Consider the following 57245-nt stretch of genomic DNA (forward strand, 5'->3'; position numbering starts at 1 on the left):
CGCCATCTGGTTGAACGAGGCGGCGAGCAGGGCCAGGTCGTCCTCGCCGTCGACTTTCATCCGCTGGTCGAGCAGGCCGGCCGAGAGGCGCTGGGCGGTACGGGCGGCGACCCGCACCGGGGTGACCACCAGCCGGGTCACCAGGCCGGCCACCACGCCGAGCAGCAGGACCAGGGCGAACCCGGTGGCCAGCACCGTCGTCCGGATCTGGTTGGCCGCACTGTCCTCGGTGGTCAGCGGCATCATGTAATACAGCTCGACGTGGCCGAAGCTGGTGCGCACCGGTGCCCCGTACGCCAGATATTTCGTGGTCCGGCCGTTGAGGGTGGCCGTGACGACCTGGCTGGCCTCTTTGCTGTCGTCGGAGACGGTCCGGGCCAGCTCGGGAGTGATCAGCTCCTCGGTGCCCACGTTCGGCAGGGTGGCCGCGCGCAGCTCGGGATACTGCCCGGCGCGCATCGAGACCACCGAGCCACCTGACTCGGCCGGGTCACCGTCGGCGAGCTGGCTGACGATCAGCTCGAACGTGTTCGGCAGCTTGGGATCGTTCGGCTGCGGGTTGACCGTGAGCTGCTGCTCCGCGTAATCGATCTTGTTGCGCATGGAGACCTTGGCCTCCTCCTGCGCGCGGGTCAGCAGGATCGTGGCGCTGCGGGCGGCGATGAACCAGCCGAACGCGCCGACCAGCACGCTGGAGGCGATCAGGGTCAGGGTGACCACGCGCAGCTGGAGCGAGCGCCGCCACGCCCGGCGGGCCGGTGCGGAGTGGACCTCGAGCCGGCGCGCGGCCACACGCCAGTACCGCCGCACCACGCGAAGGGTGCGGCGGATGGGCATCGGAAGCCAGGCGGGTGCGCGCATTACGCGGGCAAGGGTAGCGCCCTCAGCCGGTACCGGCCTTGTAGCCGACCCCCCGTACGGTCAAGATGATTTCCGGCCGCTCCGGATCGGGCTCGATCTTGGCGCGCAGCCGCTGCACGTGGACGTTGACCAGGCGGGTGTCGGCCGCGTGCCGGTATCCCCAGACCTGCTCGAGCAGCACCTCGCGGGTGAACACCTGGCGTGGCTTGCGGGCCAGGGCCACCAGCAGGTCGAACTCGAGCGGCGTGAGCTTGACCTCCTCGCCGTCGCGGGACACCGTGTGGGCCGGGACGTCGATGGTGATCTGGTTGCCGGGCGGCCCGATGGTCAGCATCTCGGGCGCCGCGTCCTCGCCCCGGCGCAGCCGCGCCCGCATGCGGGCCACCAGCTCCTTGGGCTTGAACGGCTTCACCACGTAGTCGTCGGCGCCCGACTCGAGGCCGAGCACCACGTCGACGGTGTCGCTCTTGGCCGTGAGCATGACGATCGGGATGCCCGACTCGCCGCGGATCGCGCGGGCCACGTCGATGCCGCTCATGCCCGGAAGCATGAGGTCGAGCAGGACGATGTCCGGACGGTTTTCCCGGAAGGCGGCCAGGGCGCGTTCACCGTCGGCGACGAACGAGGGCAGGAATCCCTCGCTGCGCAGGACGATGCCGAGCATCTCGGCCAACGCTGGGTCGTCATCGACGACGAGTACCCGGGCTCTCATGCGGTCCAATATTGCACTGTCCTCCCGAACCCCGCGTACCCCGGGGCCGATCTTGCCGGAATGCACAGGTCAGCTTAGGCCAACCGGCAAGACGGGGCGACCCCCGCGGGGGCCGCCCATACTTCACTCAGGAGCGGGGCCGGTCGAACTCCCCAGCCCTGACACCGGCAATGAAACCGGACCAATCGGTGTCGCCGAAGGCGAGCATCGGGCCCGCCGCGTCCTTCGAGTCGCGGACCAGCACGGTCGATGGAACGGTGGCAACCTCGACGCAGTGCCCGGCGGCTCCGCTTCGAGTGCTCTTACGCCAGGTGAGGTCGGCGTTCTGCATCGTGGGGGTCCCCTTCCAGGAATGATTCGCCTCCATTTCAGCTCACGAAGCGACCACCCGGCGCAGGGCTTCCTCCCTCTCAGCGATAGCCGTTCGGCTCATCTCTGCCGACAGCGCGCGTTCCCGCAGGTCAGAGAGCCCGTCCCGATAGACGTCGACGTCGGGCGGCTTCACCCGGAAGAGACCACCGGTCAGCCCTTCGATGTGCACGATCGGCGAGCGGGAGCCCGGCGCGAACTCCAGAACCATGAACGACTCGGTCATGCCGGCGTGCGCCCCGGCCGAGAACGGAAGCACGAGAAGCTCCACACCGGGCCGCTCGCTCGCCTCGACCAGCCGCGCCAGCTGCCGCCGGAGAACCTCGGGCCCGCCGACCTCGCGATGCAGCACGGCCTCGTCGAGCACGATCCGCAACAGCGGCGGCGGTTCCCGGGTCAGCACGGCCTGCCGGGCCATCCGCAGCGCCAGCCGCCGCTGGATCGTCTCGGTGTCGCCCACATCGGCGCCGACCTCGATCACGGCCCGCGCGTACTCATCGGTCTGCAACAGGCCCGGCACGATCTGCGACTCCCACTCGCTGATCGCCACGGCCTCGGCCTCCAGGGCCACATATTCGTCGTAGGGGTCGGGAACGGACGATCGGTACGGCGTCCACCAGGCCCGCGCGCGCCCCCGGCGGGCCAGTTCGCGCAGCCGGTCACGGTCCTCGACCCGTACACCGTAAAGCGTCAGCAACCGATCGAGATCGTCCTCGCTGATCCCCGTGTGCGCCGTCTCGATCCGCGACAGTTTCGACTCGGACCAGCCGAGCGCGGTCGCCACCGAGGCCGCCCTGCGCTCGCTCCGCAGTCGGCGCAGCTCGGTGCCCAGCTCACGCCGCGCCGTCGAAGTCGCCCTCGCCACGCAGTCACCATAACGGCACATCGGTCGCTGTCTGCAACTTGCATCCCACGCTATGTACTTGCATGCAGGTCAGAGGCCGTGAAGTAATAAGGGGACGAACGACGGGACCGGCAGTGGCGGCAAACGCGGCCGGACCCGAAGAGATCGAGCCCCGTCCGGCGGGCGGACGGGGCTCGACTTCGTCAATCAACCGATGCGGTACGGAATCGCCCAGGTCCCCGACCGCAGACACCGACCACCGCCCCCACGCGCCGCGAGGCCCGTCGTGGCCGGCCTCCGCGGCGCGACTCAAGCTCCTTGCCACGTCGAGCCGCCGCCGGCGCCACAAACGAGGGCTCCCGCCAGACCGGATCGGCAGCGCCGGCAGTCGCGGGGATCCGCGCCGGTCCGGACATAGCGAACGGGACGGCAGGCCTAGACCCGCCGCCCCGTTCATCCCCCCGGTTTGGTACCGCGCGCGTCCGTGGGACCCCCCGATCACCAATGACGCTGCGTGTTTATAGATTCACACTCCGCACATGCCCGTGTCAAGCAAATCCGGAAATTTCCTATTTTGGATGCTGCTGGGAGTGACACACGGTGCCGCACGGGAGCAGGTCCGAAGCTTTGTCGAGCCACGGTCCGGCTGCGCCCGGACGGTGTCGAGCTACCGCCGGGCGGCGGCGAGCTACAAGGAAGACCTGCGTGCCGGCCGAGGGGAACGAGACGGTCAGGCGGGGACGGCGGCCACGAAGACCTGGCCGGTGCCGGCGACCTTGATGTTCCCGGCGTCGGACGGGGCGAACGCCGCCGTTCCCGGAGTCAGCTCGACCGGGGTGCCGTCGACGCTCTCGCCGACGAAGACGTCGCCCGCCGTGGCCAGGATGATGCGCGGGCCGCCGACCGGAACCTCGGTCGGCGGGCGCGTGCCGTCCAGCGTGACGCGGTAGAGGACGAAGTCCGCGACCGGGACCGGCCACGTGTCCACGCCGGGCGCCACCGTATGTGCCCGCAGGATCGGGTCGTCCAGGACCTCGAAGCGCAGCACGTTCAGCAGTTCGGCCACGTCGACCCGCTTCGGGGTCAGGCCGCCGCGCAGAACGTTGTCGCTGGCCGCCATCAGCTCGACACCGGCGCCGCGCAGGTACGCGTGCAGGTTGCCGGCCGGCATCCAGATGGCTTCGCCGGGCTCGAGGCGTACGTGGTTGAGCAGAAGCGCGACCAGCACGCCCGGGTCTCCCGGGTAGTGGCCGGCCAGCGACGTGGCCAGGGCGAACGACGCCGCCTGGGTGTGGTCGGGCCCGGCCGCGCCGGCCGCCGCCACGACCGCCTCGATCAGCGCCGGGCGGTCGCCGGCGGGCCAGCTCAGCAGGGTCTCGACGGCGGAGCGCAGGTCTCCCCCGCGCAGCGCGGTCACCACCGGGTTCAGCGCCGGCACGGCGAACGCCTCGATGGCGTCGGCCGCCTTCGCCGGGTCGCGGAAGCCGCACAGGGCCTCGAACGGCGTGACGGCGACCAGCATCTCCGGCTTGTGGTTGGCGTCGGTGTAGTTCTTCGGGAGGGTGGGGTCGGCTTCCTGCTTGGCGTACGCCTGTTTCGCGTACTCCACATCGGGGTGAGCCTGCAGGGAGAGCGGGCTTTCCGCGGCCAGCACCTTCAGCAGGAACGGCAGCCGGGGCCCGAACGCCGCCTCGACCGGCTCGCCGAGCTGGGCCTTCGGGTCGGCGGCGATGAGCGCGTCCAGGGTGACCGGGCCGTCCGGGCCGGTGACCGTGGACGGGTCGCCGGGGTGGGCGCCGAGCCAGAGCTCGGCCTCGGGCCCCTCGGTGGGCGCGGGCCGGCCCTGAAGCTCGGCGATGACGGTGCGGGATCCCCAGGCGTACGGCCGGACGACCCCGGTCAACGGAAAGACGCTCATAGGGGGCAAATTACAGCATGATCATGCTGGGGTAGACGCCGTGGCGGGGCGGTAGATGTCCGGCTCGATGTAGATGACCCGGGCGATCGGCACCGCCTCGCGGATGCGCGTCTCGGTCTCGTCGATGTGGCGGGCCACCTCGTCGGCGCGCTCCGAGCTCGGCACGGCGATCTTCACCGCGACCAGCAGCTCCTCGGGGCCGAGGTGCAGCGTCTTCATGTGGATGATCCGCTCGACGCCCTCGCCGGCCAGCACCGCCTGCTCGATCTTGCGGACCGCCTCGGGGTTGGCGCCCTCGCCCAGCAGCAGGCTCTTCGTCTCGATGGCCAGCACCACCGCGATGACCACCAGCAGGGCGCCGATCAGCAGCGTGCCGATCCCGTCCCACGTACCGTCGCCGGTGATCAGGGTGAGCACCACGCCGAACAGCGCGAAGACCAGGCCGAGCAGGGCGCCGGAGTCCTCGAGCAGCACCACCGGCAGCTCGGGGGCCTTGGCCCGGCGCACGAAGTTGACCCAGGACGTCTTGCCCCGGGTGTGGTTCGACTCCTTGATCGCCGTGTAGAACGAGTACGACTCCAGGCCGATCGCCACCACCAGGACCGTGATCGGCACCCACTGCCAGGACTCGATCGGCTCCGGGTGCGAGATCTTGTGGTAGCCCTCGTACAGCGCGAACAGGCCGCCGACGCTGAAGAGCACGATCGACACGATGAACGCGTAGATGTAGCGCTCCCGGCCGAAGCCGAACGGGTGCTCCGGGGTGGCCTGCCGCTTCGACCGCTTGCCGCCGATCAGCAGCAGCAGCTGGTTGCCCGAGTCGGCAACCGAGTGGATCGACTCCGCGAGCATCGACGAGGAGCTGGTGAGCAGCCACGCCACGAACTTCGTGACCGCGATGCCCAGGTTGGCGGTCAACGCCGCCAGAATTGCTTTGGTGCCACCCTCTGCACTCACTGAATAGCCTCGGGCATCGGGTTCGACAACTCCTTCATCTCGCTGATCGCCGGCACGGCCATCGGGTCGAGACCGTGCGCCAGAGCAAGATACAGCGACGCGAAGTCGGGCACCGAGGTGAGCGAGGCGAGCCGCTCCAGGGTCGAGCCGCCCTCGGCGGTCAGCACGTCGCAGCGCACGCCGCGGCGCTCGGCCAGGGTCTGCACCGCGTCGGCCCGGCGCTCCTCGACCGCCACCGGCTCGTCCGCGTCGTCCTCGGGGTTGAGGCCGCCGTCGCGGAAGACGACCAGGCGCAGGCGGGTCGCGTCCGCCGTGTCCTCGGCCTCGTCCGGGTCGGCGAAGATGTCGCGCGACGACTCGGCCAGGCCGCCGAACACGCCGTCGAGCAGGCCCACCCGGCCCCGGCCGGCCTCGCCCAGGGCGCCGGCCATCACCGGGTAGCGGGCGTTGGCGGCCAGGGTGTCGGCGAACCGGCGGGCGGCCACGGTGGCCAGCGGCGACGAGCCCCAGACGATCGGGATCGAGCCGGCCAGGCCGAGCGCGAGCTCCTTGGCCGGGTTGACGAACGAGTCGGCGCCGGGGCGGCAGCGTTCGGCGTCGGCGTCGAGCCGGGTCGCGGTCTCGGCCAGGTCGGCCTCGGTCACCTTGACCAGGCCGATGGCCCGGGCGGCGAGCAGCACCGGCACGGTCAGGCCCCACAGGCTGGCCCGGGCCGGTGCGCGGCGCGGCACCGGGATGAACGGCGCGCGGGCGCGCGCGGCCACCGCCTCGAGCTCGGAGTCGGGGTTGCCGATGGCGACCAGGCGGGCGCCCCGGCGGGCGGCCGCGTCGGCCGCGGCCAGCGCCTCGGGGCTGCGGCCGGAGGCGGAGACGGCGATGACCACGTCGGCCGCGCCGACCCAGCCGGGCACGCCGGCGCTGCGGTGGCCGATGATCGGCACCGGGCAGCGGGGGCCGGCCACCGTGGCCAGAATGTTGCCGGTGAGCCCGGCCGTGCCGATGCCGGCGACGACGACCGCGCGGGGGCGGCCCTCGTCGATCAGCACGGTCAGGTCGGTCTCGGCGGCCAGCGCGGCCGACTCGCGCACCTGCGCGCCGGCCGACGCCGTGGCCCGCAGCATGCCGCCCGGGTCGTTGGCGAGCATCGCCTTTTCGTCGTCGAGCAGTCTCTCGTCGGCGTGCCGGTGCCCGTGGACCCCGGCCGCGCCCTCCAGCGGGCCCGCCATCAGGAGGCACCGCCCTGCGGCTCGCGAGCCTCGTCGAGCAGGAGGACCGGGATGTCGTCCCGGACCTCGAAGACGCGCCCGCACTCGGTGCATGTGAGGGTCTGCGCACCAGCGTCGTACGTCAACGGCGCGTGATGCGTGTCCGGGCAGGCCAGGATGTCCAGCAACTGCGGATCGAGGGCCACCGAACGGCTCCTTTTGTCGCGGAGGGCTGTCGAACCTCCAGATCCTATCCGCGAACGACGGCGAGCACTTCGTCGCGCAGGGATGCCATGCGGTCGGGCTTGGCGGCCTCGACGTTCAGGCGCAGCAGCGGCTCCGTGTTGGACGCTCGCAGGTTGAACCAGGCGCCGTCGGGCAGGGTGACGGTGAGGCCGTCGAGCGTGTCGAACTGGGCGCCGGCGAAGGCCTCGCGTACCGCCTTGATCCGGGCCTGGGCGTCGTCGACCGTGGAGTTGATCTCACCGGAGGCCGAGTAGCGCTCGAACTCGGCGGCGAACTCGGACAGCGGGCGGCTCTGGCCGCCGAGCGCGGCCAGGACGTGCATCGCGGCCAGCATGCCGGTGTCGGCGAACCAGAAGTCGCGGAAGTAGTAGTGGGCCGAGTGCTCGCCGCCGAAGATCGCGTTGGTGCGGGCCATCTCGGCCTTGATGAACGAGTGGCCGACCCGGCTGCGGACCGGGTTGCCGCCGTTCTCCGTGATGATCTCGGGCACCGCGGCCGAGGTGATCAGGTTGTAGATGACCGTGCTGCCCGGGAACTTGGCCAGCTCCCGCTTGGCGACCAGCGCGGTGATCGCCGACGGCGAGACCGGGTCGCCCTTCTCGTCGATGATGAAGCAGCGGTCGGCGTCGCCGTCGAAGGCCACCCCGATGTCGGCGCCCTGCTCCCGGATGGCCCGCTGGAGGTCGACCAGGTTGGCCGGGTCGAGCGGGTTGGCCTCGTGGTTGGGGAACGAGCCGTCGAGTTCGAAGTAGAGCGGGACGATCTCGAGCGGCAGCGCGGGCAGCACCTGGTCGCCCAGGACGGCCGGCACCGTGTAGCCGCCCATGCCGTTGCCGGCGTCCACGATCACCTTGAGCGGCCGGATGCCGGACAGGTCGACCAGCGAGCGCAGGTGGGCCGCGTAGTCGGCCAGCAGGTCGCGGTTCTCCACCTCGGACGGGCCGTCCGCCTCGGCGTTCAGGTCGTCGAGCAGTTGTTCGGCGCGGCGGCGGACGACGGCCAGGCCGCTGTCCTGCCCGACCGGCCGGGCGCCGGCCCGGCACATCTTGATGCCGTTGTACTTCGCCGGGTTGTGGCTGGCGGTGAACATGGCGCCGGGCAGGCCGAGCGAGCCGGACGCGTAGTAGAGCTCGTCGGTCGAGGCCAGCCCGACGTTGATCACGGCGGCGCCGCTGGCGTTGGCGCCGCGGGCGAAGGCGGCGACCAGGCCGGGGCCGGACTCACGCATGTCGTGCGCGACGACGATCTGGTCGGCGTCGTCGCCGGACTCGCGGAGCATCTCGATGAAGGCCGTGCCGATGGCCCGGGCCGTTCGCTCGTCGAACTGATCGGGGACGGTGCCGCGAACGTCGTACGCCTTGATGATGCCGGACAGATCGGACACTGCTCCCCCTGCTCCTTTGATGACCCGCCGAGAGTAGCCGAGCCGGATGTCCGAAAAGCCAGAACCACGCGGCGCCACCGTTACGAGTGGAGCTTGTCGTCCGGCGTGATGCGGGTCACGATGATGGTGTCCCTGGAGGTGCCCCGTGGCCAACCCCTGGCTTGCCCTCGACACCGGCACCGACCCCGCCGAGCGCATCCGGCAGGTCGGGCGCGCCCACGAGCGATTCGTGGGCGGGGAAAAGACGGCGAACGGGATCCGGCCGGTGGTGGCCGAGTCGTGGCGCCGGTCGGCCGTGGCCCTGCCGAGCGCGGACAGCACGGCGCCGATCGAGCTCGGCGACCGCGAGCTGGAGGCCTACCGGGCGGCCCACCCCCTGACCCGGGTCATGCCGATCTTCCGCGACCTGCTGGGCGGCTTGGCCGAGGACGGCGAACATCTGATGGCGGTCTGCGACGCGTACGGCCGGCTCCTCTGGGTCGAGGGCACCGCCAGCATGCTGCGCGGCGCCGAGCGGATGAACTTCGTGCCGGGCGCCCGCTGGGACGAGGCGCACGCCGGCACGAACGCGCCGGGCACCGCCCTGGCCGTCGACCACCCGCTGCAGATCTTCGCGACCGAGCACTTCAGCCGGCCGGTCCAGCGCTGGACCTGCGCGGCCGCCCCGATCCACGATCCGGCGACCGGTGGGCTGCTGGGCGCGATCGACGTGACCGGCGGCGACCATCTGGCCAACCCGCACAGCCTGGCCCTGGTGCGGGCGACGGCGCTGGCCGCCGAGGCCTACCTGCGAGGTCATTCCACGGCCAAGGCGACGGCCGGTACGGTCACCGCGCTGGGCCGCAACGAGGCGCTGCTCAGCTTCGGCGGGCGCCGGTGGCGGCTCGGCCGCCGGCATTCCGAGCTGCTCGTGCTGCTGCTGGCCCGCCCCGAGGGCAGCACCGGCGAGGAACTGGGCTTCGAGCTCTACGGCGACGAGATCAACCCGGTCACCGTACGGGCCGAGCTGTCCCGCCTGCGCCGCACGCTCGGCCCCGAACTGATGGAGTCGCGCCCCTACCGCCTGCGCGCCGAGCTGACGGCCGACTTCCGCAGCGTGCTGGGCCTCCTGCGAGCCAGGAACGTCGAGGAGGCGTTGCGTCAGTACGCGGGTCCGCTGCTCCCCGGCTCGGAGGCGCCCGGCGTGGTGCGCCTCCGCCGGCTCGTCGACGGCCAGCTGCGATCGGCCGTGCTGAACAGTGGCGACGCCGAACTGCTGCGGGCCTGGCTCAACTCGGCGTGGGGATCCGACGATCTGGCCGTCTGGGAGGCGTACGCCAAGGTCTCGCCCTTGAACCCCCTGGCCACCGCCCGCATCCGCGAGCTGACAGCCGAGTACGGACTGCGCCCGCCGGTGACGAGGGCTCCGAAAATGTCGAGGCGAAGCTGAGGGCATTTTCGGCGCCCCCGTCACCGGCCCCTCGGGGCGCGGTCCCCGCGAGCCGGAGGCGACGCCGGCGAGCACAGCTTGCAACGTTCTCGCAACGTCGGCGTAACTAGGTTCGCCCGTACCCCAGCAGGTACGGAGGCAGTCCATGACCGTGTACGCCGCGCCCAACACCGACGGCGCCATCGTCGACTACGAGTCCCGGTACGACCACTTCATCGGCGGCGAATACGTCCCGCCGGCCAAGGGCCAATACTTCACCAACCCGTCGCCGGTCACCGGCCAGGACTTCTGCGAGATCGCCCGGGGCACCGCCGAGGACGTCGAGAGGGCGCTCGACGCCGCGCACGGCGCCGCCGACGCGTGGGGCCGCACCTCGGCCGCCGAACGGGCCAACATCCTCAACAAGATCGCCGACCGGATGGAGGCGAACCTCGAGAAGCTCGCCGTGGCCGAGGCGTGGGAGAACGGCAAGCCGGTCCGCGAGACCCTGGCCGCCGACATCCCGCTGGCGATCGACCACTTCCGCTACTTCGCCGGCGCCATCCGGGCCCAGGAGGGCACCGCGGGCGAGATCGACGACGACACCGTGGCCTACCACTTCCACGAGCCGCTGGGCGTGGTCGCCCAGATCATCCCGTGGAACTTCCCGATCCTGATGGCGGTCTGGAAGCTCGCCCCGGCCCTGGCCGCCGGCAACGCGGTCGTGCTCAAGCCGGCCGAGCAGACCCCCGCCTCCATCCACTACTGGATGTCGCTGATCGCCGACCTGCTCCCGCCGGGCGTGGTCAACATCGTCAACGGGTTCGGCGTCGAGGCCGGCAAGCCGCTCGCCTCGTCCAACCGGGTCGCCAAGGTCGCGTTCACCGGCGAGACCACCACGGGCCGGCTGATCATGCAGTACGCCTCGGAGAACCTGATCCCGGTCACCCTCGAGCTGGGCGGCAAGAGCCCGAACATCTTCTTCGAGGACGTCAGCCGCCTCGACGACGACTTCTACGACAAGTCGCTCGAGGGCTTCTCGATGTTCGCGCTCAACCAGGGCGAGGTCTGCACCTGCCCGTCGCGGGCGCTCATCCAGCAGAGCATCTACCCCGACTTCCTGGCCGCCGGCGTGAAGCGGGTCGAGAACCTCAAGCAGGGCAACCCGCTCGACACCGACACCCAGGTCGGCGCGCAGGCCTCCAACGACCAGCTCGAGAAGATCCTGTCGTACCTGGACATCGGCCGTCAGGAGGGCGCCAAGGCGCTGACCGGCGGGGCCCGGGCCGACCTGGGCGGCAACCTGTCCGGCGGCTACTACGTCCAGCCCACGATCTTCGAGGGCAACAACGCCATGCGGATCTTCCAGGAGGAGATCTTCGGGCCGGTCGTCTCGGTGACGTCGTTCGCCGACTACGCCGACGCCATCAAGATCGCCAACGACACGCTGTACGGCCTGGGCGCCGGCGTGTGGACCCGCGACATCAACCTCGCCTACCGGGCCGGGCGGGCGATCAAGGCCGGTCGGGTGTGGACCAACGCGTACCACCTCTACCCGGCGCACGCCGCGTTCGGTGGCTACAAGCAGTCCGGCATCGGCCGCGAGAACCACAAGATGATGCTGGACCACTACCAGCAGACGAAGAACCTTCTGGTCTCGTACAGCCCGAAGGCCATGGGCTTCTTCTAAGCCATGCCGGCCACCCGAGTAGACGTGACCCCCGCGGCCGCCGACATGATGCGGCGGCTGCGGGGACAGCACGGCCCGTTGATGTTCCACCAGTCCGGCGGGTGCTGCGACGGCAGCTCACCCATGTGCTACCTCGACGGCGAGTTCCGCACCGGCCAGTCCGACGTTCTGCTCGAATCACTGAAGATCGAGGGCGTCGACGAGCCGATCACGTTCTGGATGTCGTCCTCGCAGTTCGAGCTCTGGAAGCACACCCATCTGACGGTGGACGTGGTCCCCGGGCGCGGTTCCGGCTTCTCGCTGGAGGCGCCCGAGGGCGTACGGTTCCTGATCCGTTCCCGCCTGCTCACCTCGGAGGAACTGGCCGAACTCTCGTCGTGATCCCCCCAGCTCGGGGCCGGGCCGTCCGTGCGGTCCGGCCCCGTCCTTGATCCCCGGGCCTTGCCGGCACGTACTTCACTGTGTCGTTTGGGCCGGATCACAGAGGACGAGTGTGCCGAACTTCCGTAACCGGGCGTATGCCAGCCTCCGAGACATGCGAAAAACCTTCAGCCGCCTAGCTCCTGTACGCGCCGTGGCCGGCCGGGTCCTCGCTGTCATCGGCCACGTCCTTGCCCGCGCGGACAAATGGCTTATATCGCTGTTATTCGGGGCTGATCGACCTACTGCCGCGTCATCAGATCGTGCCGAAAGCGCCGTAGATGTAGCGGATCGCCCCTCGAACCCGGCACCGTCGGAGGACGCCAGGTTCGGGGAGGTTGTGATGCGGATGTCGCGCGCCAGGAAGGCCGTGCTGCTCGGTGTGGTGGTGATCGCGGTGGGCCTGACGGGCCGGGCCGCCGCCCAGTCCACACCCGAGGAGCCGGTCGCGGCGCCGGCGGCGTCCCCCTCGGTCCCGGCCGTCAGCCCCAAGCCCAAGCCGCCGTCCAAGGCCCCGGTGCCGCACAAACCACCGAAGGGCATACCCACCGGCAAGAGCGTTTCGTACGCCGGGGGCCCGGCCGGCAGCCGCACGATGACCGGGTCCAAGGGGATCGCGCTGACCTTCGACGACGGCCCCGACCCGGCGACCACGCCGCAGCTGCTGAAGATGCTCAAGCAGCAGCACGTCAAGGCCACCTTCTGCCTGGTCGGCCAGAACGCGGCCAAGTTCCCGAACCTGGTACGCCAGATCGCCGCCGACGGTCACACCCTCTGCAACCACACCTGGGACCACAGCCTGAAGATCGGCAAGGACCCCGAGGCCAAGATCCGCAGCGACCTGGCCCGCACCAACAACGCCATCCTGCGAGCGGTGCCGACCGCGAAGGTCAAATACTTCCGCGCCCCGGGCGGCAACTTCACGCCCCGGCTGGTGTCGGTGGCCAACAAGCTGCACATGTCGTCGATCTACTGGAAGCTCGACCCGCGCGACTGGGACCACAAGAAGGGCGAGTCGTCGTCGGCCCACCGGGCCCGCGTCATCTCCTCGATCAGGAAGCACGCCCACCCCGGGTCGATCATCCTGTCCCACGACTACGCGCAGCCGGACACCATCGCCGCGTACCGCACTCTCCTGCCGTACCTCCGCAAGCGTTATCAGCTGATCGCCCTGCCCTGATCGACTGCCCTGATACCGGGCTGGGCGGTCAGTGACTGGGCGGTCAGTGACTGGGCGGGATGACGCGCAGGTGGCCCCGGCGGCCGGTCTGGTGGCCGGGGGTGTCCTGCTCGTCGGTGCGCGGGGGTGGCGCGGCCGGGCGGGCCGCCTCGCGGACGGCGTCGGCCAGGGCGACCAGGTCGTCGGTGGTGGGAGGCGGCGGGGCGAAATCGCCGTCGTGGCGGACCAGATCCCAGCCTCGGGGGGCGGTGAGGCTGCGGGCGTGCGGCTCGCACAGGTCGTACGTGTGTGGCTCGGCGAACGCCGCCAGGGGGCCCACTACGGCGGTCGAATCGCTGTAGACGTAGGTCAGCGTGGCGACCGCCTGTCGGGGACAGCCGTTCCGGGAGCAGCGCCGTGGTGACCTCACGGCGGCACGTTATCGCCCCGACGGGCCGCAGGGGCGCGGAAGGGCCGCGACACGCCGACTCACGATGCATCACGATTCGGCGATGCCGGGCAGACACGCCGCCCCCGATGGGGCGAATTCGGGCACGACACGCTTGTGACGCGGCCTGGGGGCCTGTCACCCCGCCGGAGGACTAGAGTTGTCCGGTGACCACCAGCCCCGAACGCAGCCGCAGCGAACCGGCGCGCTCGCCCCGCCGAGCCGGCCCGGGCCATCCCGCCCGGCGGGACAGGCATGGGCGCGGCCTGCGGGGGCGCCTGGTGCCGGCGACCGTCCCGCTGGCCCGTACCAAGGCCGAGATCTTCGACGACCTCGTGCTCGACACCGTCGAGGGCCTTGAGCGGCGTTATGCGAAAGAGCTCGCCGGCGTCGAGTTCGCCGTCGAGGACGTGCCGCCCGAGCTGAACGTCTACGACTCCGACGTGCTCGAGGACGGCGAGGTGCCACTGGCTCGCCTGCTTCCCGGCCGCCCCGGCCGGCAGGAGCTCCCCCCACGGATCGTGCTCTACCGGCGGCCGCTGGAATTCCGGGCGATGGACCGTGAGGACCTCGCCGACCTCGTCCACGATGTGATCATCGAGCAGGTAGCCAACCTGCTCGGAGTGGACCCTGACGAGCTCTCTTAGGCAACCCGTCGCTTGAGCTTGCGGCGTTCCCGCTCGGACAGTCCACCCCAGATGCCGAAGCGTTCGTCATGACCCAGCGCGTATTCCAGGCACTCGGCCTTGACCTCGCAGCGGCCGCAGATCCTCTTTGCCTCCCGGGTGGACCCACCCTTCTCCGGGAAGAAGGCCTCCGGGTCGGTCTGCGAACACAGCGCCCGTTCCTGCCACTCGGGCGCGTCCCCGAGCAGGTCGACCCCTTCAACCTGCGCTTCCATCGGCGTGCCTCCCAATTTCCGCACCGGCAGCGATGCCGGCGCTGACCCCCCACGCACGCAGCGTGTTTTTTGTGAGCCGCCTACGCATTTGCGGCGTCGCAGCCCACAACCCCACCGAAATTACACGCGTGTAAGACGTGCGTCGTCAAGCCGAACCTGATAAATAGGCCCGTTTCCCCGGCGCGCCTTCGGCGCGTCGTGGTCCCGTTCCTGCCCTATCTCTCCGAAGCCCCGGTTGGTAACGCGTCCTCGGCCACACGAGTCCAATTTAACCCGATTTGTGACCTATCGTCGACCGTAGGTCGTCGTCCGCTCCACCGCAGGCCGTCCGGCCGTCGCGGCCAGTTCCTTCAATTCGGCGACCGTACGCGCCGAACCGTGCTCAGAACCCGCCATTCGGGAGATCGTTTCCTCCATCAGGGTGCCACCGAGATCGTTGCAACCGCCGTTGAGCATTTCTCGCGTTCCGTCGTCGCCGAGTTTCACCCATGAGCATTGGATGTTGTCGATCCGGCCGTGCAGCAGAATACGGGCCATCGCGTGCACGACCCGGTTCTCCCGCCAGGTGGGACCCGCTTTTGCGATACCGGCCAGATAGATCGGCGCGTTGGTGTGGATGAACGGCAACGCCACGAACTCGGTGAAGCCGCCTGTCACATCCTGGATGCCGGCCAGCACCCGGAAATGGCCCAGCCACTGCCGGGGGTGATCGACATGGCCGTACATCATGGTCGAACTCGACCTGACGCCCACCTGGTGCGCGGTGGTCACGACGTCGACCCAGGCGCTCGCCGGCAGCTTGCCCTTGGTCAGCACCCAGCGCACGTCGTCGTCCAGGATCTCGGCGGCCGTGCCGGGGATGGTGCCGAGGCCGGCGTCGCGCAGGTCGGTCAGCCACTCGCGCACGGAGACGCCGGCCTTGGCGGCGGCGGTGACGATCTCCATCGGTGAGTACGCGTGAACGTGCATCCCAGGAACCCGCTGCTTGACCGCGCGGACCAGGTCGGCGTACGCGGTCACGGGCATCTTCGGATCGATGCCGCCCTGCATGCAGACCTCGGACGCGCCGTCCTGCCAGGCCTGCTCGGCCCGGTCGGCGACCTGGTCGACCGAGAGGCGGTAGGCGTCGGCGTCCTTCTCCCGCTGGGCGAAAGCGCAGAACCGGCAGCCCACGTAGCAGACGTTCGTGAAGTTGATGTTCCGGTTCACCACGTACGTGATGTCGTCGCCGTTGACGTGCTTGCGCAGGTCGTCGGCGATACGGGCCAGCTCGTCGAGGGCCGGGCCGTCGGCGTTGAACAGCGCCATCGCCTCGTCGTCGTGCTCCTTCTCGAGAAGCGCGGCCGGGTTTTCCGAGGCGAGCTTGAGGCCCTTGATCACGTCGCTGTCGAGCGTGGTGCGGGTGTCGGTGGTGACGTGGGCCGCCACCTCGTTCCAGTCGCCGTAGACGTCGTCGAAGTCGGAGCGGCGATCGCTCGTACGCCCATCGGTGTCGATCGTGGCGAAAAGATCGGTGCGCCCTTCGCCGTACGCGTCGTCGGGCTCCTGCCATGGAAGTCCCTCGGGGCTTTTGTCCAGAGCGAGCCCATCCCTGTCCGCCAGCGCGGCCACATGGGCCGCCAGCCGCGGGTCGAGCCAGCCCTCGGCGCCCCGGCGGACGTACTCCGGGTAGATCGTCAAGCGCTCTCGGAGCACAAATCCGGCGTCGGCCGATTTTTCGCGAAGAAGCTCGATCTGCGGCCAGGGGCGCTCAGGATTGACATGGTCGGGGGTGACCGGGGAGACGCCGCCCCAGTCGTCGATGCCGGCCCGCAGCAGCAGCGAGAACTCGCTGTCGATCAGGTTGGGCGGCGCCTGCACCCGGGCCCGCGGGCCCATGATGATCCGGCCCACCGCCACCGTCGCCGCCAGCTCCCGCAGCTCGGCGTCGGGCATCCCGCGCATCGCCGTGTCCGGCTTGGCGCGGAAGTTCTGGATGATGATCTCTTGGATGTGGCCGTACTCGCGGGCCGCCCGGCGCATCGCGAAGATGGCGTCCACCCGCTCGGCCCGGGTCTCGCCGATGCCGATCAGGATGCCGGTGGTGAACGGCACGCCGACCCGGCCGGCGTCGTCGAGCACCCGCAGGCGCACGGCCGGCTCCTTGTCGGGCGAGCCGTAGTGCGGGCCGCCCTTCTCCGACCAGAGGCGGGTCGCCGTGGTCTCGAGCATCATGCCCATGCTGGGCGCCACCGGCTTGAGGCGCTGCAACTCGGCCCAGCTCATCACGCCGGGGTTGAGGTGGGGCAGCAGCCCGGTCTCCTCCAGCACGGCGATCGCCACCGACCGCACGTAGTCGAGCGTCGAGTCGTACCCGCGCTCGTCGAGCCACTGCCGGGCCGCCGGCCAGCGCTCCTCGGGGCGGTCGCCCAGCGTGAACAGCGCTTCCTTGCAGCCCTGGGCGGCGCCCTCGCGGGCGATCGCCAGGACCTCGTCACGCTCCAGGAAAGCGGCCGGCAACCGGTGCGGCACCGTGGCGAAGGTGCAGTAGTGGCACCGGTCGCGGCAGAGCCGGGTCAACGGAATGAAGACCTTGCGGGAGTACGTGACGACGCCCGGCCGCCCGGCCTCGCGCAGGCCCGCGTCGCGGATGCCGCCGGCGAGAGCCAGCAGCTCGTCGAACTGCTCACCGGTCGCGGCCAGCAAGGCGGCCGCCTCCTCGGCATCGACGGCCTTGCCGTCGGCGGCCCGGCGCAGCGCGCGTTTGATCTGCGCCTCGGTCGGCACCGGCTCGGTGGGCGTGATGCTGATATTGGCTACTGCCGCGTTGACCTCGACCACCAGAGCAGCCTAGGCCGGAATTCTTTCGGCTGCCCCAGCGGTGCCCGGGCGCGCGCAGTGGGATAGGACACGACGCCCGGGCGGAACGGTCCTTACCGGCGGGGCGGGTCCTGGTCGGCCGGCCCGAACCCGGGACGGTCATCGGGGATCTTCTCGGTGCGATCCTCCCCGGCCGGGGCCGGCCCGGACGTGGGCGGCACCACCTGGGTCGGCTCGGCGAAGGAGGCGGGCGGGGCGGACGTGGGCGAGCCCGGCGTGGACGGCGTGGACGGCGTGGGCGGCGTGGGCGGCACCACCTGGGTCGGCTCAGCGAAGGAGCTGGGCGCGGCGGGCGGGGCTGACGCGGGCGGGGCCGGCGGGAAGCCGGGTGCGGGCGCGCCCGAGGCCGGGATCGGGACGGCCGGCTGGTTCCAGGCGGGCGGCTGCGGCTGGCCGTACACCGGCTGGCCGTAAGGAGCGGCGCCCGGCGGGGGCGGGTAACCGCCCGGCGCGGGCGCGCCCGGGTACTGCCCGCCCGGGTGCGGCGGGTAGCCCGGCTGCCCCGGGGGTGGCCCGTAACCGGGCTGGCCGGGGAACGTGCCCGGCTGGTTGTACTGCGGGTTTCCGTACACACCGGGCTGGGGCTTGGGCTTTGCCGCCTGGAACAGTCCCTGCCAGACGCGGAACACCGCGTAGGCCGCGACGCCGAAGACGCCGAGCCAGGCCAGGCGGACCAGCAGTTCCTCGAACGCGGCCCGGGCGCCGCTGTTGCTCGCCACGTTGATCAGGCCGATCAGGAAGCCGAAGAGCACCCCGAACACGGCCATCACCGCGTACTCCACCAGGGCGGCCACGACGACCAGCCGGGCCTTGGGGTGACGCGGTTTCACCAGCAGCGCCAGCAGCACGGCGGCGAGCGGGAAGAAGATCGTCGTCAGGTTGACGAAGTCGCCGAAGCTGCCCTGTGTACGCAGGCCGAACCCGAGGCCGCTGTCCGGGATCAGCCGGACGACCGCTACGAAGAGCAACAGCGCGGGCACGCCCACGAGCGCGTACACCGCGATGTCGCGCAGCGGGCGCAGGAACTCGAGGGCGGACTTGCCGTCCGTAGGGGGCTGCGGTGGGCTGGTCACGGGTACTCCCTGAACGTGGGGATGGTCGGGTCCGCTCAGCGTAGTCCGGGGCCGCACGGTGCACCGATACGCCGTGCGCGAGGATGGTGGGATGCGGATCGTGGTCCTTTCCGGCGGCATCGGCGGCGCCAAATTCCTCGTCGGTGCGCGCGCGCACGCCAAGGCGATCGGCGCGGAGGTCACCGCGGTCGTCAACGTCGGCGACGACGTACGCATGCACGGCCTGCAGATCTGCCCCGACCTGGACAGCGTGATGTACACGCTCGGTGGCGCCCACGACCGCGAGCGCGGCTGGGGCCGGGTCGGCGAGTCGTGGGTGGTCAAGGAGGAGCTGGCCGCCTACGGCGCCGAGCCGTCGTGGTTCGGCCTGGGCGACAAGGACACGGCCACTCATCTCGTACGGACCCAGATGCTCACCGCCGGCTACCCGCTCTCGCAGGTCACGGCCGCCCTGTGCACCCGCTGGCAGCCCGGCGTGACGATCCTGCCCGCCACCGACGACCGGCTCGAGACCCATGTCGTGGCCGACGTCGAGGGCGAGCGCAAGGCGATCCACTTCCAGGAGTGGTGGGTGCGCTACCGCGGCGACGTGCCGACCCACCGGTTCGTCTTCGTCGGTGCGGAGGCGGCCAAGCCCGCCCCGGGCGTGCTCGACGCGCTGGCCTCGGCCGACGTGGTGCTGATCGCCCCGAGCAACCCGGTGGTCAGCATCGCGCCCATTCTGGCCGTCGGCGGCCTGCGCGAGGCGCTGGCCGGCGGCGGCGCGCCGGTGGTCGGCGTCTCCCCGATCATCGGTGACTCGCCGCTGCGCGGCATGGCCGACAAGTGCCTGGCCACCATCGACGTCGAGGTCAGCGCGGCCGCGGTCGGCCGCCTCTACGGCGCCCGCTCCGCCGGCGGCGTGCTCGATGGCTGGCTGGTCGACTCCAGCGACGCCGGCGCCGAGGTGCCCGGCGTGCCGACCCGGGCCGTCCCGCTCTGGATGAGCTCCGAGGAGGCCACCGCCCAGATGGTCGCGGACGCCCTGTCCCTGGCCGGCGTCGCGTGACCCTGCTCTCCTCCCGCGCCTGGACGGCCCACCTGAGGGGAAGGATGTCCTTGTGACTGATGGGCTCGAGATCCGGCCGGTGCGCGGCATCGGCGACGTGGTGGCCGGCGACGACCTGGCCGGCCTGATCACCGCGGCCGCGCCCTGGCTGGCCGACGGCGACGTACTGGTGGTCACCAGCAAGATCGTCTCCAAGGCGGAGGGCCGCCTGGTCGAGGTGCCGGCCGACGGCCCCGAGCGGGACGCCGCCCGCGCCGCCGCCCTGGAGTCCGAGACGGCCCGGGTGGTCGCCCGCCGCGGCCCGACCACGATCGTGCAGACCCACCACGGCTTCGTGATGGCGGCGGCCGGCATCGACGCCTCCAACGTGGACAAGACCCACCTGGTCCTGCTGCCCGCCGATCCCGACGCCTCGGCCCGCCGGCTCCGCGCCGACCTGCGCGCCCGCGGCCTCGACGTCGGCGTCATCGTCTCCGACACGATGGGCCGGGCCTGGCGCAACGGCCTGACCGACGTGGCCCTGGGCGCGGCCGGCATCGAGCCCGTCCGCGACCACCGGGGCGAGACCGACCCGTACGGCAATCAGCTGGAAATCACCCAGATGGCCGTCATCGACGAGCTGGCCGCGGCCGGCGAGCTCGTGAAGGGCAAGGTCGACGCGGTGCCGGTCGCCGTCGTCCGCGGCTACCCGCGCTCCGGCATCCGCGACTCGGACGGCGCCGCGGTCCTGCTCCGCGACGCCGCCAGCGACATGTTCAGCCTGGGCACCACCGAGGCCGTCGCCACCGGCCTGCGCACCGCCGCCCAACTGCCCGACGGCCCGCGGGCCGCCCTGCCCGGCCTGCCGACCGACCCGGCCGCCGTCGACCGGGCCCTGGCCCTGATCGCGGGGACCCTGTCGCACGCCACCGTCATCGCCCCGGCCGAGGCGATCACCGGCAGCGGGGCCACCGCCGCCTTCCACCTGAGCACCCGCGACGCGAGCCCGGCCGGCTTCATGCGCCTGGGCGCCGACGCCCACCGCCTGCGCGCGGCCCTGGCCGCCGAGGGTGTGGTCACGTTGTCGCTGCCGCACGAGGACGGCATCCGTCTCGATCTCTCGGGCGCCGCCCGCTAAGCCGGCGCCGGCGCCGACCCGTTGCCTTCAGTCCTTGGCGTCCCACTCGGCGAGGAACTCGTCGAGGAAGTTCGACAGGACCTCGTGACGGTGTTCGGCGATCCGAGCGCCCGCCTTGGTGTTGATCCGGTCCTTGAGGAGTAGCAGCTTCTCGTAGAAGTGGTTGACCGTCGTGCCCTTCGCCGCCCGGTACGCCGCCACGTCGGCGTGCATGGTGGGGGGCACGTCGGGGTCGTGCATGAGGCGCTTGTCCCAGCCGCCGTACGCGAAAGCCCGGCCCACGCCGATCGCGCCCAGCGCGTCCAGCCGGTCGGCGTCCTGCACGCACTGGCCCTCGAGGCTCAACGGGACGTCGGCCACCCCGGCGCCCTTGTAGGACAGGTGCCGGATGATGTGGGCGACCGCCTCGGCGGTCTCGGCCTCGACGCCCTTGCCGATCAGCCAGGCCTGGGCGAGCTGCGGGCCGGCCTCCTCGCTGCCGGAGAACTTGTAGTCGGCGATGTCGTGCAGCAGGGCGGTCAGCTCCACCACGAAGAGGTCGGCGCCCTCCTCGCGGGCGATCCGCAGCGCCGTACGGCGGACGCGGTCGGCGTGGAACCAGTCGTGCCCGGTGGCGTCGGCGCCCAGTCGCTCGCGGACCAGCTCTTCGGCCGCGCTGATCACCGTGGCCCGGAAGTCGTCGTCAGACATCCGGGCACTCTACCGCCCCCGCATACCAGAACAAACTCGACCGCACCCTCACATAAGGGTGCAGTTCGACTTCGCCGCGCCGATCTTATGGGAAGGCCTTCACCTCGAGGAGGCCGACCGAGGCGGCGCCCCTGCATCAGGATCCGGAGCCGGGTGGTGTCGACCGGGGCGAAGGTGACGGTGTTGTAGGCGTCTGGCCGGTTTCCGGCCAGGCACCCCACCGGGGATTGACGGTGTCGCTGATCGCCAGGTCGGCGCTGTTGAAGGCGGTGAAGGCCGGGTTGATGTCGGGTTCGCCGCCGGCTCCGTCGCAACCGCGGTCCGGATTGAACATGAGATAGGTGCCGGAGGAACAGGCGTACCCGATTTCGGCGTCACCGCCGACGACGACGGTGCCGGAAAGGTTGGCGCCGCCCTGGATGAGGGCGTTGTCCTTGACGATGGCGTTGCCTCCGACGGTGCCGCCGTTGACCCAGCCGAGGCCTTCGACGCGGGCGTTGCCGGTGACGGTTCCGGCCATCACAGCGGCTTTCGGCCCGACGTAGGCGGAGGCGGCGACGTTGGCGCCCGCGGCGACCCAGCCGCCGCCGTTGGTGTGCCAGCGGCCGCCGCCGGCCGGGGCCGGCTTGACGTAGCCGGGTTCGAATCCCGACGGGGTGGCGCCGACGACGCGGAACTCGTACGGGAAACGGCGTGCCTTGGTGTAGCCGTCGAGGAAACCGTAGTGCGGCACGGCGGTCGGGGTGGCGGTGACGACCAGCCAGACCTCTGTCTCGCCGGCCTGGAGCTGGAAGCCGATCTGCCCGTCGACGCCCGTGTGCAGCGCCGAGTAGCGCGGGACGCCGTTGCGGATCGCGACCAGGCCGAACGTCCAGCCACTGGCGCCGGTCTCGGTGTGGCCCTTGAGCCGAAGTTTGACCAGGCTCCCGGCGGCGGTGGGGACGAGCTTGATTTTGTGGTAGCCGTAGTCGGAGGGCGCGACGCGGGCGTTGACGCGGTAGTGGTCGAGGCTCCGGTCGACGGCTTCGACGTTGCCGCCGTTGTAGGCGTTGAGGAAACCGGCGCCGTAGACGTTGTCGATGAACGGCATGAGGGTGGACCGGTTGCCGAAGTCGTAGGTGACGGTACGGGTGGCGTACTCACCGACGCGCCGGTTGAGTTCGGCTTGGGTGATGCCGGCGAGGCGGCGGTAGACCTCGAGCGGGTGTTCGTTGTCGCGGGCTTCGTTCCACATTCGGTTGAACATGCCGATGCCGTCGCGATCCTTGATGTACTGCGCGAGCATCCAGTTGCCGTAGTGGTGGCGGCTGGAGCTGTAGTACAGGTTCTCCGAGCGCAGGAACCGGGTCAGGTCGCCGGCGGCCGTGGCCGGCAGGGCCTGCATCGCCATGAACTCGGCGCTGGTCTCCCAGAACGTGCCGGCCGCGGGGTCGGTGAAGCCGAAGCCGGGGCGTCCGAGGAAGGTGTAGTTCTGGAACACGTGGGCGAGTTCGTGGGCGACTCCCCAGGAGCCGGGCAGCGCCGCACCCGGGGCGAGGTTGATGACGCCGACCTTGCCGTCGACCGATCCGCCGGATGCCCAGGCGTTGAGTTCGGCACGGTTCCAGGTGTTGGTGACGATCACGATGATCTTGTGCTGGGCCAGCAGTCCGGACTCCGGCGTGAACCTCATGGTGTCCACGTAGAAGCTGTACAGGCGCTCGAGCTGGCCGATGACGTCGGCCGGGTCGAAGTTGTAGGGCGCGGGGGCCGATACCGGGTTGACGCCGGACTTCTCACCCCACAGCAGTACGAAGTTGTTCGACTCACGGGTACGGTTCGCGGCCCAGGGCACCTCACCGGTCCGGGCCCATCGCTCGGGGATGTAGACGGTCTTGGCGGCCGCGGACGCCGGGGTGGCGAGTCGCGGCGTCAGAGTCACGCCCGTGAGCAGCGTGAGGGCGAGGAGAACGACCAACCAGGGTCGCCAAGCTTGCACCCGGGGAAGCTGCATTCGACACCACCCATCCCAAGGTTGTGGGGTGCCTGCGGCGGAGATTCGCAGGTCGATGGCGATTGAGCGCCATCTATGCGAGCTACCCTGACGTACGAAAACGTTTTCGGCAATGTTTCGAGACGATGAACCCGGCGAGCGGACGGCCGCGCCGAGAGGAGCGCGGCCGCAGGGGGTGGGTCACACGTAGTCGTGCTCGCCCAGTTCCTTCAGCTCGTCGACCAGGTGCTTGACCTCCTGGGCGCGCTCGCGGGGGCAAACCAGGACGGCGTCCGGAGTGTCCACGATGATCAGGTCACGGACGCCCATGGCGGCGACCAGGCGGCCCGGTGTGGGCACGACGACCAGGCCCTCGGTGTCGCGCAGCAGGACGCCCGACTTGGTGTCCGCCTCGACGGCCTGGCCGACCACCACGTTGCCGGACGGGTCGGCCGCCAGCACCTCGCCCAGGGTGTGGAAGTCGCCGACGTCGTTCCAGCCGAAGTCGCCGGGCACGGTGCCGACCCGGCCCACAGTGGCCGCGCCCTCCATGACCGCGTAGTCGACCGAGATGCGGGGCAGGGTCGGCCACACCTCGCCGAGCACCTCTTCGCGCTCGGGCGAGTCCCAGGCCGCGGCGATGCGCGAGACGCCGGCCGCCAGTTGCGGCTGCTGACGGGAGAGCTCGGCCAGGAACGCGTCGACACGCCAGACGAACATGCCGGCGTTCCAGAGGTAGTTGCCCGACTTGACGTAACTCTCGGCTACGTCGTACGTCGGCTTCTCCTTGAACTCCTCGACGCCGAGCACGGGGTCCTCGCCGACCGCGCCGCCGCACTGAAGGTAGCCGTATCCGGTTTCCGGGCGTGTCGGCGTGATGCCCAGCGTCATCAGCAGGCCCTGCTGGGCGCCGACCATCGCCTTCTTGATGACCTCGGTGAACCGCTGCTTGTCGGCGATCAGGTGGTCCGACGCGAACGAGCCCATGATCGCCTGCGGGTCGCGGCGGGCGATCACCGCCGCGGCCAGGGCGATCGCCGCGCAGGAGTCGCGTGGGGACGGTTCGACCAGGACGTTCGTGTCGGGGATGGCGTCGAGCTGGCGGGACACCGCGGCCGCGTGCGCCACACCGGTGACCACGAAGATGCGGTCGAGCGGCGCGAGCAGGTCGAGGCGCTGCACCGTCGCCTGCAACAGCGAGGCGTCAGTGCCGGTCAGCGGGTGAAGGAATTTCGGGTGACCTGCCCGGGACAGAGGCCAGAGGCGAGTGCCCGTGCCACCGGCCAGCACGACACCGTAGAGTCCACCGAATTGATCGCTCATGTGCACAGAGTGTAAAGGTCAGAGGGCCGCGACTCGTTTCCAGGTTGTGACATGTACCTCGGCGCTCGACTGCCACGTGAACTCCTTGGCCCGGTCGAAGCCGGCCTTGGCGAGGGTCAGCCGGCGGGGCTCGTCGTGCAGCAGATCGGCCAGGTCGGAGGCGATCCGGTCGGGGTCCTCGGTGGTGTACGCGACCGCGTCGCCGCCCACCTCGGGCAGGGAGAGCCGCGGGGTGGTGAGCACCGGCGTGGCGCAGGCCATCGCCTCGAGGATCGGCAGGCCGAAGCCCTCGCCGAACGACGGGTAGCAGGCGACCAGCGCGCCGCCGAGGAAGCCGGGCAGGTCGGCGTAGCGCAGGTAGCCCGGGCGCAGCAGGCGCAGGTGGGACGGCACCTCGGCCACCGCGCGGTCGATCTCGTCGTCGTGGCCCTGGCCGCCGGCCAGCACCAGCGCCGGCGGGTGCGGCCAGTCGGCGACCGCGCGGGCCCAGCCGCGGATCAGGTTGGGCACGTTCTTGCGGGGCTCCTTGGCCCCGAGGAACGCGACGTAACCGGAGTCGTTGAGGCCGAGGCGGGCGCGCACGCGCGCTTTCTCCTCCTCGGTCGGCGCGTGGAACGCGGCCTGGTCGACGCCGTGGTAGGCGACGTCGATCCGGGTCGGGTCGGCGTCGAGCAGGCGGATCAGCTCGTCGCGGGTGGCCTTGCTGGGCACGATGACCCGGGCCGCCCGGCGCAGCGACGTCTTGATGGCGCTGCGGAAGAACGTGCGCTTGGTGTTGTCGTAGTGCTCCGGCTCGGTGAAGAACGTGGCGTCGTGCACGGTCACCGTGACGGGGCAGCCCGCGCGCAGCGGGCACGTGTAGAACGGTGAGTGCAGTACCTGGGCGCCGACCTGCTGGGCGAGCAACGGCAGGCCCGTCTGCTCCCAGGCCAGTCGGGCCGGCCGGTGGGCGACCGCGGCCGGGCCGGCGATCACCTCGGCCTTGTCGTCGAGCATGCGGCTGTAACGCTCCGCATCCGAACGCTGGGCCACGACGGCCAGATCGACCCGGTCGGGGTCCATCCGTCCGAGGGCGCCGAGCAAGCCGTCGACGTATCTGCCGACGCCTCCTCGGTCAGCGGGGACGCTGGTGGCGTCGACGAGCACTCGCGGGGGGCGACCGGCGGTCACGAGGCAACTCCCAAAGAGGTTGTAATTCAGACCACTGGCAAGACTACGCCCGCAATGCATCGCGCATGTGACGGCGACACCGCCTTGTTCCCAGCGTTTCGGCGAACTCATCGCGCGTCCAGGATCGATTACGGACGGTCACGACACTATCGTGGTCGAAGTGCAATCGACGATCCCGCAGGTTCTCGCCGCAGCCGTCCGGAATGACCCGGCTTCGCCGCTGCTGACCTTCTATGACGACACCAGTGGTGACCGCACCGAATTGTCCGGGGTGACGCTGGACAACTGGGTCTCGAAGACCGCGAATCTGCTGGTCGACGGCCTCGGCCTGAGTAAGGGCGACACCGCCGCCGTGCAGCTGCCGCCGCACTGGCAGACCGCGGCGATCCTGCTCGGCGTGTGGTCGGCCGGCCTGGCCGCCGAGACCGGGGACACAGCGTCGGCCGATGTCGTGGTGACCACGCCAGGACAGACCAGTACGACAAAAGCACCAGACAGGTACGCCACGGGCCTGCTGCCGTTCGCGATGCCGCTGCGCGAGCTGCCGGCCGGCTACGCCGACTACGTCCTGGAGGTACGCCAGCACGGCGACTACTTCCCCGGGCAGCCGGTCGCCGCCGACGACAAGGCGCTCGACGGCCGTACCCACCGAGAGGTCCTGGCCGCCGCGGCGGAGATCGCCATCCCGGCCGGGGCCCGCGTCCTGATCGACGCGGGCAGGCACCCCGACCCGGTCACCTGGCTGCTCGCCCCGCTGGTCGCGGGTGCCTCGGTCGTGCTCTGCGCCAACCTGGACCCGGCCAGGACGGCCGCGCGGGCCGAATCCGAGAAGGTCAGCCTCGTGCTCTGAACAGTTTCTCGAACTCGAGCAGCGACGACGGGTTGGCCAGGGCGCCGGCCGCGGCCGCCGACTCGACCGGCGTGCCGGTGAGAATGCGCTTCACCGGCACCTCGAGCTTCTTCGACGACAGGGTGCGCGGCACCGCCCGTACGGCAAATATCTCGTCGGGGACATGCCGGGGCGACAGCGCCGCACGCAGCTCTGCACCGATCCGCTTGCGCAGGGCGTCGTCGAGGGTGACGCCCTCGGCCGGCACGACGAACAGCAGCAGCTCGCCGTTGGGGTTGCCGTCCTGCTCGAGGTGCACGACCACCGAGTCGGCGATCTCGGGCAGGCTCTCGACGACCGAGTAGAACTCGGCGGTGCCCAGCCGCACGCCGCCGCGGTTGAGCGTGGCGTCGGAGCGGCCGGTGATCACACAGCTGCCGTCGGCGCCGATGGTGATCCAGTCGCCGTGCCGCCACACGCCCGGGAAGTAGTCGAAGTACGCCTCGCGATAGCGCTTGCCGTCGGGATCGTTCCAGAAGCCGACCGGCATGCTCGGCATCGGGGCGGTGATCACCAGCTCGCCCAGCTCACCGATCACCGGCTTCCCGGCCGGGTCGTACGCCTCGACCCGAGCCCCCAGCGCGCGACAGGCGATCTTGCCCTCGACCACCGGGAGCAGCGGAACCGCGCCGACGAAGCCGGTGCAGACGTCGGTGCCGCCGGACAGCGACTGGAGTTGCAGCTCCGAGCCGACCGCCTCGTACACCCAGTCGAAGCCCTCCGGCGGCAGCGGCGCGCCCGTCGAGCCGATGCCCTTGAGCCGCTTGCGCGGGGTCAGGCCGGCCTTGCGACAGGCCATGATGTACGGCGCCGAGGTGCCGAAATAGGTGATGCCGGCCTCGTCGACGAGATCCCACAGCGCCGACATGTCCGGGAAACCCGGGTTGCCGTCGAACAGCACGATGGCCGCGCCCACCGCCGGGGCGCTGACCAGGAAGTTCCACATCATCCAGCCGGTCGTGGTGAACCAGAAGAAGCGGTCGCCCGGGCCCAGATCGTGGTGCAGGGCGAGCATCTTCAGGTGTTCCAGCAGGATGCCGCCGTGCCCGTGGACGATCGGTTTGGGCAGGCCGGTGGTGCCCGAGCTGTAGAGCACGTACAGCGGATGATCGAACGGCACGTGCGCGTACGCCATCGGCTCGTCGCCATGAAGCTCGGCGAACTCGCCGCCACCGTGCAGGTAACCGATGGTCACCAGGTGCTCGATCGACGGGAGCGCGGCGACGATGGCCGCCACCTCCTCGCGGCGATCCACGGCCTTGTCGCCGTACATGTAGCCGTCGACGGCGACGAGAACCTTGGGCTCGATCTGCTGCCAGCGGTCGATGACGCTGCGTACGCCGAACTCGGGCGCGCACGACGAGAAGATCGCGCCGAGGCTGGCGGTGGCGAGCATCAGAACGTACGTCTCGGGGATGTTCGGCGCATAAGCCGCGACCCGGTCGCCCGGGCCGACACCGCGGGCTTTCAGCCCGGCCCGGACCTGGCGGACCTCCTCGCGCAACTCACGCACGGTGAGTTGCTTGCGGTCACGGCTTTGGCTGTACGCGATGACGACCGGCTCATCCTCGCCGAGCCCCGGCGCGCGCAGGACGTGCTCGGCGTAGTTGAGAGTGGCGCCGGGGAACCACTTCGCCCCGGGCATTTCGGCTTTTTGAAGGACTGCGGTCGGTTTGTCATGGCTGATGACATCGAAATAGTCCCAAATCGATTGCCAGAAGCCGGGCAGGTCGTCGACGGACCACTGCCACAGCGCCGCGTAGTCGTCGTCGGCCCGGCCCAGCCAGGACATGTAGCGCCCGATGCGCGAGGTCTGGAGGACATCGGCCGGCGGCTCCCACAACACTGTGCCCGTCATGCGCTCACCTTAACGTTCATTCACCTGCTCCTGCCGGGCCCGCTGGATGGCCGTCCGGCGCGACAGACGGTGCTCCCGCCTGATCAGAGCCTCGCGGAAACGGCGCTCGTCGTCCATGTGCTCAGGCAACACCGGTGGCACGTTCCGTGGGTGGCCCGCCACGTCCACCGCCACGAACACAAGGTATGCGGTGGCGACGGTCAGCGGCTCCGGGCTGACCACGTCCCAGCGCTCGGCGACCAGCTTGACGCCGACCTCCATCGAACTGGTGCCGGTCCAGTTCACCTGCGCGTAAGCGTGTACGAGGTCACCGACCCGCACCGGCTCGAGGAACAGGATCTCGTCGATGGCGGCGGTCACGGCGGTGCCGCCGCTGTGCCGGGCCGCGGCCGCCCCCGCCACGTCGTCGACGAACTTCATCAGCACGCCGCCGTGCACCGTCCCGTACAGATTGACGTCCACCGCGGTCATGATCCGGCTCAGCGTGACCCGCGAATACGACGTCGGCCGGCCGGTGGGCTGCTCACTCATGCGCCGTAGATTACGGGGCTTGCGGGCCGGCGCTACGGTGCCTGAGCAGCGGGAAAACATGGGAGACAAACCTTGCGCCACTTCAGGTCGATCTTGTACGCCGTCGTGCTGGCCCCGGCGGTGTGGATCCTCGCCGGTGCGGGCTTCACCCAGGACCTGACCACCCGCGGCCGCGACGACTTCGCCGTCGAATCCCTGGGCGGCCTGTCCCTGCTCCTGCTGGCCGGCGCGGCGTACGCCATCCTGCTGTCGGCCCCGATCTCCCCGGCCGGCCCACTGCTGGCCGGCCTGACCTTCCTGGGCGTCTCGATCTGGGCCCTGACGGCGCCGTCCGACTACGCCGCCCAGTGGCCGGCGAACGTCGCGAAGGAAGGCTTCGACCTCAGCCGCCCCGGCTACGGCCTGGCCGCGATGCTGGCGATTCCCCTGCTGTGTACGGCGTTGAGCGCGCGCCGCTGGGAACGATACGAGCCCCCGGTCCTCCCGCTGATCGGCCAGATCGGCCGCTTCCGGGGAGCCGCGCCGGCCCCGAGCACCCCGGCCGCCGTCCTGGAGACCACTGTCATCAGGCCCCCGTCCGACCCCGACCCGACCACGGTCCTGCGGCTCACCCCCAAGCCCACATCCACCGACAGCACCACGGCCGTGGTCGTCCCCGGCAGCGACCCGACGGTCGCCGCCGGCTCTCTGCCCAACGCTCCGACGGCGGCCACATCGCCGCTCCCCAACAACGAACCGACGGCAGCAACCACCCACGGCGAACCCACAGCGGTCATCGCAAGCGACGAGCCCACCGCCGCCACCACCCACAGCGAGCCCACAGCGGTGATCGCAAGCGACGAGCCCACCGCCGCACCTACAAGCAGCGACTCCACAACGGTCATCGCCGGCGACGAGCCCACCGCAACAGCCACGGACAGCGACGCCACGACGGTCATCGCCGGCGAACCGACCGTGAACACGCCGGCCGCCCCGCAGCTCGACGTCGAACCGGTCGCTACGGAGAACGCCCCCGAGGAACGCACTCTCGAATCGGCTCCCCGGCCGATCGCTTCTCCCGCGCAGTCGATGACCGCCGCGACTTCCCCGGACGGGGCTGCCTCCACCGCCGGCGAGCCCATCGAAGCTTCCGCCCCAAAGGCGGCAGATGCGTCCGCGCCGGCGGAGACTCCCGACATCACCCGATCCCTCACCACGCCAGACCCCGACACCACCCGAGCCCTCACCACGCCAGACCCCGACACCACCCGAGCCCTCACCACGCCAGACCCCGACACCACCCGGTCTTTCACAGCGCCAGATCCCGATCAGACCCAAGCGATCAAGCTCACCGCGCTGTCCCCGGCAGAGGACGATCCGGCGAGCGCCGATTCAGCGACCGGCCATCCGGGGAGCGCCCACCCGGCGACCGGCGACCCGACGACCGGCGATTCGGCGGGCGGCGATTCGGCGAGCGGCACGAACGGTGAAGAGCTTGCCAACCGCGTGGATAGCGCGAACGGTGTCGAAGCGGCCGACGCCGGGGATGCTGATGGGGATCGGACGCAGGTGATTCGGCTTTCGGAGGCGGATGGGGCTCAGGTCGTCCGGGAAGATTCGGTGGAGTCTCAGGCCCAGCGGGGTGGCGCGATCTCCATTGTGGATGCGGAGCAGCCCGACATCGCTGATGATCCGACCAGCCGTATCGTGCCGGCGGCGGCTCGTGCGGGAAAGCCGGCTGAGCGGGCGATGACCGTGATGAGCATGGAGCGGCCGCCGGACGAGATCCCCGCCCAGCGGACGCCCTCCGACGGCCAGCGCCCCTGATTTAGGGCTTGTCGGACCTGGCCTACCCGGTCGTGACCGAGTTGCAGGTGGAGAAGCGGACCCGCTGGCGGCGGACCGGGCCGAGGACGTGCTGCTCAGCCGACTGCTGGGCCGAGCGTCACCCGGAAGAGTTTCGTACAGATGATCGAAGATTGTAGTATCATCCACGCATGACGTCCCCGGATGACGTGCCTCTCAGTAAGCGACAACGGCAGATCTACGCGATGATCCGCGACTGGATCGACCGCCATGGCTACCCGCCGACCATCCGTGAGATCGGTGCCGCGGTCGGGCTCGACTCGCCGTCGTCGGTCGCGCATCAGCTCGGCGTCCTCGAGGAGCGCGGCCTGATCCGCCGGGGTGCGCGCGGCTCGCGGGCGATCGACATCCGCACCGAGAGCGACGGCAACGTCTCGGTTCCGGTGCTGGGCGCGATCGCCGCCGGCGCGCCGATCCTGGCCGACGAACACGTCGAGGAACAGCTCACCCTGCCGGTCAGCCTGGTCGGCAAGGGAACGCTCTTCGCCCTGCGGGTCAAGGGTGACTCGATGGTCGAGGCCGCGATCTGCGACGGCGACACCGTCGTGGTCCGCCAGCAGCAGGTCGCCGAGGACGGCGAGATCGTCGCCGCCATGCTCGACGGCGAGGCGACGGTGAAGGTGCTGCGCCGCGCCAGCGGCCACGTCGAGCTGGTGCCGCGCAACCCGGCCTACGACGTGATTCCCGGCGACGGCGCCACCATCCTCGGCAAGGTCGTCAGCGTCCTCCGGCGCATATAAACAAGCGCCCTCCGGCGCATACGGACAGGCGCCCCCGGCGCATACAGACAAACGTCCCCCGGCGCATACAGACAAATGCTCGGGCCGCGCCTCCGCAGAGACACGGCCCGAGCACCGGGGTGGGTTTGTGCGCGGCGCCCGGCTCACGCCTTCCGCGGCGCGGGCCGGGCTCCGGCATGTGTGGGTGTCAGAGCACGCCGACGGCCTTGACGGTTCGGGGCGTCATGGCCGGCGGCGTGTCTGGCACGCCGCCTCAGCGACGCGAGTCGTGACGGTCGTTGTCGTGACGGTCGTTGTCGTGACGGTCGCGGTCGCGGTCGCCGAAGTCACGGTCGCGGTGGTCACGGTCGCGGTCGCGGAAGTCGCGGTCACGGAAGTGGTGGCCGCCGCCCCGCCAGTTCCGCTCGACCTCGAGGGCCCAGAAACCGCGGCGGAAGCCGAAGCGCACCCGGTCGCAGTCGTAGTCCTCCCAGCGGTCGAACCACTCGCCGATACGGCCGGCCTTCTCACAGTCGCGCAGCGTCCGGTAGAAGCCGACGACCTGGTCGCGGTCGTGCCGCTGCACCTTGGCGGTGGACTCGCTCTTGGCCGTCGCCGACGAGCCGCCGTCCGCCGCCAGGGCCGGGGCGCCGATCGCCGCGCTGGCCATCACACCCATGCCGATCATGGTCAGCATCCGAACTGCCTTGTTCATATCCAACCTCCAGATGTGTTTTCCGCTTACGCCACAGATCGTGGCATATCGGACATAAGAGTCTTGCGGAGGCTGATACGTACTTTCGGCTGATCTTGCTTGACCGTTTGTCAGGTTTTAAGTCGGTTCTGGATAGTTCGCCACGCGCAGGCGCCACCGAAAGATCGCCAGCGTCCCGCCCGTGCAGATGAGCCACACCAGGGCGGCGTGCCCGAGACCGCGCCACACCATATCGAAGCCGCCGCCGTCCACCGCGTACGTGCCGATCTCGCGTGTGGACCAGAACGGCATCAGCTTGGCGACCGAGCCCGCCGGGTCGGCCAGCATCTGCACCGCGCACACGCTGAGCAGGGCCAGGGCACCCTCCAGCTCGCGCGGCAGCAGCGCGCCGATCAGGCTGCCGAGCGGAGCCGCGGCCAGCGCCGTCACCGCCATCATGAGACCGGCCACCCACCAGTGCCGCAGGTCCTGGTCGACGCCGACCAGCAGCCAGTAGCCGAGCGCCACGGCGAGACCGACGCCCGACATCGCGGCCAGCCGGCCACCGATGATGCTCGCCGTCGACGCGCCGGTCAGTCGCAGGCGCGGATCCACGCTCCGCGAGGCGTTCACCACGAACAACGTCAAAGTGGACACTGACCACCCGATGCCCAGGGCCAGCATGCGCGTCGACTGGCCGGCGAGGTCACGGCGTACGAGATAGAACCAGAGCGGAAGCGCGACCACCAGAACCAGCGCCGCCCACCGGCGGGACACCTCGCGAGCACACAGGCTCGCCACCACGAAGGCCGTCACAGCGCGCCCAGGTCGAGTACGTGGTCGACGTTCCGCAGGTCGTGCAGCAGGTGGGTGACGACCACGACGGCCCGGCCGGCGTCGCGCCAGGCGAAGACCTGCTGCCAGAAGTCGAGGTACGTGCCCTGGTCGAAGCCCTGGTACGGCTCGTCGAGCAACAGCAGATCGGGCGCGTGCAGTTCGCCGAGCACCAGGTTGAGCTTCTGCCGTGTACCGCCGGACAGGTGTTGCGCGGGCTGCCCGGTGTTCGGCCGCCAGGCCAGCCGGGCCGCCAGGTGGACGCCGGTGGAGCGGGCCCGGCCGGGCACCATGCCGGCCGCCGCGCCGAAGAGCGTGAAGTGCTCCTCCGCGGTCAGCCAGCCCGCCGTGCCGCCGTCCTGGGGGACGAAGCCGACGCGCCGGGTCCGGCGCACCTCGCCGGTGCTGGGCCGGATCAGGCCCGCGCAGATCTTGAGCAATGTGGACTTGCCACAGCCGTTGGCGCCGACGATCGCGGCCACCTCACCGCCTCGTACCCGCAGATCGACGCCCGCGAAGACGGTGCGGCGGCGGTAGCGTTTGCCGACACCGGTGAGGCTCAGCAGCACCGGGCCGGGCGCCAGCCGACGGGCGGAGGCCGAAGAGTTGAGCTCGGCGACCAGATGCCGGGCGTACAGGTGAGCCGGGCCGAAGACGTCGGCCGGCGGTGCCCCGTGTTCGGCCGACTGCTGGGCCGTCTCGGCGGTCAGCTGCCGGGCCCGCACCGGTTGCAGGCCGAGGCGCAGCAGCTCGGTCTCGAACAGCTCGGGCCAGTCGCTCATCGGGCCGCCCGCGCTTCGATGAGGGCGTCCACGCCGTCCCGGAACTGCCGCCACTCCGCCGTCTGGCCGTCGACGAACTCCCGGCCGGCGTCGGTGATCGCGTAGTACTTGCGGCGCGGCCCCGACTCGGACGGCTGCCAGTCCGGCACGGCGAGGCCCTGCTGCTCCAGGCGCAGCAGGGCCGGGTAGAGCGTGCCGCCGGGAACGTCGGCCACGCCGGCCGCGGCGAGCCGCTGGGCCAGGCCGTACCCGTAGTCGGGCCGCTCGCGGAGCATCGCGAGCAGGCAGAGATCGAGGAAGCCGTGCAACCACGGCCGAGGCGTCATGTAGTCAGACTACCTGCATAGCAGATAGTCTGACTAGCGGGTCACGCTCCTTCCGCCACCTGGTAGATCTCGTCGGCCACCAGGCCGTGGGCCTTGCGGTGTACGGCCGCGGCGGCGTCGGCCGAGGGGGCGGCGACGAGGCAGAAGATCTTGCCGTGGGCCTCGTCGACCCAGTAGCGCAGGTAGCTGACGTCGAACTCGGCCTGCGTGGCGAGGTCGGCCTGGTGTGCCTTGACGACGTCGTCGAGGTTGACGCCGCCGGCGACGGTGTGGACATCCATGTAGGTGTTCATGGCTTTCACTCTGGTCGCCGAGCCTTCCCGGCTGATCGGGAGCGGCTACCCAGTTTTCTTCGCCGGCTACCCAATCAGACCGAGGCGCCGGGCCTCGGCCGCCGCCGCCGAGCGTGTCGGCGCGCCGAGCTTGGCCAGCACGGCCGACACATGATGGTCGATCGTCTTCACCGAGAGCACGAGGTGGGCCGCGATCTCGGCGTTGGTGCGCCCGGCGCCGATCAGGTCGAGCACCTCGTGCTCCCTGCGTGTCAGCCCGGCCGGATGGGCGCGGGTGGCCGCGCGCGGCCCGACCGGCACCGATCGGACCCCACGGCTTCGCAGCAATTGCCGGGCCCGGCGGGCGGCGGGCACGGCGCCCAGCTCGTCGAACCGGCGGACCGCTTCGCGCAGGTGCTCCTCCGCGGGCGAGGCCATCAGCGACAGCGCCGCCTCGTAGCGGCTGCCGATCGTGTCCCAGCTCTCGGCCGACGCCGCGAAGTCGCCGTCGAGGAAGAGCTGGAACGGCTCGGCCACCGGCGACTTCCAGGACCTTTCCGATTGCGTACGGCGGAGCCACACCGCGACCGCACCGCGCATCCACCGGTTCGCCGCGCCCGCCACGTCGTCCGCGAGCTCGGCCTCGCGCCGCGCCTCGTCCCGGTAGCCGGCTAACCATCGCCATTCGGCCCTGGTCAGCCGGACGTAGACGATCCACTGTGGTTCGGCCGAGCCGTCGGCGGTCACCGCCGCCTCGTCCAGCAGCGCCACGGCCTCGTCGTCGCCGCGGCGCACCAGCACCGTGGCCAGGCCGAGCAGCGGGCTGATCCGGTTGATCGGCGACGCCTCGACCTCGGTGAGGAGCCGGCGGCCGAGCCGGGCCGCCTCGTCCCAGCGGTCGGTGCGGGCCAAGCTGACCGTGCGCTCGCCGCGCATGCAGGTGCCGAACGCGGAGACGTCACGCTCGTCGCAGAAGGCGATGCCGGTCTCGTACCACGGCTCGGCCTCGGCGTAGCGGCGCTCGCAGGTGAGAACACCGTAGAAATTGGTGTACGCGCGGCCGGCCTGCTCCTCCAGCCCGTGCTCCTGGGCGACGCGCAGGGCGGCGGTCATCTCGGCCGCCCAGTGCTGATCGCCTATCGACAGCGCGCACGCCTGCGTGTTCAGCGCGTCGCTGAGGATCGCGGGCAGGCCCAGCTCGGCCGCGGCCTCCTGGGCCCGGACGGCCAGGTCGATCGCCTCCACGTGGCGGTCGGTGAGCATGCACTGGGTCGCCAGGTGGGCGTACGCCCGGGCCAGCTCCGGGGTTTTGCCGTGCCTTTCCAGCAGGGTCAGGGCCTGCTCGGCCGCGACCATCGCCTCGCGCCGGCGGCAGAGGGTGACCAGCGCGATCGAGAGCCGCAGCAGCGCCACGCCCTCCTTGCGCTCGTCGCCCTCGGCCCGCCACAGCTCCCGCGCCTTGGTGGCGGCGACGAGCTGATCCGCGCCCCGATCCAGAAGGGACAGTTGGGCCGAGAGACGGTCGTAGAGCTCGGCGTTCTCGGTGATCCGCAACGCCCGCTCGTACTGCGCGGCCGCCTCGCGGTGGGCGCCCAGCTCGGCCGCGCGGTCGGCCGCCCGTACGGCGTGATGAAGGGTGGCCTCGGCGTCACCGGCCGCCTCGGCGTGGAAGGCCATCTGGGCGTCGTCGTCGCTGCCCAGGTCGTGCAGGGTGGCCAGGATCGCGGCGTGCACGCGGGTCGCCCGATGGGCCGGGACGGCCTGCTCGACGGCGAGCCGGGCCAGCTCGTGCCGGAACCGCAACCAGGGCGGATCATCGACCAGCAGACCGCTCTTGAGCACTTCGTCGAGCGGCGCCGCCTCGACCAGACGCGGATCCACCCGCGACCCGGCCAGTGCCGCCGTCTCCAGCAGCGCGCGGCCCTCGGCGCTGAGTTCGGCCACGCGCGCCAGCACCGCGTCGCGGGCCGAGGCGGGCACGGCCGTGCTCCCGGCCCGGATCACCTCGGTCACGAAGAACGGGTTGCCCCCGGTCAGCCGGTGCAGCTCGGCCGCCGGAAGACAGCTGTCGCCGGCCAGGGCGCCCACGGCTTCCGGCGACAGCGGGGCCAGGTTGATCCGGCGTGTGCCGCGCAGCGCGGCCAGCCGGCCGAGCGCGATCCGCAGCGGCCCGTGCGGATCGAGCTCGTCGTCGCGGTAGGTGGCGATCAGCAGCGTGTCGCGCAACCGCCGGGCCAAGAACCGCACCAGGTCGACGGTCGCCTCGTCGGCCCAGTGCAGATCCTCGATGACCAGGACGTGCGGCCGCTGTTTCGTTTGTTCCAGCAGCGCGTCGAACAGCTCCTCGCGGGGCGCCCGGCGGCGGCACAGCTGGTCGATCTCGCCGCCCAGCTCGGCCGCGAGGTCGAACAGCGGGCCGAGCGGCCGCGGGGTGAACAGCCCGTCGCACATCCCCCAGGCCCAGCGGAGCTCGTCGCCGGTCCGCTCGCGCAGCGCCTCGACCAGGCTCGTCTTGCCGATGCCGGCCTCGCCCGCGACCAGCACGAGGCGCACCTCGCCGCCGGCGGCGTAGTCGGACAGGGAGGCGAGGGCGTGCTCGCGCTCAAGAAGACGCATGGGCCACAGTCTGGCCCGTTCGCTGCCGGCGGACAGTCGGGGAACTTACTGCGTGAACATTGCCGGACCGAGGCGCGGATCACTCCCCCCGCGCCACCGGCTGCACCTGGCCGACCGCCTGGTTCGGCGCCGAGCAGGCGGTCTGCGGCTGGGCGACGAAGACGGCGGCGGTCTCGTTCGGCGGGTAGACCCGGAAGCCGCGCACCTGGACCGGCTTGCAGGAGGCCGCGTCGACGTTCTGGTAGTCGGCGATCTGGACCGTGGCGTGCACCTTGTCGCCCGGCTCGAGGGTGACCGTCCGCTTCTCGCCCGGCGTCCGGGTAAGGCGCTGCCGACCTGCTTGCCCTGGTTGCCGGCGACGAACGAGACGCCCGGATATCCGTACAGCGTGCAGGCGAAGCCGGCGGTGTTCGCGAAGACGATGTTCTGGGTGGTGTGCCCGGCCGACCCGCCGCCCTCGTCGGCCACCGCGGTGACCTTGAGGTTCTTGCTGAGACAGGACTTGACGGCGGTCGTCGTGGTCCGTGTCGAGGTGGGCGACGGCGCGACTGCAGTAGTCGTCTCCGACGGCGCGGGCGCCTCGGTTGTGGAGGTCGTGGGACTCGTGGGAGTCGCGGCCGGGGACGCGTTGGACGAGGAGGCGCATCCGCCGGCGGCGAGGACGAGCCCGGCCGCTCCTACCGCAATGATCGTTGTCCGCATGACCCGAGAATCTCCGCGGCCGTTCCCGGGAAAACGGAACGTGATTCTCGAGTCACCGCTGAACCACCTACGGCACGAACACCGCCCGTACGCAATTGTCGTCTTTCTCCTTGAAGATGCGATAGCCCTCGGGCCCCTGGTCAAGCGGCATCACGTGCGTCGCCAGATGCTCGGTGACCAGCTCGTCCTTGGCCATCCGCTCGAGCAGCATCGGGATGTAGCGCTGGCCGTGCATCTGCGCCCCGCGCACGGTCAGGCCCTTGTTCATCAGCGCGCCGAGCGGGAACTTGTCGACGAAGCCGGCGTAGACGCCGAGCACGAAGACCGAGCCGCCCTTGCGGCAGGCGTGAATCGCCTCCCGGACGGCGATCGGCCGGTCCGTCTGCAGGCGCAACTGCTGCTTGATCTGGTCGTACGCGAAATGCGCGCCGGGCGAATGCGCCTCCATGCCGACCGCCTCGATGCACACGTCCGGCCCCCGGCCGCCGCTGCGCTCGCGCAGCTCGCCGGCGACATCGGTGCGCTCATAGTTCAGGGTCTCGGCCCCGGCGTACTTCGCGGCCTGGTCGAGACGGTTGTCCAGGCGGTCGATGACGATGACCCGGTCGGCGCCGAGCAGCGCCGCCGCCCGCGCGGCCATCTGGCCCACCGCGCCGGCGCCCCACACCGCGACCACGTCACCCGGCTTCACCCCGCCCAGGTCGGCGCCCATCCAGCCGGTCGCGGCGGAGTCCGAGGCGAACAGCGCGCGCTCGTCGCTCACCCCGTCGGGCACGGTGAACGCGCCCACGTCGGCGAACGGCACCCGGATGAACTCGGCGTGGCTGCCGGCGTTGCCGCCCATCGCGTGCGAGTAGCCGAAACACCCGCCGGGGGCCTGGCCCCACAGCGTCTCGGTGATCGCCGGATTGGTGTTGCCGTTGTCGCAGAGCGAGAAGAGCTGCTGGTCGCAGTACCAGCAGCTGCCGCAGGCGATGAACGAGGAGACCACCACCCGGTCGCCGACCCGGTGGCGCTTGACGTCCGGGCCCACCTCGACGACCTCACCCAGGAACTCGTGCCCGAGCACGTCGCCCTTCTCCATGAACGGGATGTAGCCGCCGATCAGGTGCAGGTCGGAGCCGCAGGTCACGGTCCGGGCCACCTTGACGATGATGTCGCCCGGGTTACGCAGCTCGGGATCGGGGACGGTTCCCACCGCGAGCTTGTTGACTCCCTGCCACTGCAACGCCTTCACAGCAGTCCTCCCTCACGGCCGTGCTCGGTCACTTTCCGCAGCGGCCGGTTGGCCAGCGTCTTCTCCGTCGTCGGCCGGGACGGCAACAGCACGTCGCCCACCTCCACCAGGGAGCGGGTCTCGCGCAGGGCCCGGCGGACCTCCCCCTCGCTCACCGGGGAGCCGTCCGGGACGCGTACGGAAATCTCCGTCCCTCGATCTCCCGGAGCGTCGGACAGGGTGATCTCGACGCTGTCGGCGAGCTCGCGCAGCCGGGGTGGCACCTCGGAGAGCGGCCGGTTCACCGTCACCACGTGGGTGCGACGTGGTGACGGCTTTCTGGTGGCGATCAGCGCGACGACGGCTGCGATCGGCGCGATGACGAGCAGTGCTTTCACCGTACGGCCCATGATCCGTCCCTTCGTTGGGTCATGGGCCGGATACCGCGGTGAGGCGTCGATAAACTATTCGAGGGCACCCTTGATCTTGTTGACCACATTGGCCACGCCCTGACCGTGCGCGCCCGCGCCGGTGCCGGGCTTGCCCTTGCCCATCGAGCCGTCGTAGGTGACGAACAGCTTCGGGTCCGGCGCCGGGCCCAGCGGCTTGTCGTCGGTCAGCGGCTGCGCGTCCGGCACGTAGATGATCTCGTCCTTGCCGTTGAGCGCCGGACCGCGCGCCCACCGGCCCTCGGCCGCGGTGCTCTCCGGGTCGAAGCTGTAGAACGTGTGGTTGGCCTCCGGGTGCTCGTGCTCGGCGTTGGAGTCCTCGATGCCGTTCTCGGTGAAACCGTCCTCGATGAGCTGCTCGATGCCGAGCAGCCACTGCTGCTGGTGGTAGGTGTCGCGGGCCAGGTTGAATTGCAGCATGTCCTTGACGCCGCGGTCGTCCGTCATGTTGTAGATGCGGCTGGTCTGCAGGCGGCTCTGCGCCTCGGCGGCCACGTTGGACCGGAAGTCGGCCAGCAGGTTGCCGCTGGCCACGATGTAGCCGGCGTTCCACGGCACGCCCTGGCTGTTGGTCGGCATCGGTCCGCCGCCGGTGACGATGGCGTGCTGCGGGTTCTGCCCACCCAGCACGGCCGCGAGCAGCGGGTTGGCGGCGGCCGCCTTCTCGGTGGCCTCCGACGGCGCGCCCTCGAGCAGGCGGGCCAGCATGGTCGTGAGCATCTCGACGTGACCGATCTCCTCGGTCGCGATGTCCATGATCATGTCTTTGTACTTGCCGGGCACCCGGCACGACCAGCCCTGCCACAGGTACTGCATCATCACCGTCATCTCGCCGAACTGGCCACCGACCAGCTCCTGGAGCTTGGCCGCGAAGAACGCGTCCGGCTTCTCCGGCTTGGCCTGGAACTGCAGGTAATCGACGTGCTTGAACATCACGGGCCTCCCTTGCGGTGTCGTGCGGTACGACATCCGGCTACCCGCCGTCCTGGCCCCCGCGGGTCGGCCGCGGCCTCTACGGGCCTTCGATCAAGGGCAATCGAAGCCGCATGGTGGTTGCGATCCCCTTACGACAGCGGGTGGCCCGGGTGGCGCCCTGGTTCGGACCGGCCTTCGTGGCCGCGATCGCCTACGCCGACCCCGGCAACTTCGCGACGAACTTCACCGGCGGCGCGAGCTTCGGCTACCTGCTGGTCTGGGTGATCGTGGCGGCCAACATCATGGCCATGCTGATCCAGTCGCTGTCGGCCAAGCTGGGCCTGGTGACGGGCCGCGACCTGCCCGAATGGTGCCGCGAACGGCTGCCCCGCCCGGTCGCCCGCGGCCTGTGGGTGCAGGCCGAACTGGTCGCCATGGCCACCGACCTGGCCGAGATCATCGGCGGCGCGCTGGCCCTCCACCTGCTGTTCGGCATCCCACTGCCGATCGGCGGCCTGATCACCTGCGCGGCCGCGTTCGCCCTGCTCGAACTGCACAGGCACGGCGTACGCCGCTTCGAGACGGTGATCGGCGCCCTGCTCGGCGTGATCCTGCTCGGCTTCCTCTACAACGCGCTCCGCTCCGGGGTGGACGGCGTCGCCCTGGGCGCCGGCATGATGCCATCGTTCGACGGCCCCGACAGCCTGGTCCTGGCCACGGGCATCCTCGGCGCGACGGTGATGCCACACGTCATCTACCTGCACTCGGCACTGACGAAGTCACGGGCGGCGGCCGCGGTGACACGCCGCCGGGAGGCACTGCGCTACCAGAGGGCGGACACGCTGATCGCGCTCGGCGCGGCCGGGCTGGTCAACCTGGCCATGCTGGTCATAGCGGCCCAGCTCTTCTTCGGCTCCGACGTCGAGTCGTTGGAGGGCATCCACGCGGCGTTCGCCTCGGTGCTGGACGGGCACGCGGCGACGGCGTTCGCGGTCGCGCTGCTGGCCTCCGGCCTCGCGTCCTCCAGCGTCGGAACCTACGCCGGGCAGGTGGTCATGCAGGGCTTCATCGGCCGTACGATCCCCCTGGCGGCCCGCCGCCTGATCACCATGGCGCCGGCGATGGCGGTGCTGATGCTGGGCGCCGACCCGACGAGCGCCCTGGTCTGGTCCCAGGTGGTGCTGTCGTTCGGGGTGCCGTTCGCCCTGGTACCCCTGATCTGGCTGACCCGCCGCCGAGACGTGATGGGCGACCAGGTCAACCACCCCCTCACCACAGCGGCGGCCTCGGCGGCGGCCCTGCTGATCATCGCCCTCAACGCCCTCCTGATCATCAGAACGCTGGGCTGATCTCCCCCGTCGAAGCCGGACCCTCCATCCCGCTCGCCCGCCGTTGAGTTGGCCCCGCCGTTCAACCGCCGTTGTTTGTCCGCGCTGTTGTCCGACCGCGCTGTTGCGCCGCTGTTCTGGCCGCGCCGTCGTCCTGGCCGCCCCGTCGTCCTGGCCGCGCCCGTCGTCCTGGCCGCGCCGTCGTCCTGGCCGCGCCGTCGTTCTGATCGCGCCGTCGTTCTGATCGCGCCGTCGTTCTGATCGCGCCGTCGTTCTGGCCGCGCTGTCGTTGCGATCGCGCTGTTGTTCTGATCGGCTCGGGATGACGCGCGGGCCGCATGCCGCTCGGCCGACCGACGCGGACAGGGCTCGGATCACATGCCTTTGCGTGAGCCCGGACAGGACTGCGCGCGAGGCGCATACCTTCGAGGTCAACCACGACGCGGGCGCCGCCTTGGCTCGACCAGGGCGAAAGGGTGCGCGGCGCGAATGCCGCCGACGCGGGTGTGCCTTTGGGCCGGCCAAGGCGGAAGAGCATCCGAGGCAAATACCCCGGCCGGCCGAAGCGAAAGGGCACGCGAGGCAAATTCCCGAGCCGGCCAAGGCGAAAGGGGCACGCGAGGCAAATTCCCGAGCCGGCCAAGGCGAAAGGGGCACGCGAGGCAAATTTCCGGGTCGGCCACAGTGAAAGGGCATGCGAGGCGAACGCCTCCGGCCGACCAAGGAGGATGGGCGGGGCGGCCGGCACGGGAGGGCTTGGGGTGAATGCCGGTGGATTGACCGGTGTGTGAGGGGGCATGCGGGGCGCATGCCGACTTACAGCAGGCCGGCGCGGCCGGCCAGGGCTGCCGCCTCCGCGCGGCTGGTGACGTGCAGTTTGCGTAGCAGCGTTGCGGTCAGGCGTTTGACGGTTCGCTCGGAGACGTGCAGCTTGACGGCTATGTCGACGGTTGATGCGCCGGCCGCGATCAGCCGCAGCAGGTCACGGTCGTCGTCGGACAGGGTCTCCGGTACGGCGGGCCGGCCGTTCTTCTCGATCATCACGGCGAGCAGCCGTGGCGGCACCACCGCCCAGCCGTCGATCACGGCCAGCAGCGGCTGGAGGATGTCGGCCGGATCGCTGCTCTTGGGCAGGAACCCAGCGGCCCCGGCCCGCAGTGCCGCCAGCGCCAGCTCCGGATCGTCATCGCCCGACATGGCCAGCACCCGCGCCCGCGGGGCAGCCCGGCGCACCGCGTCGATCGCCCGCAACCCACCGGGCGGCGGCATGCGCAGATCCACCAGAACCACATCCGGCACGGCGTGCCGGACCACACTGGCCGCGTACGCCGCGTCGTCCGTAGTCGCCACAACGGTGGCACGCCCGTCACTCACCTCGGGCAGGAGCAGTTCCAGGCCGCGCGCGAAGAGATTGTGGTCATCGACGATCGCCACTCGAATGTTGCGCATGGCGCCCGCTTCCCCCATCCGGGACAACTCATGCGCCTGATCCGCCGCCGCCACCCCACCAGCCCGACCCGCCCGGGCGACCCTCGCGCCGCCACGTTCCGCCCGGCCGACCCCCGCACGGACAACCCCGGGACTGCCGAAACTAGGACGGCGGATTTCAGGACGGCCAAATCCAGGACAGCCGAACGCCCGGGGGCGGAACCCAAGACGGCCAGTTCCAGGACAGCCGAGCCCGGAACGGCCGAACCCTGGGCGACGGAGATTCGGACGGACAGGTCTGGCGTCAGCGGCTCGACTGGGCCGGGCGGCTTTGCCGGTGGCATCTCGCTTGCCGGCGTCACCGGTGACACCGGGCCTGTGGTTGCTGCCGGGGGCGGGGACGAGCTCGGGCTTGCCGTGGGCTCCGGTGGTGGCGCTGATCCGGGGCTTCTGCTGGCTCGCAGCCTCTGTCATGAGCTGCGGCCGCCGATGGCGACGCTGGCCGCTCTGCTTCGGGCGTTGGAGGAGGCGCCGCCGGAGCCTCGGCGCAGTGAGCTTGCTCGGCTTGCGGCGGAGCATGTGGAGTATGCGGGTGCGGTTCTGCGGGAAGCCGCCGCGACCGCGTGGGGGCGGGAAGGGGACGGGCCGCGGGCGCCGGAGTCGCTGGGGGTGGTTCTGGCGGCTGTTCGGGCCGGGGCTCCGGGATTGTCGGTTTCGGCCAGTCGGGCGGCGCTGGGGTGGCCGGTGCATCCGGCGCACACCCGGCAGATTCTGATCAATCTGGTGGGCAACTCGCTTCGGCACGCGCCGGGGCCGGTGAAGCTCACCGCCTCGGTGCGGGCGCGGCGGCTGCGCCTCGCGGTTGTCGACCGGGGTGGTGCGACGCCGGCCCTGCGTACCGCGCTGCGGCGCCGCACCGCGCCGCCGGATGACCGCGGCCTCGGGCTGTGGGTTGTCCGGCAGCTCGTGGGCTCGTTACGCGGGTCGGTCCGGGCTCGCCGGCTCTTCCCGGCCGGGCTGGCCATGGAGGTCGTCCTGCCGCGGTGGCCCCGGCGGGCCGCCGCGCGGCCCCCGTGGGCCGGGCGGCGGGGAAGTCCACTGACATGAAGCCGGACCTCATGCTGCGAACCCTGGTTCTCGCCCCCTGGCTGGTCGCGCTGGCGGCGTACGAGGGAACCCAGCCCTTAGGCCTTTTCCTTGTACTCGTCCTCGTTCTGGTCTGGGTCGCGCCGCTGATCCGCGATCGCCAGGTTGTGCAGCAGAAACGCCTCCCCTAGGCAGATCCGGGCGAACTCCGACAGGTCGAGGCTTTCGTCGGGGGAATGCGTTCGTGAGTACGGGTCCTCGGCGCCCGTCACCATGATCACGGCATCCGGGAGCACGGCGCGGAAGTCGGCGATGAACGGGATGGAGCCGCCCAGGCCCATGTCGACCGGGTCGGTGCCGTCCCAGGCGTCGCGCAGCGCGGCGCGGGCCGCGTCGAAGGCCGGGCCGGTCGCGTCCAGGGCGGTCGGCTCGCCCGTGAGTTCCAGCGTGACCGTCAGCTGAGCACCCCACGGCACGTGCTTCTCCAGGTGGGCGCGGATCGCCTGCCAGGCCGCGCCGGCGTCGTCCCCCGGCGCCACCCGGACGCCGATCTTCGCCTTGGCCACCGGCACCAGAGCGTTGGGCGCGGCGCCGGTCGGCGGGGCGTCGAGGCCGAGCACCGAGATCGAGGGCCTGGTCCAGTTGCGCGCGGCGATGCCGCCGGAGCCGATCAGGTGTACGCCGTCGAGGACCCCGGCCTGCCGGCGGAAACGCTCCTCCGGGTAGTCCAGGGTGGCGTGGTCGTAGCCGCCGAGCCCGTCGACGGCCGGGTTGCCGTCGGCGTCGTGCAGGGTGGCGATCAGCCGGGCCAGCGTGGTCAGCGCGTCCGGGGCCGGGCCGCCGTAGATGCCGCTGTGCACCGCCGACTCGAGGGTCCGTACCTCGACGAAGCAGTTGACCTCGCCGCGCAGCGACGTGGTGAGCGCGGGCACGCCGAGGTCCCAGTTGGTCGAGTCGGCGATCACGATGACGTCGGCCCGCAGGTCGTCGAGGTGCTCGCGGAGGATGCCGCGCAGCGAGTGGGAGCCGTACTCCTCCTCGCCCTCGACGAAGACCACCACGCCGACCGGCAGGTCGTCGCCGAAGGCGCGCAACGCGGCGACGTGCGCCATGATGCCCGACTTGTCGTCGGCGGTGCCCCGCCCGTACAACCGGCCGTCGCGCTCCTGCGGCTCGAACGGATCACCGTTCGTCCACAAAGATCGGTCAACGGCCGGCTGTACGTCGTGGTGGGCGTACAACATGACGGTCGGCGCTCCCGGCGGCGCCGCCCGGCGGCCGATCACCGCGGGGCGGCCGCCGCTGCGGACGACCTTCGTGTCGAGGCCGCAGCCGCGGAGAAGGTCGGCGACCGCGTCGGCCGACCGGTCCACCTGGGCGTGGTCGAAGCCGTCGAAGGCGACGCTGGGAATGCGCACCAGCCGTTCGAGGCCGGCCCGGACGCCGGGCATCTCCCGCGCCACGGCGGCGCGGAGTTCCTGTTGGGTCATGGTCATGCCGCGGCTTCATTCCCGCAGGTGGCGAGGCCCTACCCGACTTGCGGACGTGACGCCCAGCTATTTCGGCGGCACCTATCCACTGCCGGATCGTTCCGTCGACCAGGTACGACGTCGGCGCGGACGCGGAACTCGTGGTCGAGCCACACCTCACGGCCGGCGCCGGCGTAACAGTTATCGGCCGTGGAAAACCGGGGGGCGCCGCTCCATGAAGGCGCGCTGCCCTTCCCGCTCGTCGGCGCTGTCGGCGCAGGCTGCGACCATCTCGCGGGCCCGCGCCGCCAGCTCGGGGTGGGCGGTGGCTCGGATCGACGCCTTGGCCGCTCGAACCGACAGCGGGGCGTTGGCCGCGATGGCTTTGACCGTCCGCAGCGCGTCAGCGTTCAATTCCTCGGTCGGAACCAGGCGGTTGACGAAGCCCGCGGCCAGTGCCTCGGCCGCGGTGAACGTGCGGGCGGTGAGCAGCAGATCGGCCGCGTGGGCCGGACCGACCACATGCACGAGCGTTTCGGCCAGCGCCACCGGATAGCCCACCCCCAGCCGCGCCGCCGGAATGCCGAACATGCTGCCCTCGGCCGCGATCCGTAGATCGGCGCTGAGGGCCAGAGCCATACCGGCACCGAGGCAGTGCCCCCGGATGACGGCGATCAACGGCGTCCGCAGCCCGCTCAGGGTGGCGAACAGCCCCGACAGCGCCTCGTTGAACGCGCGCCGCCCGTCTTCGGAGTCGTGGTGCCCGGCGAACTCGGAGATGTCGGCACCGGCGCAGAAGGTATTGCCCGCCCCCGTCAGCACGATGCTGCGGGCCGCGTCATCGTCGTCGAGCTGCCGCACCGCGGACTCAAGGTCACCCATCAACGCCACCGAGAGAGCGTTACGCCGAGCCGGGTTGTCGATGGTCACCCATCCGGCGCCGTCACGTACGGCGTATTCAATCATCAATGCCCCCGTCTTCCTCCGGCCCGTGACCGAAGCCGTGCCATCGCGGTTGAGCCTAGGTGAGCACCGTGGTCCCGGCGTGGATGACCAGCGCACCCGGCGGCGGCCTGCCCTGGCCCCTGCTGGTGGCGTGGACAGCCGCAGCCGTGGTGACAACGACAGTCCTGGCCGCGGCGGCGGTTCGCGTGGTCGCACTGACCCGGCGAACACCGGCCGGCGGCTGGAAGGCGCTGGTCCCCGTCCTTCCCGGCTTCGCGGCCGGCGGCGTGTCCCTGCTGGTGATGATGCCCGGAATGATGACGGCCGACGGCTACGGCTATTTCACGGCGCTCGGCTTCCTGTCACCATGGACTCTCGGCCTCAGCGCCACAGCTTGGCTGCGAGGCCGCGCGGCGATGACGGCACTGATCGCCGTGGCGGCGTCTGCGGTGTTGTTCCTGGTTGTCGCCTTCAGCGCGGAACTGCATTCGCTCCTATTTCCCCCACCGGACGAATATCTCCCCCTGCACGACTAGTGAAGTTGTCGGCGCAGCCGCTCAAGAAGTGCCGTGTCGGCGGCAAGGTCGGGGTGGCTGACCTGACGTTCCAGCTCGACGGCCCGTTCAAGTTCGTTGATCGCTTGGTCAAGCCGACCGTGAGCAAGATGGACCATAGCGATGTTGAATCGGGTAGTCGCCTCGCCGACCCGGTCACCGACTTCCCGCTGAATCGGCAAGGCCTCTTGGCAGTACGCCAGTGCCTGCTGCCGATCGCCCAACCGGTTATACAAGCTGCCGATGTTGCTGAGGGCAGTGGCTTCGCCCGCCCGGTCACCGACCGCCCTGGCAATGGGAAGGGCCTGCTGGAAGTGCGCTAGGGCCTGCCGTGGATCACCCAGCTCATTGAGCGACAGCCCGATATTACTCAAAGTAGCGGCTTCATTGCCGCTGCTGCCCTTCTGCCGGTACAAGGCCAAGGCTTGTCCATAGTCATTGAGCGCTTGCGAGGCTCGACCGGTTGCGGACCGTGCCCAGCCTCGGCTGTAGAACGCGTCGGCGTCTGGTCCTAGGCGCAGCGTTTCGGTGGTGAGGGCTTCGACCTCGGCGAACCGTGATGTTCGCAGCCAGGTTGCTGCCACTTGGCTGCCGACTTCCCGGGCGATGCTCGCCTCCCGGCCGGCCACCGCCAGCCGATGCACCTCGACCTGATGGGCGACGGTGACCACCGCACCTCGATTCTCTGCCATCTCGGCGCTCCCTGCGAACGAGCCCTTCGATGATCCCGCTCTGATGGGTCAGCAACGCTACAGATTTGGGTGGGGTCGGAAATCCGTCACATGGGCGATACCGGTCTGGGCCGGATGGGACTGTCCTTGGTCCAGCGTCGGTAAGCGGAAAAGGATGGGCAAATGGGTAGCGCCACGGTGGAGGTTTCAGGGGTACGGGCTGCGCAGTCGGCGGCTGAGCTGCGGGCCGCGCTCGTTGCGGAGGCCCGGCCGGGCGATTCCGTGTCGCCTGTGGAGGTTCAGCGGTCGGCGGAGATGGTGATCGCGGTGATCGGGCTCGTGTTCTCCGGGGTGGAGGTGGCCAAGACGCTCGCTGAGTGGTGGCAGGCGCGGCGTAAGGACGATGTCGCTGTCACGATTCTTCTGCCGGACGGTACGCGGATCGAGCTCAAGGACGCTGATCAGGAGCAGTTGGAGATCACGCTCGGGCGGGGATGAGCCGGATGAACACGTACGAGCTGGAGATCTTCGAGCAGACCTCGAGCTACTACGAGCTGAGGCTGTCCAGCGATGACGGTCCGCCGCTGACGCGAGGCTTGGACGGGGCGATCGTCGACGAGCTGATCGCTCTGGTGGAGCGGGACTACAGCCAGGACGCGTACGCGCAAAAGGTGTTCGGCGCTGTTCGGCTCAGCGAGTTGGGTGAGCGTCTCGCGGTCTTTCTCGACGGGGACGAGCGGTGGCTGGCTCCGGTCCTGCTGCACCGGGACGGGGCCGTACTGCGAATCACCGCCGCGCAGCGGCTGCGTCATCTGCCCTGGGAGCTGCTGGCCCAGCAAGGCTCTTTTCTCGCGGTCGCGGGTCGTGCGCCTTTATTGCCCGTACGGGCTGTGGGCGCCAACGCCGCTCCGATAGCGCCCGGTAATCGGCCGTTGCGGGTGCTGTTCATGGCCACCTCCCCGGAAGGGGTCGAGCCCGTCCTCAACTACGAGGCGGAAGAGACGGCCATTCTGGACGCCACGTCGCGTACGGGAACCGATCTGGTCGTCGAAGAAAGCGGAACCCTGGAAGGGCTTCGTTTCCTGAGCCGCGACTACGGCCCCGACCATTTCGACGTTCTGCATTTGAGCGGGCACGCCACCACCAGCGGTGGGCAGCCGACGTTCGTGGTGGAGAACGAGTTCGGCGGGAGCGTCATGGCCACCGCCGACCAGATCGCCCAGGCGCTGGAAGGCCATTGGCCCCGGCTGGTGTTCGTCTCGGGCTGCCTGACCGGTAGCTCTCCCGGCGGCGGAACCCTTCCGTCGATGAGCGAGAGCCTGGTCAAAGCGGGAGCGCCGGCGGTGCTGGGCTGGGCGCTGCCGGTCGGCGACGTCTCGGCGACCGAGTTCGCCGCCGAGCTGTACCGGTCGCTGGCCGACGGGCAGCCCCTCGATCACGCCGTCGTCGAGGCGCGTCGCCATCTCTACGCGAACAAGCGCGGCAACTGGCATCTGCTGCGCGTCTACGCCGACCGGTCGCCGCTGGCTCCCATGGTCACCCCGCTGCACACCCCGAAAAGGGCTCGCTTGCGGGTACGGGCGGCCGACCAGGAGTTCCTGGACCCGCAGACCCAGCTGTCCCGGGTCGCCTCGCGGGCGACGTTCGTCGGCCGGCGCCGCATCATCCAGCGCTGCCTGCGCACGCTCAAGAAACCGGCCGGCGCCGGTACCGCGCAGGCCCTGGTGCTGCAGGGCATGGGCGGTCTCGGCAAGAGCAGCCTCGCCTCGCGGCTGCTGGAGCGCATGCCCACCCACCAACGCGTGGTCTGGTACGGCCGGGTCGACCTGACGAAGTTCCGCGAGCTCACCAACAAGGTCCGCTTCGACACCCTGGAAGCGCAGGCCGAAGCAGCCGAGGTGCTCGACAACGACCGGGTTTCCCTGACGCTTCGCCTCCGTCACCTGCTCGACGCCGACGGCCTGCTCGGACAGACACCATGCCTGTTCGTCTTCGACGACTTCGAGGACGGCAACCTCGACAAGCGCGGCGCCGACGGCCACGTACTCTCCCCCGACATGGCCGGCATCCTGCCCGCCCTGCTGCAGGCGATCCGCGACACGGGCAGCCCCAGCCGGGTCATCATCACGAGCCGCTACCGCTTCCCCACACCGGCCGGAACCACAGTCGTCGTCGAATCCCTGGAAACTCTCACGCCCGTCGAGCAGGCCAAGAAGATCGCGAACCTCCGAAACCTGCGCCTGGACTCAACCCTCGACCCCGGCATCCGAGACCGAGCGATCGACGCCGCGGCCGGCAACCCCCGCCTGCTCGACTGGCTCGACCTGATCGTCACCGACACCGCCCTCGACGTCGACGCCCTGCTCACGGCCATCGAAAACGAGGCCGACCGTTTCCGCCGCGAAACGATTCTCGCCACCAACCTGCTCGACTCGCAGCCCCTGGACCTGCGAAAAATGCTCGCCAAAGTCAACGTCGTAGAACTGCCCGTTCCGGTGGAGACGGTCCACGCCCTACACGACCACGAGGACGCCGCCAGCCACATCGAACGCGCCGCCCAATTGGGCCTGATCGAGGAGGGCACCGACCCCGAAACGGGTCAGCCCCGCTACTACGTCTCGAACGTCCTACGCCCGCTGATCCGTCCCTTGCTCACCGACGACGAGTACACCCAGGCGTGCGCAGCCGCCGCCCGGTCCCTGTATGAACTGTGGATCACAGGCCCCGAGGCGACGTCATGACGTCAATCCAGCAAGCGATCGAGGTGCACCGGCTCGCGGTGGCCGGCCAGCAACTCGACATCGCCAGTGACGTCGGCGCCCGACTGGCCCACGTATGGCTACGCACCTCACGCTTCGCCGATGTCGAAACCCTGGCGACATCGACGTTGAGTTTGGGCACAGACGCCAGGGCCCTCTTCAGCCGGGGTCGGGCACGCCTAGTCACCGGCCAGCCCCGACAGGCGCTCGACGACTTCGAGAAGGCCTTAGCCCTGGATCAGTTAGCGGGTGACAAGGCCAACGAAGCTGCCACTCTTAACAGCATCGGCACCGTGTACAGCGCCCTTGGCGACCAGCAGCAGGCCCTGACCTATTTCGAGCGAGTCCTACCCCTCGCACGAGAGGCCGGTGGCCGCGTCAGCGAAGCGGCCATTCTCAACAACATCGGCCACGTCCACGACGCGTTGGGCGACCAGGAGCAAGCTTTGGCCTACTACCAACAAGCCCTACCTATCACACGGGAGGTCGGCAACCGCGCCGGCGAAGCCACCACCCTCAACAACATCGGCCACGCCCACGACGCGTTGGGCGACCAGGAGCAAGCTTTGACCTACTACCAACAAGCCCTACCTATCACACGGGAGGTCGGCAACCGCGCCGGCGAAGCCACCACCCTCAACAACATTGGCCAAGTCCACGACGTGTTAGGCGACTACGAGCAGGCTCTGGCCTACCACCAACAGGCCCTACCCATTCGACGCGAGGTCGGTGACCGTGCCGGCGAAGCCACCACTCTCAACAACATCGGCACCGTGTACGAGGGGTTGGGCGACCGGCGACAAGCTCTGACCTTCTACCGGCAAGCCCTGCCTATCCGGCGCGGGACTGGTGACCGAGTCGGCGAGGCGACCGCTCGATACAACATCGCGACGGTCCACCTGGCACAGGGTGAGCTCGACCAGGCCATCAGCGAACTCGAACAGGTAGTCGACCTTGATCGTCAGGTCAGCCATCCCGACCTCGCCAAAGACACCGCACTTCTCGAAAAGCTACGTCAACGACAAGCGGAAGCTAGGAAAATGTCTTAAGTGCGGCATCCGACCTGCGGCCAGGCGCGAACCCTGACCGCAGGCCCTGGAAACGCCCCGGTTCAGTCCTTCAGGAGCTGGCGGGCCATGACGATGCGCTGGACCTGGTTGGTGCCCTCGTAGATCTGGGTGATTTTGGCGTCGCGCATCATGCGCTCCACCGGGTAGTCGCGGGTGTAGCCGTAGCCGCCCAGGAGCTGGACCGCGTCCGTGGTGATTTCCATGGCGGCGTCGGAGGCGAAGCACTTCGCGGCCGCGCCGAAGTAGGTCAGGTCGGCGTCGCCTCGTTCGCTCTTACCGGCGGCGGCGTACGTCAGCTGGCGGGCCGCCTCGAGCTTCATGCCCATGTCGGCCAGCATGAACTGGACGCCCTGGAAGTCGCTCACCGGCTTGCCGAACTGCTTGCGTTCCTTCACGTAGCCCTTGGCGAAGTCGAGGGCGCCCTGCGCGATGCCCAGCGCCTGGGCCGCGATCGTCACCCGCGTGTGGTCGAGGGTGGCCATGGCCGTGGCGAAGCCGGTGCCCTCGGCGCCGATCATGCGGTCGGCGGGGATGCGGACGTTGTCGAAGTAGACCTCGCGGGTCGGGGAACCCTTGATGCCCAGCTTCTTCTCCGGCGCCCCGAACGAGACCCCCTCGTCCGACTTCTCCACGACGAACGCCGAGATGCCGCGCGACCGCAACGTGGGGTCGGTGACCGCGAAGACCGTGTAGTACTCCGACACGCCCGCGTTGGTGATCCAGCGCTTGACCCCGTTGAGCACCCAGAAGTCGCCGTCGCGGACCGCGCGCGTGGTCATCGACGCCGCGTCCGAGCCGGCCTCCGGCTCGGACAGGCAGTACGAGAACATCGCCTCGCCCGACGCCACCTTGGGCAGGTACTTCTGCTTGAGCTCTTCCGACGCCGCCAGGATGAGGGGCATCGTGCCGAGCTTGTTCACCGCCGGGATCAGCGACGAGGACGCGCAGGCGCGGGCCACCTCCTCGATCACGATCGCGGTGGCCAGGGCGTCCGCGCCGGCGCCGCCGTACTCGACCGGGATGTGCGGGGCGTGGAAGTCGGAGGCGCGCAGCGCGTCGTAGGAAGCCTTGGGGAACTCGCTGGTCTCGTCGGCCTCGGCCGCGTTCGGCGCCACGCGGGCGTCGCAGACCTCGCGCACGGCGGCCCGGATGGTCTCGTGGTCCTCCGAAAGCCGGTAGGCGTCGAACTCGCTCATGGCCCATGCCCTTCTCGTTTGCAGCGATGTTACTGGCAGGTAGCGTACGCCCGCCAGGGTCCGGATCGTTATGCCAGACGTGATCACGCTTCCCCGTCTGGCCTTCCTGGGCACCGGATACCTCGGCGCCACGTACGCCATCTGCTTCGCCGAGCTCGGCTACGAGGTCCTCGGGTTCGACGTCGACGAGGCGAAGATATCCAAGCTGGCGAGCGGCCAGGTGCCGTTCCACGAGCCGGGGCTGGACGATCTGCTGCGCCGCAACCTCGCGTCCGGCCGGTTGCGCTTCGTGACCACGTACCGGGAAATCGCGAATTTTGCCGATGTTCACTTCATCTGTGTCGGCACCCCGCAGCGGGCGGACGGCATGGGCGCCGACCTCAGCTACGTGGAGAGCGCCGTGATCAACCTGGCCCCGCTGCTCACCAAGCGGGCGCTGATCGTGGGCAAGTCGACGGTGCCCGTCGGCACCGCGGACTGGGTCGAGGAACTGGTCGCCAAGCACGCCGACCCCGGGCTCGGGGTCGAGGTCGCCTGGTCACCGGAGTTCCTGCAGGAGGGGTACGCGGTCGAGGACGTCCTGCGACCGAATCGGATCGTCTGCGGGGTGAAGAGCCAGTGGGCGTCGGACCGCCTGCGCGCCGCCCACAAGGGCGTCTTCGACCTGGCGGCCACCGAGGATCGCGACGTTCCGGTGGTGATGACCGATTTCGCAACGGCCGAACTGGTCAAGGTGGCCGCCAACGCCTTCCTCGCCACCAAGATCAGCTTCATCAACGCGATGGCCGAGGTCTGCGACGTCGCCGGGGCCGACGTCACCCAGCTCGCCCGGGCCATCGGCTACGACCCGCGGATCGGCAACCGCTTCCTGCAGGCCGGCCTCGGCTTCGGCGGCGGCTGCCTGCCCAAGGACATCCGCGCCTTCCAGGCCCGCGCGCAGGAGCTGGGCGCGGGCGAGGCGCTGCGCTTCCTGCACGAGGTCGATCTGATCAACACCCGCCGGCGCTCCCGGGTGCTCACCCTCGCGGCGGAGCTGCTCGGGCGGCCGGTCGGCCCGGCCGGGCCGGACCTTTCCGGCACGTCGGTGGCTGTGCTGGGCGCGACGTTCAAGCCGAACTCCGATGACGTCCGCGACGCGCCCAGTCTCGCCGTCGCGGGCGCCCTGGCCGCGGCCGGCGCGCACGTCCGCGTCTACGACCCGCAGGGCATGGCGAACGCCCGCCGGGCCCAGCCGGCCTTGAACTACGCCGAGTCGATGACGGCCGCCGTGACGGACGTCTCCCTCGTCCTCGTCGCGACCGAATGGCCGGAATTTCGCAACGCCGACCCGGTGCTCCTGGGTGAGCTCGTCGCCGACCGCAAGGTCATCGACGGGCGGAATTGCCTGGATCCGCGCCAGTGGTCGCGGGCGGGGTGGTCCTATCGGGGGATGGGGCGGCCGCCCGCCTGAGACCCGGGCACGAGGTCTGCGGCGTTTTCTATAGATCTCCGCCCCCGTGAGCCTGTTCTAATGAGGTGTCGTATGGGCATGCTCTAGGTGGACGGGTGGCCGGCAGGTCGAGGAGGTTCCGTGGCGCAGGCTGAACAGCCCGACAGCTACGACGAAGAGCTGGCCCGCATCGAAGCCTCGATCGCGGATCTGAAGATCCGCGACATGGCCGCGGCGAAGGAGCGCACCCAGATCGCCGCCAAGATCCAGGCGGCGCAGTTCCAGCGCGACATCCTGTCGCACGCCAACCAGCAGAAAAAGGCCAAAAAGGCGGCAAAGCCCCGGCGTGTACGCAGGCCGGACGCCCCGCCTCCCCCGCCACCCCCGCCGGGCGGCGTCACGGACTACGACGCCCCTCCGCCCCCGCCCGGGACCAGCCCGCCACGCGACGCCCCGCCGCCTCCGCCCGGCGGCGCCTCCGCGCGGAACGCCCCGCCGCCTCCGCCGCCCGGACGTACGGTCGTCGATGCGGAGCCGCCGCCGCGCCGTACGGCCCGCCCGGCCGGCCCGCCGCCGGACTGGGCCGCCCCGGGCACCGCGCACAGCGGCCCACCCGGCGTCGCCACCGACGGCGTGACAGCGCTCGTCGACGACCCGCCGCCCACCGAGCGGGTGGCTCCCCCGCCCCGCCGGGTCGCCAGCTTCACCGGCGGCGAGGTCCACCCGCCCGAGGCGTCCTCGCAGTCGGTGCAGAACATCACGCTCGCCCTCGGCGCCCTGCTCATCGGCGTGGCCGCCGTCGTCTTCGCCGGCGTCGCCGTCAACAACCCCCTGGCCCGGGCCACCATCCTGGCCATGGCCACCGCGATCGCCCTGGTCGCCGCCCCCGGCATCGCCAAGCGCGGCCTGAGCTCGACCGCCGAGACCGTCGCCGGTGTCGGCCTCGTGCTGCTGCCCATGACGATGTTCGCGCTGCACGGCAGCGAGCTGGCCGGCGGCGCCGACGTGCCCGTCCCGCTCTATCTGGGCATCACCTTCGCGATCACCGCCGTGGCCAGCTTCCTCTACGCCGGCGTCACCCGCCTGGCCGCTCCGCGCTACGCGACCGTCGTCGCCGTCCAGCCGGTGCCCCTGCTGCTGGCCGAGCCGCTGATCCAGAGCCCGGCCGGCTGGGGCATGGCGCTGACCATCGTCGCCGTACTCGACCTGCTCCTGCTCACCACCGTGATCCGCCGTGGCCGCCTGCTGCCGCGATGGCCTCTCGGGCGCCCGGTCGCGGGCGACCGCGAGACGCTCGCCCAGGCCGACGACGACCTTCACCCGGGCGCGCCCGATCCGGCCGACCCCGACGCGTACGCGGCCGACGCCCCGCCCCGGCCCGAGTCGGCTCCGGAGGAGCCCGACCTCATCATCCACGGGCTGACCGGGCCCAGGCGCCGCTGGCTGCGCACCCGCATCTTCCCCGGTCCCCGCCCGGCGGGCGCCCCCGCCGCCGGTTCGGTTCCGCTCGCCCCGCCGGCCAGCCCGCCCTCGGCCGACTGGCTCCGCGAGCTCACGTTCGCCCTGCTCTGCGTGGCCAGCGCGGGCGCCCTGCTCTACTCGTCGGTCGCCCTGCTCCAGGCCCAGGTCGTGCCGGACGCCATGCGTTCCGGCCTGATCGTGGTGCTGGCCGCGCTGACCACGGTGGCCGCCGCCTGGCTGCTCGACAACCTGACCGCCCGCAACATCGCCGGCGGGGTGCTCGCCCTGGCCCTGGTCGGCTCGGCCGCCCGGATCGCCGACGTGGTGTCGCCGCGCTGGACCATCGTGGTGGCCGCCGCCGTCGTCGCGGTCGTCGGCGCCGTCGCCTCCCTGCTGCCGGCCGAGGTCCGGCGCGGTCCCGAGATCGCCTCGGCCGTCGCGCTCGGCATCGTCGGCGTCATCCTCACCGTCGACTGCCTGCGCGCCGCTCTGGCCCCGCTCCAGGCGGCCCGCCCGGTCTGGCACGCCGACACCGCCGGCTACGCGGCCAAGCTCGCCGACGCGACTCAGGGCCAGGGCTGGCTGCTCGCGTTCAGCGCCCTGATCGTCACCATCGGCGCCGCGCTCGCCCTGCCCCGCAACGTGCGCCACGAGGGCGCGGTCACCGGTATCGCGCTGACCGCCCTGGCCGTGCCCGCCTCGCTGAGCATGCGCTGGTCGGAGGCGCCGTGGCCGCTGGTCCTGGCCGCCGTCGGCATCGGCGCGGCCGGCCTGGCCGCCACCACCCGGCGGATCGCGATCGTGCACGTCGCCGCGGCCGCCGTGGTCGGCTTCTTCGGCGCCGGTTCCGCCCTCAGCGCCCCGTGGCTGACCGCCGCCGTGCTCACCGCGCTGGCCGGGGCCGGCGTGATGATCGCCGTGGCCGCCCGGCAGATCCCGATCCGGTTGTACGCCTGGCTGGTCGGCGACTGGGCCTCCGGCGCGGCCGCCCTGGCCCTGCCCGGCGCCGTGGTCACCGCCGCGCTCGCCGTCGCCGACCGCGGCGACGGCCCGCCGCCCACCCCGGAAGTCACCGTGCCCGCGCTGGCCGTCGGCTTCCTCGCGGTCGCCGCCACGCTCAGCTACGCCGCCGTCTTCCAGGTGGCCCGCCGCGAGATCAGCACCCCGCTCACGGCCGGCACCAGCCTCGGAGCGATCTCGCTGGCCCTGGCCGCCCTGCTCGCCCCCGGCGCGACCGCGCCCGACGTCTGGGTCGGCGCGCTGCTGCTGGTCGCCGCGGGCCTGCTGTTCTTCGCCAAGTCGATCGACAACGGCCGGCGCAGCGACCGGGTGCTGGACGGCCCCGACATCGCCGCCGCGGCCGCCACCGTCGCCATCTGCGGCGCGCTGGCCCGGGTCTTCGCGCTGGCCTTCCCGAGCGCGCCGCT

The 57245-nt window shown here is 70.7% G+C and carries 51 protein-coding genes and 1 pseudogene (2 of these 52 cut by a window edge); 18 read left to right on the forward strand and 34 right to left on the reverse strand.

Annotation, left to right across the window (positions count from 1 at the left end; genetic code table 11):
- The 9 genes from mtrB to AB0C26_RS10435 all read right to left on the reverse strand — a co-directional run.
- Positions 1-861, reverse strand: the 5' portion of a protein-coding gene (gene mtrB, locus AB0C26_RS10395; RefSeq protein ID WP_360244840.1) for an MtrAB system histidine kinase MtrB. Its footprint begins 804 nt before the window's first position; 861 of the gene's 1665 nt are visible here — the first part of the coding sequence; it begins with the start codon at positions 859-861; its stop codon lies beyond the left edge, outside the window.
- Between the two features lie 22 nt (positions 862-883).
- The gene (gene mtrA, locus AB0C26_RS10400; protein ID WP_360244843.1) at positions 884-1573 is read right to left on the reverse strand and encodes an MtrAB system response regulator MtrA; all 690 of its coding nucleotides are present in this window, start codon (positions 1571-1573) and stop codon (positions 884-886) included.
- Between the two features lie 127 nt (positions 1574-1700).
- Positions 1701-1904 carry a DUF397 domain-containing protein gene (locus tag AB0C26_RS10405; protein WP_360244847.1) on the reverse strand — a complete coding sequence of 68 codons (204 nt, stop codon included), beginning with the start codon at positions 1902-1904 and terminating at the stop codon, positions 1701-1703.
- Positions 1905-1946: 42 nt separating this feature from the next.
- Positions 1947-2807: a helix-turn-helix transcriptional regulator gene (locus tag AB0C26_RS10410; protein ID WP_360244850.1), complete on the reverse strand. Its 861-nt coding sequence runs from the start codon at positions 2805-2807 to the stop codon at positions 1947-1949.
- 709 nt (positions 2808-3516) lie between these two features.
- Positions 3517-4704, reverse strand: a complete 1188-nt coding sequence (manA, locus tag AB0C26_RS10415; protein WP_360244853.1) for a mannose-6-phosphate isomerase, class I — start codon at positions 4702-4704, stop codon at positions 3517-3519.
- A gap of 21 nt (positions 4705-4725) precedes the next feature.
- Positions 4726-5661, reverse strand: coding sequence for a cation diffusion facilitator family transporter (locus tag AB0C26_RS10420; protein ID WP_360244856.1), 936 nt, complete (start codon positions 5659-5661; stop codon positions 4726-4728).
- On the reverse strand, positions 5658-6887 hold the full coding sequence (locus AB0C26_RS10425; protein WP_360244859.1) for an SIS domain-containing protein: 1230 nt from the start codon (positions 6885-6887) through the stop codon (positions 5658-5660). Before AB0C26_RS10425 ends, AB0C26_RS10420 begins: the two co-directional genes overlap by 4 nt.
- Positions 6887-7072: a Trm112 family protein gene (locus AB0C26_RS10430; protein ID WP_097319345.1), complete on the reverse strand. Its 186-nt coding sequence runs from the start codon at positions 7070-7072 to the stop codon at positions 6887-6889. Before AB0C26_RS10430 ends, AB0C26_RS10425 begins: the two co-directional genes overlap by 1 nt.
- A 44-nt stretch (positions 7073-7116) precedes the next feature.
- Positions 7117-8496 carry a phosphomannomutase/phosphoglucomutase gene (locus AB0C26_RS10435; RefSeq protein ID WP_360244862.1) on the reverse strand — a complete coding sequence of 460 codons (1380 nt, stop codon included), beginning with the start codon at positions 8494-8496 and terminating at the stop codon, positions 7117-7119.
- 145 nt (positions 8497-8641) lie between these two features.
- Between AB0C26_RS10435 and AB0C26_RS10440 the strand changes: the two genes are divergently transcribed.
- The 4 genes from AB0C26_RS10440 to AB0C26_RS10455 all read left to right on the forward strand — a co-directional run bounded on the left by AB0C26_RS10440 (position 8642) and on the right by AB0C26_RS10455 (position 13194).
- Positions 8642-9925, forward strand: coding sequence for a GAF domain-containing protein (locus AB0C26_RS10440; RefSeq protein ID WP_360244865.1), 1284 nt, complete (start codon positions 8642-8644; stop codon positions 9923-9925).
- A gap of 145 nt (positions 9926-10070) precedes the next feature.
- Positions 10071-11594, forward strand: coding sequence for an aldehyde dehydrogenase (gene adh / locus AB0C26_RS10445; RefSeq protein ID WP_360244868.1), 1524 nt, complete (start codon positions 10071-10073; stop codon positions 11592-11594).
- Positions 11595-11597: 3 nt separating this feature from the next.
- A complete protein-coding gene (locus tag AB0C26_RS10450; RefSeq protein ID WP_360244871.1) occupies positions 11598-11975 on the forward strand; it encodes a DUF779 domain-containing protein in 378 nt (125 codons plus the stop codon).
- 382 nt (positions 11976-12357) lie between these two features.
- Entirely contained in the window at positions 12358-13194 is an 837-nt protein-coding gene (locus AB0C26_RS10455; RefSeq protein WP_360244874.1) for a polysaccharide deacetylase family protein, read from the forward strand.
- 43 nt (positions 13195-13237) lie between these two features.
- On the opposite strand, the gene AB0C26_RS10460 is transcribed toward AB0C26_RS10455, so the two are convergent.
- Complete coding sequence (locus AB0C26_RS10460) at positions 13238-13603, reverse strand: DUF3499 domain-containing protein (protein WP_360244877.1); 366 nt, start codon at positions 13601-13603, stop codon at positions 13238-13240.
- A gap of 299 nt (positions 13604-13902) precedes the next feature.
- Here AB0C26_RS10460 and AB0C26_RS10465 point away from each other — a divergent pair, with 299 nt between their 5' ends.
- Positions 13903-14268, forward strand: a complete 366-nt coding sequence (locus tag AB0C26_RS10465) for a metallopeptidase family protein (RefSeq protein WP_203773585.1) — start codon at positions 13903-13905, stop codon at positions 14266-14268.
- Here the strand turns inward: AB0C26_RS10465 and AB0C26_RS10470 are convergent.
- The 3 genes from AB0C26_RS10470 to AB0C26_RS10480 form a co-directional block, all read right to left on the reverse strand.
- Complete coding sequence (locus tag AB0C26_RS10470) at positions 14265-14522, reverse strand: WhiB family transcriptional regulator (protein WP_014688021.1); 258 nt, start codon at positions 14520-14522, stop codon at positions 14265-14267. The two genes, AB0C26_RS10465 and AB0C26_RS10470, sit on opposite strands and share 4 nt — an antisense overlap.
- Before the next feature lie 285 nt (positions 14523-14807).
- The gene (locus tag AB0C26_RS10475) at positions 14808-17342 is read right to left on the reverse strand and encodes a bifunctional FO biosynthesis protein CofGH (RefSeq protein WP_360244879.1); all 2535 of its coding nucleotides are present in this window, start codon (positions 17340-17342) and stop codon (positions 14808-14810) included.
- A 92-nt stretch (positions 17343-17434) separates the two neighbouring features.
- Entirely contained in the window at positions 17435-18454 is a 1020-nt protein-coding gene (locus AB0C26_RS10480) for a hypothetical protein (protein WP_360244882.1), read from the reverse strand.
- A 91-nt stretch (positions 18455-18545) separates the two neighbouring features.
- Between AB0C26_RS10480 and cofD the strand changes: the two genes are divergently transcribed.
- Complete coding sequence (gene cofD / locus AB0C26_RS10485; protein WP_360244885.1) at positions 18546-19502, forward strand: 2-phospho-L-lactate transferase; 957 nt, start codon at positions 18546-18548, stop codon at positions 19500-19502.
- 52 nt (positions 19503-19554) lie between these two features.
- Complete coding sequence (locus tag AB0C26_RS10490) at positions 19555-20619, forward strand: coenzyme F420-0:L-glutamate ligase (protein WP_360244888.1); 1065 nt, start codon at positions 19555-19557, stop codon at positions 20617-20619.
- A 27-nt stretch (positions 20620-20646) separates the two neighbouring features.
- On the opposite strand, the gene AB0C26_RS10495 is transcribed toward AB0C26_RS10490, so the two are convergent.
- The 4 genes from AB0C26_RS10495 to AB0C26_RS10510 all read right to left on the reverse strand — a co-directional run bounded on the left by AB0C26_RS10495 (position 20647) and on the right by AB0C26_RS10510 (position 25774).
- Positions 20647-21309: an HD domain-containing protein gene (locus AB0C26_RS10495; RefSeq protein WP_360244891.1), complete on the reverse strand. Its 663-nt coding sequence runs from the start codon at positions 21307-21309 to the stop codon at positions 20647-20649.
- Between the two features lie 136 nt (positions 21310-21445).
- Positions 21446-23230, reverse strand: a complete 1785-nt coding sequence (locus AB0C26_RS10500; protein ID WP_360244894.1) for a DUF6055 domain-containing protein — start codon at positions 23228-23230, stop codon at positions 21446-21448.
- Positions 23231-23482: 252 nt separating this feature from the next.
- Positions 23483-24604: a sugar phosphate nucleotidyltransferase gene (locus AB0C26_RS10505; protein ID WP_360244897.1), complete on the reverse strand. Its 1122-nt coding sequence runs from the start codon at positions 24602-24604 to the stop codon at positions 23483-23485.
- Positions 24605-24622: 18 nt separating this feature from the next.
- A complete protein-coding gene (locus AB0C26_RS10510; protein ID WP_360244900.1) occupies positions 24623-25774 on the reverse strand; it encodes a glycosyltransferase family 1 protein in 1152 nt (383 codons plus the stop codon).
- A 160-nt stretch (positions 25775-25934) separates the two neighbouring features.
- Between AB0C26_RS10510 and AB0C26_RS10515 the strand changes: the two genes are divergently transcribed.
- A complete protein-coding gene (locus AB0C26_RS10515; protein WP_360244903.1) occupies positions 25935-26624 on the forward strand; it encodes a TIGR03089 family protein in 690 nt (229 codons plus the stop codon).
- Here the strand turns inward: AB0C26_RS10515 and AB0C26_RS10520 are convergent.
- Positions 26608-28521: an acetoacetate--CoA ligase gene (locus tag AB0C26_RS10520; RefSeq protein WP_360244906.1), complete on the reverse strand. Its 1914-nt coding sequence runs from the start codon at positions 28519-28521 to the stop codon at positions 26608-26610. The two genes, AB0C26_RS10515 and AB0C26_RS10520, sit on opposite strands and share 17 nt — an antisense overlap.
- Before the next feature lie 9 nt (positions 28522-28530).
- A complete protein-coding gene (locus AB0C26_RS10525; RefSeq protein ID WP_360244909.1) occupies positions 28531-29052 on the reverse strand; it encodes an acyl-CoA thioesterase in 522 nt (173 codons plus the stop codon).
- Between the two features lie 72 nt (positions 29053-29124).
- Between AB0C26_RS10525 and AB0C26_RS10530 the strand changes: the two genes are divergently transcribed.
- Both AB0C26_RS10530 and lexA read left to right on the forward strand, forming a co-directional pair.
- On the forward strand, positions 29125-30858 hold the full coding sequence (locus AB0C26_RS10530) for a hypothetical protein (protein WP_360244912.1): 1734 nt from the start codon (positions 29125-29127) through the stop codon (positions 30856-30858).
- Positions 30859-31028: 170 nt separating this feature from the next.
- Positions 31029-31637 (forward strand): transcriptional repressor LexA, encoded by a 609-nt coding sequence (gene lexA / locus AB0C26_RS10535; RefSeq protein WP_360244915.1) that lies wholly within the window; start codon positions 31029-31031, stop codon positions 31635-31637.
- Positions 31638-31890: 253 nt separating this feature from the next.
- Here the strand turns inward: lexA and AB0C26_RS10540 are convergent, their stop codons facing one another.
- From AB0C26_RS10540 to AB0C26_RS10585, 10 genes and pseudogenes are all read right to left on the reverse strand, one after another.
- Positions 31891-32331, reverse strand: a complete 441-nt coding sequence (locus tag AB0C26_RS10540) for a hypothetical protein (protein WP_360244918.1) — start codon at positions 32329-32331, stop codon at positions 31891-31893.
- Between the two features lie 117 nt (positions 32332-32448).
- On the reverse strand, positions 32449-33126 hold the full coding sequence (locus AB0C26_RS10545; protein WP_360244921.1) for a hypothetical protein: 678 nt from the start codon (positions 33124-33126) through the stop codon (positions 32449-32451).
- On the reverse strand, positions 33123-33926 hold the full coding sequence (locus AB0C26_RS10550; RefSeq protein ID WP_360244924.1) for an ATP-binding cassette domain-containing protein: 804 nt from the start codon (positions 33924-33926) through the stop codon (positions 33123-33125). Before AB0C26_RS10550 ends, AB0C26_RS10545 begins: the two co-directional genes overlap by 4 nt.
- A complete protein-coding gene (locus tag AB0C26_RS10555; protein ID WP_360244927.1) occupies positions 33923-34252 on the reverse strand; it encodes a PadR family transcriptional regulator in 330 nt (109 codons plus the stop codon). Before AB0C26_RS10555 ends, AB0C26_RS10550 begins: the two co-directional genes overlap by 4 nt.
- Before the next feature lie 41 nt (positions 34253-34293).
- A complete protein-coding gene (locus AB0C26_RS10560; protein WP_360244930.1) occupies positions 34294-34545 on the reverse strand; it encodes a DUF4242 domain-containing protein in 252 nt (83 codons plus the stop codon).
- A gap of 66 nt (positions 34546-34611) precedes the next feature.
- Positions 34612-37140 carry an AAA family ATPase gene (locus tag AB0C26_RS10565; protein ID WP_360244933.1) on the reverse strand — a complete coding sequence of 843 codons (2529 nt, stop codon included), beginning with the start codon at positions 37138-37140 and terminating at the stop codon, positions 34612-34614.
- 79 nt (positions 37141-37219) lie between these two features.
- A pseudogene (locus tag AB0C26_RS10570) lies at positions 37220-37842 on the reverse strand (DUF4232 domain-containing protein).
- Positions 37843-37909: 67 nt separating this feature from the next.
- A complete protein-coding gene (locus tag AB0C26_RS10575) occupies positions 37910-39079 on the reverse strand; it encodes a zinc-dependent alcohol dehydrogenase (RefSeq protein ID WP_360244936.1) in 1170 nt (389 codons plus the stop codon).
- A complete protein-coding gene (locus tag AB0C26_RS10580) occupies positions 39076-39468 on the reverse strand; it encodes a hypothetical protein (protein WP_360244939.1) in 393 nt (130 codons plus the stop codon). The genes AB0C26_RS10575 and AB0C26_RS10580 overlap by 4 nt, the downstream gene beginning before the upstream one ends.
- A gap of 54 nt (positions 39469-39522) precedes the next feature.
- A complete protein-coding gene (locus AB0C26_RS10585) occupies positions 39523-40440 on the reverse strand; it encodes a manganese catalase family protein (protein ID WP_360244942.1) in 918 nt (305 codons plus the stop codon).
- Positions 40441-40553: 113 nt separating this feature from the next.
- Here AB0C26_RS10585 and AB0C26_RS10590 point away from each other — a divergent pair, with 113 nt between their 5' ends.
- Entirely contained in the window at positions 40554-41771 is a 1218-nt protein-coding gene (locus tag AB0C26_RS10590; RefSeq protein ID WP_360244945.1) for an Nramp family divalent metal transporter, read from the forward strand.
- A 795-nt stretch (positions 41772-42566) separates the two neighbouring features.
- Here the strand turns inward: AB0C26_RS10590 and AB0C26_RS10595 are convergent.
- On the reverse strand, positions 42567-43199 hold the full coding sequence (locus AB0C26_RS10595; RefSeq protein ID WP_360244948.1) for a response regulator transcription factor: 633 nt from the start codon (positions 43197-43199) through the stop codon (positions 42567-42569).
- A 723-nt stretch (positions 43200-43922) separates the two neighbouring features.
- Between AB0C26_RS10595 and AB0C26_RS10600 the strand changes: the two genes are divergently transcribed.
- Positions 43923-44285, forward strand: a complete 363-nt coding sequence (locus AB0C26_RS10600; protein ID WP_360244951.1) for an ATP-binding protein — start codon at positions 43923-43925, stop codon at positions 44283-44285.
- A gap of 77 nt (positions 44286-44362) precedes the next feature.
- Here the strand turns inward: AB0C26_RS10600 and AB0C26_RS10605 are convergent, their stop codons facing one another.
- A complete protein-coding gene (locus AB0C26_RS10605) occupies positions 44363-45760 on the reverse strand; it encodes a dipeptidase (protein WP_360244954.1) in 1398 nt (465 codons plus the stop codon).
- Between the two features lie 174 nt (positions 45761-45934).
- The gene (locus tag AB0C26_RS10610) at positions 45935-46699 is read right to left on the reverse strand and encodes an enoyl-CoA hydratase-related protein (protein ID WP_360244957.1); all 765 of its coding nucleotides are present in this window, start codon (positions 46697-46699) and stop codon (positions 45935-45937) included.
- A gap of 59 nt (positions 46700-46758) precedes the next feature.
- On the opposite strand from AB0C26_RS10610, the gene AB0C26_RS10615 reads away from it, so the two are divergent.
- Entirely contained in the window at positions 46759-47214 is a 456-nt protein-coding gene (locus AB0C26_RS10615; RefSeq protein ID WP_360244960.1) for a hypothetical protein, read from the forward strand.
- On the opposite strand, the gene AB0C26_RS10620 is transcribed toward AB0C26_RS10615, so the two are convergent.
- Positions 47211-47924: a tetratricopeptide repeat protein gene (locus AB0C26_RS10620; RefSeq protein WP_360244963.1), complete on the reverse strand. Its 714-nt coding sequence runs from the start codon at positions 47922-47924 to the stop codon at positions 47211-47213. The two genes, AB0C26_RS10615 and AB0C26_RS10620, sit on opposite strands and share 4 nt — an antisense overlap.
- A 162-nt stretch (positions 47925-48086) precedes the next feature.
- Here AB0C26_RS10620 and AB0C26_RS10625 point away from each other — a divergent pair, with 162 nt between their 5' ends.
- Genes AB0C26_RS10625 through AB0C26_RS10635 form a run of 3 tightly spaced genes read left to right on the forward strand, consistent with a single transcriptional unit; the run spans position 48087 to position 51711 of the window.
- Complete coding sequence (locus AB0C26_RS10625; RefSeq protein ID WP_360244966.1) at positions 48087-48401, forward strand: hypothetical protein; 315 nt, start codon at positions 48087-48089, stop codon at positions 48399-48401.
- Between the two features lie 5 nt (positions 48402-48406).
- The gene (locus AB0C26_RS10630; protein WP_360244969.1) at positions 48407-50644 is read left to right on the forward strand and encodes a CHAT domain-containing protein; all 2238 of its coding nucleotides are present in this window, start codon (positions 48407-48409) and stop codon (positions 50642-50644) included.
- On the forward strand, positions 50641-51711 hold the full coding sequence (locus AB0C26_RS10635) for a tetratricopeptide repeat protein (protein ID WP_360244972.1): 1071 nt from the start codon (positions 50641-50643) through the stop codon (positions 51709-51711). The genes AB0C26_RS10630 and AB0C26_RS10635 overlap by 4 nt, the downstream gene beginning before the upstream one ends.
- Before the next feature lie 62 nt (positions 51712-51773).
- Here AB0C26_RS10635 and AB0C26_RS10640 read toward each other — a convergent pair whose 3' ends face one another.
- Positions 51774-52928 carry an acyl-CoA dehydrogenase family protein gene (locus AB0C26_RS10640; RefSeq protein ID WP_360244975.1) on the reverse strand — a complete coding sequence of 385 codons (1155 nt, stop codon included), beginning with the start codon at positions 52926-52928 and terminating at the stop codon, positions 51774-51776.
- Between the two features lie 79 nt (positions 52929-53007).
- On the opposite strand from AB0C26_RS10640, the gene AB0C26_RS10645 reads away from it, so the two are divergent.
- Positions 53008-54378: a UDP-glucose/GDP-mannose dehydrogenase family protein gene (locus AB0C26_RS10645; protein ID WP_360244978.1), complete on the forward strand. Its 1371-nt coding sequence runs from the start codon at positions 53008-53010 to the stop codon at positions 54376-54378.
- 120 nt (positions 54379-54498) lie between these two features.
- Positions 54499-57245, forward strand: the 5' portion of a protein-coding gene (locus AB0C26_RS10650) for an SCO7613 C-terminal domain-containing membrane protein (protein WP_360244981.1). 2512 nt of this gene lie beyond the right edge of the window; only the first 2747 of its 5259 coding nucleotides appear in the window; the start codon lies at positions 54499-54501; its stop codon lies beyond the right edge, outside the window.

Source organism: Actinoplanes sp. NPDC048796 (genome assembly GCF_040650035.1).
GTDB lineage: Bacteria > Actinomycetota > Actinomycetes > Mycobacteriales > Micromonosporaceae > Actinoplanes.

Excerpts from the sequence above, each read along its gene's own strand:
- AB0C26_RS10495 (WP_360244891.1), bottom strand. The coding sequence starts at position 21,309 with ATGTCTGACGACGACTTCCGGGCCACGGTGATCAGCGCGGCCGAAGAG.
- AB0C26_RS10520 (WP_360244906.1), bottom strand. The coding sequence starts at position 28,521 with ATGACGGGCACAGTGTTGTGGGAGCCGCCGGCCGATGTCCTCCAGACC.
- AB0C26_RS10595 (WP_360244948.1), bottom strand. The coding sequence starts at position 43,199 with ATGCGCAACATTCGAGTGGCGATCGTCGATGACCACAATCTCTTCGCG.
- AB0C26_RS10630 (WP_360244969.1), top strand. The coding sequence starts at position 48,407 with ATGAACACGTACGAGCTGGAGATCTTCGAGCAGACCTCGAGCTACTAC.
- AB0C26_RS10635 (WP_360244972.1), top strand. The coding sequence starts at position 50,641 with ATGACGTCAATCCAGCAAGCGATCGAGGTGCACCGGCTCGCGGTGGCC.
- adh (WP_360244868.1), top strand. The coding sequence starts at position 10,071 with ATGACCGTGTACGCCGCGCCCAACACCGACGGCGCCATCGTCGACTAC.
- lexA (WP_360244915.1), top strand. The coding sequence starts at position 31,029 with ATGACGTCCCCGGATGACGTGCCTCTCAGTAAGCGACAACGGCAGATC.
- AB0C26_RS10505 (WP_360244897.1), bottom strand. The coding sequence starts at position 24,604 with ATGAGCGATCAATTCGGTGGACTCTACGGTGTCGTGCTGGCCGGTGGC.
- AB0C26_RS10580 (WP_360244939.1), bottom strand. The coding sequence starts at position 39,468 with ATGGGCCGTACGGTGAAAGCACTGCTCGTCATCGCGCCGATCGCAGCC.
- AB0C26_RS10555 (WP_360244927.1), bottom strand. The coding sequence starts at position 34,252 with ATGACGCCTCGGCCGTGGTTGCACGGCTTCCTCGATCTCTGCCTGCTC.
- AB0C26_RS10640 (WP_360244975.1), bottom strand. The coding sequence starts at position 52,928 with ATGAGCGAGTTCGACGCCTACCGGCTTTCGGAGGACCACGAGACCATC.
- AB0C26_RS10590 (WP_360244945.1), top strand. The coding sequence starts at position 40,554 with ATGGTGGTTGCGATCCCCTTACGACAGCGGGTGGCCCGGGTGGCGCCC.
- AB0C26_RS10450 (WP_360244871.1), top strand. The coding sequence starts at position 11,598 with ATGCCGGCCACCCGAGTAGACGTGACCCCCGCGGCCGCCGACATGATG.
- mtrA (WP_360244843.1), bottom strand. The coding sequence starts at position 1,573 with ATGAGAGCCCGGGTACTCGTCGTCGATGACGACCCAGCGTTGGCCGAG.
- AB0C26_RS10525 (WP_360244909.1), bottom strand. The coding sequence starts at position 29,052 with ATGAGTGAGCAGCCCACCGGCCGGCCGACGTCGTATTCGCGGGTCACG.
- AB0C26_RS10425 (WP_360244859.1), bottom strand. The coding sequence starts at position 6,887 with ATGGCGGGCCCGCTGGAGGGCGCGGCCGGGGTCCACGGGCACCGGCAC.
- AB0C26_RS10610 (WP_360244957.1), bottom strand. The coding sequence starts at position 46,699 with ATGATTGAATACGCCGTACGTGACGGCGCCGGATGGGTGACCATCGAC.
- AB0C26_RS10540 (WP_360244918.1), bottom strand. The coding sequence starts at position 32,331 with ATGAACAAGGCAGTTCGGATGCTGACCATGATCGGCATGGGTGTGATG.
- AB0C26_RS10550 (WP_360244924.1), bottom strand. The coding sequence starts at position 33,926 with ATGAGCGACTGGCCCGAGCTGTTCGAGACCGAGCTGCTGCGCCTCGGC.
- AB0C26_RS10625 (WP_360244966.1), top strand. The coding sequence starts at position 48,087 with ATGGGTAGCGCCACGGTGGAGGTTTCAGGGGTACGGGCTGCGCAGTCG.
- AB0C26_RS10585 (WP_360244942.1), bottom strand. The coding sequence starts at position 40,440 with ATGTTCAAGCACGTCGATTACCTGCAGTTCCAGGCCAAGCCGGAGAAG.
- AB0C26_RS10455 (WP_360244874.1), top strand. The coding sequence starts at position 12,358 with ATGCGGATGTCGCGCGCCAGGAAGGCCGTGCTGCTCGGTGTGGTGGTG.
- AB0C26_RS10560 (WP_360244930.1), bottom strand. The coding sequence starts at position 34,545 with ATGAACACCTACATGGATGTCCACACCGTCGCCGGCGGCGTCAACCTC.
- AB0C26_RS10620 (WP_360244963.1), bottom strand. The coding sequence starts at position 47,924 with ATGGCAGAGAATCGAGGTGCGGTGGTCACCGTCGCCCATCAGGTCGAG.
- AB0C26_RS10470 (WP_014688021.1), bottom strand. The coding sequence starts at position 14,522 with ATGGAAGCGCAGGTTGAAGGGGTCGACCTGCTCGGGGACGCGCCCGAG.
- cofD (WP_360244885.1), top strand. The coding sequence starts at position 18,546 with ATGCGGATCGTGGTCCTTTCCGGCGGCATCGGCGGCGCCAAATTCCTC.
- manA (WP_360244853.1), bottom strand. The coding sequence starts at position 4,704 with ATGAGCGTCTTTCCGTTGACCGGGGTCGTCCGGCCGTACGCCTGGGGA.
- AB0C26_RS10565 (WP_360244933.1), bottom strand. The coding sequence starts at position 37,140 with ATGCGTCTTCTTGAGCGCGAGCACGCCCTCGCCTCCCTGTCCGACTAC.
- AB0C26_RS10605 (WP_360244954.1), bottom strand. The coding sequence starts at position 45,760 with ATGACCATGACCCAACAGGAACTCCGCGCCGCCGTGGCGCGGGAGATG.
- AB0C26_RS10405 (WP_360244847.1), bottom strand. The coding sequence starts at position 1,904 with ATGCAGAACGCCGACCTCACCTGGCGTAAGAGCACTCGAAGCGGAGCC.